At 66.5% G+C, this 56,162-nt stretch carries 52 protein-coding genes (2 of these 52 running past the window's edge); 21 read left to right on the top strand and 31 right to left on the bottom strand.

The window, feature by feature from the left end; all coding sequences use genetic code 11:
* Both ccoS and AC07O3_RS04220 read right to left on the bottom strand, forming a co-directional pair.
* Positions 1–56: the start of a cbb3-type cytochrome oxidase assembly protein CcoS gene (gene ccoS, locus AC07O3_RS04225; protein WP_093058414.1), read on the bottom strand. The gene continues 82 nt to the left of window position 1, outside the view; only the first 56 of its 138 coding nucleotides appear in the window; it begins with the start codon at positions 54–56; the stop codon falls past the left edge of the window.
* Positions 56–2,374, bottom strand: coding sequence for a heavy metal translocating P-type ATPase (locus tag AC07O3_RS04220; RefSeq protein WP_495338649.1), 2,319 nt, complete (start codon positions 2,372–2,374; stop codon positions 56–58). Before AC07O3_RS04220 ends, ccoS begins: the two co-directional genes overlap by 1 nt.
* Positions 2,375–2,479: 105 nt before the next feature.
* Here AC07O3_RS04220 and AC07O3_RS04215 point away from each other — a divergent pair, with 105 nt between their 5' ends.
* Positions 2,480–2,923: a universal stress protein gene (locus AC07O3_RS04215; protein ID WP_093074311.1), complete on the top strand. Its 444-nt coding sequence runs from the start codon at positions 2,480–2,482 to the stop codon at positions 2,921–2,923.
* 36 nt (positions 2,924–2,959) lie between these two features.
* Here the strand turns inward: AC07O3_RS04215 and fusA are convergent, their stop codons facing one another.
* Together fusA and AC07O3_RS04205 are read right to left on the bottom strand one after the other, a co-directional pair.
* Positions 2,960–5,020, bottom strand: a complete 2,061-nt coding sequence (fusA, locus tag AC07O3_RS04210; protein WP_495338648.1) for an elongation factor G — start codon at positions 5,018–5,020, stop codon at positions 2,960–2,962.
* Between the two features lie 137 nt (positions 5,021–5,157).
* Positions 5,158–5,781, bottom strand: coding sequence for a TetR/AcrR family transcriptional regulator (locus AC07O3_RS04205; protein WP_093058410.1), 624 nt, complete (start codon positions 5,779–5,781; stop codon positions 5,158–5,160).
* A 142-nt stretch (positions 5,782–5,923) separates the two neighbouring features.
* Between AC07O3_RS04205 and AC07O3_RS04200 the strand changes: the two genes are divergently transcribed.
* The 4 genes from AC07O3_RS04200 to AC07O3_RS04185 all read left to right on the top strand — a co-directional run bounded on the left by AC07O3_RS04200 (position 5,924) and on the right by AC07O3_RS04185 (position 12,927).
* Positions 5,924–7,135 (top strand): efflux RND transporter periplasmic adaptor subunit, encoded by a 1,212-nt coding sequence (locus AC07O3_RS04200; RefSeq protein ID WP_489012901.1) that lies wholly within the window; start codon positions 5,924–5,926, stop codon positions 7,133–7,135.
* Between the two features lie 15 nt (positions 7,136–7,150).
* Positions 7,151–10,318 (top strand): efflux RND transporter permease subunit, encoded by a 3,168-nt coding sequence (locus AC07O3_RS04195; protein WP_097199273.1) that lies wholly within the window; start codon positions 7,151–7,153, stop codon positions 10,316–10,318.
* A gap of 10 nt (positions 10,319–10,328) precedes the next feature.
* Positions 10,329–11,759 (top strand): AdeC/AdeK/OprM family multidrug efflux complex outer membrane factor, encoded by a 1,431-nt coding sequence (gene adeC, locus AC07O3_RS04190; RefSeq protein ID WP_495338647.1) that lies wholly within the window; start codon positions 10,329–10,331, stop codon positions 11,757–11,759.
* An 88-nt stretch (positions 11,760–11,847) separates the two neighbouring features.
* Positions 11,848–12,927 (top strand): hypothetical protein, encoded by a 1,080-nt coding sequence (locus AC07O3_RS04185; RefSeq protein ID WP_495338646.1) that lies wholly within the window; start codon positions 11,848–11,850, stop codon positions 12,925–12,927.
* Between the two features lie 9 nt (positions 12,928–12,936).
* Here AC07O3_RS04185 and AC07O3_RS04180 read toward each other — a convergent pair whose 3' ends face one another.
* The 10 genes from AC07O3_RS04180 to ssuD form a co-directional block, all read right to left on the bottom strand.
* Positions 12,937–13,698, bottom strand: a complete 762-nt coding sequence (locus AC07O3_RS04180) for an ABC transporter ATP-binding protein (RefSeq protein WP_495338645.1) — start codon at positions 13,696–13,698, stop codon at positions 12,937–12,939.
* Position 13,699: 1 nt separating this feature from the next.
* Positions 13,700–14,959: an SfnB family sulfur acquisition oxidoreductase gene (locus AC07O3_RS04175; RefSeq protein ID WP_440531533.1), complete on the bottom strand. Its 1,260-nt coding sequence runs from the start codon at positions 14,957–14,959 to the stop codon at positions 13,700–13,702.
* A gap of 51 nt (positions 14,960–15,010) precedes the next feature.
* Positions 15,011–16,333, bottom strand: a complete 1,323-nt coding sequence (locus AC07O3_RS04170; protein WP_495338644.1) for an ABC transporter substrate-binding protein — start codon at positions 16,331–16,333, stop codon at positions 15,011–15,013.
* Between the two features lie 51 nt (positions 16,334–16,384).
* Positions 16,385–17,389: a branched-chain amino acid ABC transporter permease gene (locus AC07O3_RS04165; RefSeq protein ID WP_495338643.1), complete on the bottom strand. Its 1,005-nt coding sequence runs from the start codon at positions 17,387–17,389 to the stop codon at positions 16,385–16,387.
* Between the two features lie 3 nt (positions 17,390–17,392).
* On the bottom strand, positions 17,393–18,289 hold the full coding sequence (locus AC07O3_RS04160; RefSeq protein WP_093058403.1) for a branched-chain amino acid ABC transporter permease: 897 nt from the start codon (positions 18,287–18,289) through the stop codon (positions 17,393–17,395).
* Positions 18,289–19,179, bottom strand: a complete 891-nt coding sequence (locus AC07O3_RS04155) for an ABC transporter ATP-binding protein (RefSeq protein ID WP_495338692.1) — start codon at positions 19,177–19,179, stop codon at positions 18,289–18,291. The genes AC07O3_RS04160 and AC07O3_RS04155 overlap by 1 nt, the downstream gene beginning before the upstream one ends.
* 8 nt (positions 19,180–19,187) lie before the next feature.
* Positions 19,188–20,324 (bottom strand): dimethylsulfone monooxygenase SfnG, encoded by a 1,137-nt coding sequence (gene sfnG / locus AC07O3_RS04150; protein ID WP_495338642.1) that lies wholly within the window; start codon positions 20,322–20,324, stop codon positions 19,188–19,190.
* 37 nt (positions 20,325–20,361) lie between these two features.
* Positions 20,362–20,964, bottom strand: a complete 603-nt coding sequence (msuE, locus tag AC07O3_RS04145; RefSeq protein WP_093058401.1) for an FMN reductase — start codon at positions 20,962–20,964, stop codon at positions 20,362–20,364.
* Between the two features lie 341 nt (positions 20,965–21,305).
* On the bottom strand, positions 21,306–22,496 hold the full coding sequence (locus AC07O3_RS04140) for an acyl-CoA dehydrogenase family protein (RefSeq protein ID WP_495338641.1): 1,191 nt from the start codon (positions 22,494–22,496) through the stop codon (positions 21,306–21,308).
* On the bottom strand, positions 22,493–23,677 hold the full coding sequence (gene ssuD, locus AC07O3_RS04135; RefSeq protein WP_426393132.1) for an FMNH2-dependent alkanesulfonate monooxygenase: 1,185 nt from the start codon (positions 23,675–23,677) through the stop codon (positions 22,493–22,495). The genes AC07O3_RS04140 and ssuD overlap by 4 nt, the downstream gene beginning before the upstream one ends.
* A gap of 199 nt (positions 23,678–23,876) precedes the next feature.
* Here ssuD and AC07O3_RS04130 point away from each other — a divergent pair, with 199 nt between their 5' ends.
* Together AC07O3_RS04130 and AC07O3_RS04125 are read left to right on the top strand one after the other, a co-directional pair.
* Complete coding sequence (locus AC07O3_RS04130) at positions 23,877–25,121, top strand: acyl-CoA dehydrogenase family protein (protein WP_373423595.1); 1,245 nt, start codon at positions 23,877–23,879, stop codon at positions 25,119–25,121.
* A complete protein-coding gene (locus AC07O3_RS04125; protein WP_495338640.1) occupies positions 25,118–26,251 on the top strand; it encodes a sigma-54 interaction domain-containing protein in 1,134 nt (377 codons plus the stop codon). The genes AC07O3_RS04130 and AC07O3_RS04125 overlap by 4 nt, the downstream gene beginning before the upstream one ends.
* Here the strand turns inward: AC07O3_RS04125 and AC07O3_RS04120 are convergent.
* From AC07O3_RS04120 to AC07O3_RS04105, 4 genes are all read right to left on the bottom strand, one after another.
* Positions 26,220–26,654 (bottom strand): hypothetical protein, encoded by a 435-nt coding sequence (locus tag AC07O3_RS04120; RefSeq protein ID WP_435461409.1) that lies wholly within the window; start codon positions 26,652–26,654, stop codon positions 26,220–26,222. The genes AC07O3_RS04125 and AC07O3_RS04120 overlap by 32 nt on opposite strands.
* Positions 26,655–26,752: 98 nt before the next feature.
* Complete coding sequence (locus AC07O3_RS04115) at positions 26,753–28,207, bottom strand: N-acyl-D-amino-acid deacylase family protein (RefSeq protein ID WP_495338639.1); 1,455 nt, start codon at positions 28,205–28,207, stop codon at positions 26,753–26,755.
* Between the two features lie 23 nt (positions 28,208–28,230).
* Complete coding sequence (locus AC07O3_RS04110) at positions 28,231–29,346, bottom strand: DSD1 family PLP-dependent enzyme (protein WP_495338638.1); 1,116 nt, start codon at positions 29,344–29,346, stop codon at positions 28,231–28,233.
* A 13-nt stretch (positions 29,347–29,359) separates the two neighbouring features.
* Positions 29,360–30,331 carry a Bug family tripartite tricarboxylate transporter substrate binding protein gene (locus AC07O3_RS04105; protein ID WP_495338637.1) on the bottom strand — a complete coding sequence of 324 codons (972 nt, stop codon included), beginning with the start codon at positions 30,329–30,331 and terminating at the stop codon, positions 29,360–29,362.
* A 163-nt stretch (positions 30,332–30,494) separates the two neighbouring features.
* Between AC07O3_RS04105 and AC07O3_RS04100 the strand changes: the two genes are divergently transcribed.
* The 3 genes from AC07O3_RS04100 to AC07O3_RS04090 all read left to right on the top strand — a co-directional run bounded on the left by AC07O3_RS04100 (position 30,495) and on the right by AC07O3_RS04090 (position 33,859).
* Positions 30,495–31,391: a LysR substrate-binding domain-containing protein gene (locus AC07O3_RS04100; RefSeq protein WP_440531525.1), complete on the top strand. Its 897-nt coding sequence runs from the start codon at positions 30,495–30,497 to the stop codon at positions 31,389–31,391.
* A gap of 81 nt (positions 31,392–31,472) precedes the next feature.
* The gene (locus tag AC07O3_RS04095) at positions 31,473–33,146 is read left to right on the top strand and encodes an AAA family ATPase (protein ID WP_495338636.1); all 1,674 of its coding nucleotides are present in this window, start codon (positions 31,473–31,475) and stop codon (positions 33,144–33,146) included.
* A complete protein-coding gene (locus AC07O3_RS04090) occupies positions 33,143–33,859 on the top strand; it encodes an alpha/beta hydrolase (protein ID WP_495338635.1) in 717 nt (238 codons plus the stop codon). Before AC07O3_RS04095 ends, AC07O3_RS04090 begins: the two co-directional genes overlap by 4 nt.
* A 28-nt stretch (positions 33,860–33,887) precedes the next feature.
* Here AC07O3_RS04090 and AC07O3_RS04085 read toward each other — a convergent pair whose 3' ends face one another.
* A complete protein-coding gene (locus AC07O3_RS04085) occupies positions 33,888–34,289 on the bottom strand; it encodes a hypothetical protein (RefSeq protein ID WP_495338634.1) in 402 nt (133 codons plus the stop codon).
* A 337-nt stretch (positions 34,290–34,626) separates the two neighbouring features.
* Here AC07O3_RS04085 and AC07O3_RS04080 point away from each other — a divergent pair, with 337 nt between their 5' ends.
* The 11 genes from AC07O3_RS04080 to AC07O3_RS04030 all read left to right on the top strand — a co-directional run bounded on the left by AC07O3_RS04080 (position 34,627) and on the right by AC07O3_RS04030 (position 46,634).
* Positions 34,627–35,031 carry a type IV pilin protein gene (locus AC07O3_RS04080; RefSeq protein ID WP_097199288.1) on the top strand — a complete coding sequence of 135 codons (405 nt, stop codon included), beginning with the start codon at positions 34,627–34,629 and terminating at the stop codon, positions 35,029–35,031.
* A complete protein-coding gene (locus tag AC07O3_RS04075; RefSeq protein WP_093173658.1) occupies positions 35,025–35,585 on the top strand; it encodes a type IV pilus modification PilV family protein in 561 nt (186 codons plus the stop codon). The genes AC07O3_RS04080 and AC07O3_RS04075 overlap by 7 nt, the downstream gene beginning before the upstream one ends.
* Positions 35,582–36,709, top strand: a complete 1,128-nt coding sequence (locus AC07O3_RS04070; protein WP_093058387.1) for a PilW family protein — start codon at positions 35,582–35,584, stop codon at positions 36,707–36,709. The genes AC07O3_RS04075 and AC07O3_RS04070 overlap by 4 nt, the downstream gene beginning before the upstream one ends.
* A complete protein-coding gene (locus AC07O3_RS04065; protein ID WP_093058386.1) occupies positions 36,706–37,278 on the top strand; it encodes a hypothetical protein in 573 nt (190 codons plus the stop codon). The genes AC07O3_RS04070 and AC07O3_RS04065 overlap by 4 nt, the downstream gene beginning before the upstream one ends.
* Positions 37,278–40,349 (top strand): pilus assembly protein, encoded by a 3,072-nt coding sequence (locus AC07O3_RS04060; protein WP_495338633.1) that lies wholly within the window; start codon positions 37,278–37,280, stop codon positions 40,347–40,349. Before AC07O3_RS04065 ends, AC07O3_RS04060 begins: the two co-directional genes overlap by 1 nt.
* An 8-nt stretch (positions 40,350–40,357) precedes the next feature.
* Positions 40,358–40,876 carry a GspH/FimT family pseudopilin gene (locus AC07O3_RS04055; RefSeq protein WP_426393120.1) on the top strand — a complete coding sequence of 173 codons (519 nt, stop codon included), beginning with the start codon at positions 40,358–40,360 and terminating at the stop codon, positions 40,874–40,876.
* A 130-nt stretch (positions 40,877–41,006) separates the two neighbouring features.
* On the top strand, positions 41,007–41,840 hold the full coding sequence (locus tag AC07O3_RS04050; RefSeq protein WP_489012881.1) for a DUF6502 family protein: 834 nt from the start codon (positions 41,007–41,009) through the stop codon (positions 41,838–41,840).
* A 5-nt stretch (positions 41,841–41,845) separates the two neighbouring features.
* A complete protein-coding gene (locus AC07O3_RS04045; protein WP_495338632.1) occupies positions 41,846–43,201 on the top strand; it encodes a DUF5666 domain-containing protein in 1,356 nt (451 codons plus the stop codon).
* A 223-nt stretch (positions 43,202–43,424) separates the two neighbouring features.
* Complete coding sequence (locus tag AC07O3_RS04040; RefSeq protein WP_093058382.1) at positions 43,425–43,904, top strand: hypothetical protein; 480 nt, start codon at positions 43,425–43,427, stop codon at positions 43,902–43,904.
* A 332-nt stretch (positions 43,905–44,236) separates the two neighbouring features.
* A complete protein-coding gene (locus AC07O3_RS04035; RefSeq protein ID WP_426393118.1) occupies positions 44,237–45,916 on the top strand; it encodes a sensor histidine kinase in 1,680 nt (559 codons plus the stop codon).
* 28 nt (positions 45,917–45,944) lie between these two features.
* Complete coding sequence (locus AC07O3_RS04030) at positions 45,945–46,634, top strand: response regulator (protein ID WP_093173670.1); 690 nt, start codon at positions 45,945–45,947, stop codon at positions 46,632–46,634.
* A 47-nt stretch (positions 46,635–46,681) separates the two neighbouring features.
* Here the strand turns inward: AC07O3_RS04030 and AC07O3_RS04025 are convergent, their stop codons facing one another.
* The 12 genes from AC07O3_RS04025 to cpaB form a co-directional block, all read right to left on the bottom strand.
* The gene (locus AC07O3_RS04025) at positions 46,682–47,596 is read right to left on the bottom strand and encodes a type II secretion system F family protein (protein ID WP_307614198.1); all 915 of its coding nucleotides are present in this window, start codon (positions 47,594–47,596) and stop codon (positions 46,682–46,684) included.
* Positions 47,597–47,608: 12 nt separating this feature from the next.
* Positions 47,609–48,601, bottom strand: a complete 993-nt coding sequence (locus AC07O3_RS04020; protein WP_307614197.1) for a type II secretion system F family protein — start codon at positions 48,599–48,601, stop codon at positions 47,609–47,611.
* A 9-nt stretch (positions 48,602–48,610) separates the two neighbouring features.
* On the bottom strand, positions 48,611–49,981 hold the full coding sequence (locus AC07O3_RS04015; RefSeq protein ID WP_307614196.1) for a TadA family conjugal transfer-associated ATPase: 1,371 nt from the start codon (positions 49,979–49,981) through the stop codon (positions 48,611–48,613).
* Between the two features lie 39 nt (positions 49,982–50,020).
* Positions 50,021–51,172: a CpaE/TadZ family protein gene (locus AC07O3_RS04010; protein WP_495338631.1), complete on the bottom strand. Its 1,152-nt coding sequence runs from the start codon at positions 51,170–51,172 to the stop codon at positions 50,021–50,023.
* A gap of 16 nt (positions 51,173–51,188) precedes the next feature.
* Complete coding sequence (locus AC07O3_RS04005) at positions 51,189–51,620, bottom strand: TadE/TadG family type IV pilus assembly protein (RefSeq protein WP_307614194.1); 432 nt, start codon at positions 51,618–51,620, stop codon at positions 51,189–51,191.
* Positions 51,617–52,075: a TadE/TadG family type IV pilus assembly protein gene (locus AC07O3_RS04000; RefSeq protein WP_307614193.1), complete on the bottom strand. Its 459-nt coding sequence runs from the start codon at positions 52,073–52,075 to the stop codon at positions 51,617–51,619. Before AC07O3_RS04000 ends, AC07O3_RS04005 begins: the two co-directional genes overlap by 4 nt.
* Positions 52,076–52,080: 5 nt before the next feature.
* The gene (locus tag AC07O3_RS03995; RefSeq protein WP_307614192.1) at positions 52,081–53,343 is read right to left on the bottom strand and encodes a pilus assembly protein TadG-related protein; all 1,263 of its coding nucleotides are present in this window, start codon (positions 53,341–53,343) and stop codon (positions 52,081–52,083) included.
* A gap of 230 nt (positions 53,344–53,573) precedes the next feature.
* Entirely contained in the window at positions 53,574–53,753 is a 180-nt protein-coding gene (locus AC07O3_RS03990) for a Flp family type IVb pilin (RefSeq protein ID WP_307614191.1), read from the bottom strand.
* A gap of 89 nt (positions 53,754–53,842) precedes the next feature.
* Positions 53,843–54,049: a Flp family type IVb pilin gene (locus tag AC07O3_RS03985; protein WP_307614190.1), complete on the bottom strand. Its 207-nt coding sequence runs from the start codon at positions 54,047–54,049 to the stop codon at positions 53,843–53,845.
* A gap of 146 nt (positions 54,050–54,195) precedes the next feature.
* Positions 54,196–54,489, bottom strand: coding sequence for a hypothetical protein (locus AC07O3_RS03980; RefSeq protein ID WP_307614189.1), 294 nt, complete (start codon positions 54,487–54,489; stop codon positions 54,196–54,198).
* A gap of 11 nt (positions 54,490–54,500) precedes the next feature.
* Positions 54,501–55,970, bottom strand: a complete 1,470-nt coding sequence (locus tag AC07O3_RS03975; RefSeq protein WP_495338691.1) for a type II and III secretion system protein family protein — start codon at positions 55,968–55,970, stop codon at positions 54,501–54,503.
* A 91-nt stretch (positions 55,971–56,061) separates the two neighbouring features.
* Positions 56,062–56,162, bottom strand: the final stretch of a protein-coding gene (gene cpaB / locus AC07O3_RS03970) for a Flp pilus assembly protein CpaB (protein ID WP_093058368.1). Its footprint extends 742 nt past the window's final position; 101 of the gene's 843 nt are visible here — the last part of the coding sequence; its start codon lies off the right edge, out of view; it ends in the stop codon at positions 56,062–56,064.

The raw sequence follows: 56,162 nt of genomic DNA, 5'->3' as shown, positions 1-56,162 counted from the left end.
AGGATCGCGAGAACCAGCACCACGGACAGCGGGATGAGCAGGAAGAGGATGTCCATCAGCGGCTTGCCTTGCCGGCGGCCGCGAGCCGTGCCGCATTGAGGACCACCACGAGGGAGCTCGCGGCCATGCCCAGGCCCGCGAGCCACGCCGGCAACCAGCCCGCCACGGCGAGCGGCACGCACAGCGCGTTGTAGCCCGCGGCCCACCAGAGGTTCTGGCGCACCACGTGCAGCGTCTTGCGGGCTTGTGCGATGGCATCTGGAATGGTGGCGAGCCTGTCGCCCAGCACGACGAAATCGGCGTGCGCGCGCGACAGCGGCACGCTGCGGCCGAAGGCGAACGAGGCGTTCGCACGCGCCAGCGAGGGACCGTCGTTCAGGCCGTCGCCCACCATCGCAATCTGCCGTCCCTCGGCCTGCAGCCGCCAGAGCACGTCGAGCTTGTCCTCCGGCGTGCAGCCACCCTGCGCGAAGTCGATGCCGCAGCGCGCGGCGATCTCCTTCGCGGCGCTGTCGCGATCGCCCGAGAGCAGCCGCACCGTCAGGCCCTGCGCGCGCAACGCGGCCACCGCCGCGGCGGCATCGGCGCGAAGCTCTTCGGCCAGCACGAAGCTGGCGACCCACCCCTGCTCGTCGGCCAGGTGGACCTGCGCAGCGTCAACCTCCAGCGCATTCACGCTGCAGAAGGTCGACGAGCCAAGACGCGCACGCTGGCCTGTTCCGGTGCGCGCACGCGTCCGGCGCAGCAGGCCTTCGAGCCCGAGCCCTGCCGCTTCGGTGGCCTGTTCCACGGTCCAGCCCGGTGGCGAGCGGAACTGAGCATTCCACGCATTCACCAGCGCCTGCGCAACAGGATGCAGCGACTGCGCAGCGAGCGCCGCCGCCATTTCAAGTGCGTCGCCGGGCCGCAGGCCCTGCCGGCAATAGATGCGCTCCAGCCGCGGGATGTCGCCCGTCAACGTGCCCGTCTTGTCGAACACGACCGTATCGACCGACGCCAGTGCCTCCAGCGCCTGCAGGTTGGAAGTCAGCACGCCGCCGCGCGCCAGGGCGCCGGCGCTCGCGAGCATGGCAGCTGGTGTCGCGAGCGAGAGCGCACAGGGGCAGGTCACGATGAGCACCGCGACCGCCACCATCAGCGCCTTGCCCGGGTCCGTGTGCCACCAGAACACTGCCGCCATCGCCGCCGATGCGAGCACCGCGACGAGGAAAGGCCGCGCCACCCGGTCCGCGAGCAGCGCCAGGCGCGGCTTGCGCGAGGCGGCGCTTTCCATCAGCCGCACGATCTGGGCGAAGCGCGTGCCCTCGCCCACCGATTCGATCCGCACACTGACCACCGCCGAGAGGTTGTGGCTGCCGGCCAGCACGCGGTCGCCGCGGGGGCGCGGCACGGGGCGGGATTCGCCTGTCAGCAGGGCCTCGTCGGCGCTGGTGTCGCCTTCGATCACCACGCCGTCGGCCGGAAACGCCTCGCCGGGGCGCACGCGCACCACGTCTGCGGCTGCGAGCCTGCGCACGGCCACGCGGGTCCAGCTGCCATCGGGAGCGAGTCGATCGATGCTGTCGGGCAGGCGGTTCATCAGGGCCTCGAGCGAGCCGGCGGTACGGTCTCGCAGGCGTGCCTCGAGCCAGCGGCCGGTCAGCAGGAAGAAGACGAACATCGTCAGCGAGTCGAAGTAGACCTCGTGGCCCAGCGGCCCGCCGGCGTCGAAGGTGGCGGCGCTGCTGACCGCGAAGGTCGCGAGCACGCCGAACGCCACCGGAAGATCCATGCCAATACGGCCCGCGCGCAGGTCGCGCCAGGCGCTGCTGAAGAAGGGACCGCAGGAGAACAACACGACGGGCAGCGTGAGCACCCAGGAGGCCCAGCGCAGCAACTGCGCGGCGTCGTCCGTCATGTCGCCCGGCCTGGCGATGTAAGCCGGGTAGGCATACATCATCACCTGCATCATGCAGAAGCCCGAGACCAGCCAGCGCCACAGCGCCATGCGCAGTTCGCGCGCGCGCCCCGCGCTTGCCAACTGGCTGCCGGCGGGAACCAGCGGGTATCCGGCCGCGGCCGAAGCCTCGAACCAGCGTGAAGGCCGGGTGACCGCGGCCGACCACACAACGCGCGCCCGCCGGCTGGCCCCATTGACCTGTGCCTCGCGCACTCCGGGCACCTTCAGCAGCGCAGCCTCGACGGTGAAAGCGCAAGCGGTGCAGTGCATGCCTTCGACCGCGACCTGCGATGCCCACTGGCCGGTGGCTGCATCGCCCTCCTCCAGCTGGCCGAACGCCGGCCATTCGGCCGGGTCGTCGAGCACCTGCCAGGTGTCGGCGGTGGCCGCAGCGGGCGACGGATGCGTAGAGAACGGGGCGAGCGCAGCTTGCATCGGAGCGAGGCTAAGGGCGGGCCTCGCAGTGCCCTTTGATCTGCATCAACGTCCGAAGCCGTGGCCTGCCTAAGCTCGCGACATACCTTTCCCTGGAGACCTCACATGTTCAAGCGCATCCTCGTCGCCACCGACGGCTCCACACTCTCGAAGAAGGCTGTCGCGAGCGCGATCGCTCTCGCCGCACAGAACGATGCCGACCTGGTGGCGATCAACGTGGTTCCGCGCTACCCCCGAAGCTACTTCGAGGGCTCCATGACCTTTTCGCCAGAGGACATCGGCCGCGTCGAGAAGCAATGGGCCGAGAAGGCACAGGCAATGCTCGACACCGTGAGCGCACGCGCAAAGGAAAGCGGCGTACGTGTCAAGACGGCGACGGCCAACTCGGACCTGGTGGCGGAGTCGATCATCGCCGCGGCGAAAAAGCACAAGAGCGACCTGATCGTGATGGCCTCGCACGGCCGCAAGGGCATCAAGCGGCTGCTGCTTGGCAGCGAGACGCAGCACGTGCTGGCGCATTCGGCGCTGCCTGTGCTGGTGCTTCGGTAGCCGGGCTCATTGCGATATCTCGCAAACACAATTCCCCTAGTCCTCTTCATGCACCCGGTACTGGTCCGTCAGCGTCTGCTGGACGGCCGGCGGCACGGCTTCGTAATGTGACAACGCGATGGTGTAGCGGCCCTGGCCGCTGGTCATTGCATTGAGCCGCGACTGGTAGTTGGCCAGTTCGGCCATGGGCACTTGCCCGCCGACGGCCACAACACCGCCCCCCAGGGCCGACGTTCCGGTGACCAGGCCGCGCCGCGACGACAGGTCGCTCGTGACATCTCCGACGGAATGCTCCGGCACGTCGATCTCGATCTGGACGATCGGCTCGAGCACGACCGGCCGGGCCTCGCGGATGGCGGCCATGAAGGCCTTGCGGCCGGCAGTCGCAAAGGCGATGTCCTTGCTGTCGACGCTGTGGTGCTTGCCATCGTGCACAACAACGCGCACATCGACCACCGGGTAGCCGGCGATCGCGCCGCACACCAGCACCTCGCGCACGCCCTTCTCGACTGCGGGGATGAACTGGCCCGGAATCGCCCCGCCCCTGACCTCGTCGGCGAACTGGAAGCCAGCACCGCGCGCCAGCGGCTCGATGCGCAGGAAGACTTCGCCGAACTGGCCAGCGCCGCCGGTCTGTTTCTTGTGCCGGTGGTGGCCCTCGGCCGGCACGGTCACGCTCTCGCGGTAGGCAATGCGGGGCGGTCGCGTCTGGACCTCGAAGCGATACACCTCGCGCAGGCGTTCGAGCACGATGCGCAGGTGCAGTTCGCCGAGCCCGTAGAGGACCGTCTCGTTGGTCGCGGCCACATGCTCGATGCGCAGGCACGGATCCTCGGCCGTGAGCTTGCCGAGGATCTCCCAGGCGCGCTGCTCGTCGCCATGGCGCTTGGGCTCCACGGCCAGGCCGTACACCGGCACCGGGAACGCCAGAGGCGCGAGATGCACGTGGCTGTCTTCGGCCACATCGTGCAGCACGGCGTCGAAATGGATCTCCTCGACCTTGGCCACCGCCACGATGTCGCCAGGCACCGCGTGCGACACCTCGACATGGTCCTTGCCCTGGAGCATGAACAGGTGCCCCACCTTGAAGGGCTTGCGGCCGTCGCCGATGTAGAGCTGGCTGTCGCGCGTGAGCGTGCCCTGGTGCACACGGAAGATGCCCATCTTGCCGACATAGGGGTCGATCGTGACCTTGAACACGTGCGCCAGCACGTGCAGCGACGGGTCGGGCCTGGCCTCCATGGGCTTGGCCTGCGCGCCCTCGCCGACGATGAAGTCCGGCGGGTTGGCCTCGGTCGGGTCTGGCAGGAGCTTGACGATCACATCCAACAGCTCGGCCACGCCGGCGCCGCTGCGCGACGAGACGAAGCACACCGGGATCAGGTGGCCCTCGCGCAGCGCCTGCTCGAGCGGCGCATGCAGCTCGGCCGGATCCACGTCGCCTTCCTCGAGGTAGCGGTCGACGAAGGCCGCGTCGACCTCGACCACCTGCTCCACCAGCGCGCGGTGCGCCGCTTCGACAGGGCCGAAGTCGGACCGCCCGAAGCGGTTGAAAAAACAGTCCACCACCTGCCTGCCGACCCCGTCGGGCAGGTTCAGCGGCAGGCATTCGCGGCCGAAGGTGGCCTGGATGTCGGCCAGCAGGCCCGCGAGCGAGACGCCCTGCGAGTCGATCTTGGTGACGATGATCATGCGGGCGAGGTGGCGCGAGGCCGCGTACTCCATCATGCGCACCGCCATCGGCTCGATGCCGGTGGCGGCATTGATGACCACTGCCGCCGTTTCGACCGCCTCCAGAGCCGGCAGGCTCTGGCCAAGGAAGTCGGGGCCGCCGGGCGTGTCGATGAAGTGGATGCGCGTGCCGGCGTGCGTGAGGTGCATCACCGATGCATTGAGCGAGTGCTGCATGCGGCGCTCGAGCGGGTCGTGGTCGCTGACGGTGCTGCCGCGTTCGATGCTCCCGCAGGCCCCGATGGCACCCGCCCTGTACAACAAAGCCTCGGCAAGAGAGGTCTTGCCGGCGGCCGCGGCGCCGACGAGCGCCAGCGTTCGCACTGCTTCCACTTCGGCCGCGAGGCCGTTCGATCGGCTTGGCATGGCATGGACTCCTTGGCGTCCGCAAAGCTGGCCCGGCGGCCCGCAAGGGCTCGGGCGGTGCGCAAAGACGCCGGGTCAGCGTACGGGATTGACCGTGCCAACGCAAGCCGGGTGCGCGCGGCGCGCATGTCGCAGGCTCACTTGGCCTTCTTTCCTTCGGGCGCATAGCCTCCGAGAAAGGTCTGCAGAGCGCGTCGTGTCGCTTCCCGCAAATCCTTTCGGGACAACGGTCCATCGATACCGATAAGAGCCGGCATGACGGTCTCCGAATCCAGCAATGCCGTCAGGTGGCGTGCCGCTACCTGCGGATCGGCCTTGCGCAGCCGGCCCTTTTGCATCTGCAGTTCCAGGAACCCCGCCAGCTCGGTCAGCCCCTTCTTGGGCCCACCTTCGTAGAACAACCGCCCGATGTCGCTGCGGCCGGACTCCGCGATCACGGCCCTGCGCGCCTGGATGGCCTCCTGCGAACACACCACTGCCAGGATTTTTTCGCCGAAGCGTTGCAGCACCTGTTCGAGGTCGTCGTCGCTCTCCTGCCCGAGCGCCTCAAAAATTGGCGCGAAATGGACCTTGGCCGTGCCGTGGGTCACGGCAACGAACAACTCCTCCTTGGAGCTGAAGTAGCCATACAGCGTGGCCCTCGAGCCGCCCACGCGCGCAGCGATCTCCACCATGGAGGCCCCTTCGAACCCCAGCTCCCGGAAGACCTCGGCGGCCACCTGAACGATGGCGTCGCGCTTGGCCTCTGTTTTGACTCGCATCTAAATGTCTCCTCATTTCTGGACAACAGTGTCCATTATTAATTGACAGCCCCTGGAAGTCAAAATACATTACTGGACACTACTGTCTGTTTAACAGCAGGCCGACCCCATCACCGATCCGTCGCTCTTCAGGAGATTCGCCATGCGTCCACCTTTCACCTATGGCCTGACCTTCACGGCAGCCCTCGCGTCCACCTTCATGCTTGTCGCCTGCGGCAAGCCACCGGGCGGACCGCCCGCCGCGCAGGGCATGCCCGAGGTGGGGGTAGTGTCTGTGCAGCCGCAGCGCGTGGCCATCACGGCCGAGCTGCCCGGGCGCACGACGCCCTTTCTCATCGCCGACGTACGGCCCCAGGTCGGCGGCATCGTGAAGGCCCGCCAGTTCCGCGAAGGCAGCGACGTGAAGGCCGGCGAAACGCTCTACCAGATCGATCCCGCCACCTACAAGGCGACCTACGACAGCAACGTCGCCGCGCTCGCCAAGGCGCAGGCCAGCCTCACGACCACGCGGCTGAAGGCCGAGCGCTACAAGGAACTGGTCGCCATCAAGGCCGTGAGCCAGCAGGACTATGACGACGCCGCCGCCTCGCTGGGCCAAGGCGAGGCCGACGTCGCCTCGGCGCGGGCCAATGTTGAGACGAGCCGCATCAACCTTGCCTATGCACGCATCGATGCACCGATCTCCGGGCGCATCGGCAAGTCGACGGTCACGCCCGGCGCGCTGGTCACGGCAAGCCAGTCGACCGCGCTGGCCACCATCCAGCAGCTCGATCCGATCTATGTCGACGTGACGCAGTCCAGCGCCGCGATGCTTCAGTTGAAGCAGGCCATGGCCCGCGGCGATCTGCAAAAGAGCGGCGCCAACGCCGCGAAGGTGCGGCTGCTGCTCGAAGACGGGAGCGCCTATCCGCTCGAAGGCAAGCTCGAGTTCTCTGACGTCACCGTAGACCAGAACACCGGCGCCATCACGCTGCGCGCGGTGTTCCCCAACCCCAAGGCGGACCTGCTGCCCGGCATGTACGTGCGCGCCGTGCTGCAGGAAGGCGTGAAGGAACAGGCGCTCATGGTGCCGCAGCAGGCCGTGTCGCGCGACAGCACCGGCAAGCCGACGGCCTACGTGGTGGATGCCCAGCACAAGCTGCAGCGGCGCGTGCTCGAAACGGAACGCGCCATCGGCGACCAATGGCTGGTGCGCAGCGGCCTGCAGGCCGGCGACCAGCTCGTGGTGGACGGCCTGCAGCGCGCGGCGCCGGGCGTCGAGGTGAAGACGGTGCAGTGGAACCCCAAGTCCAAGCCCGGCACTGAAACGACTGCCAAGGCGGCCCTCCCCTCGCCCGGCGCCACGGCGGACTGATCCAGGAAGACCACCATGGCACGCTTCTTCATCGACCGCCCCATCTTCGCGTGGGTCCTCGCCATCATCGTGATGCTGGGCGGCGTCATGTCCATCGCCACCCTGCCGATCGCGCAGTACCCGAGCATCGCGCCGCCCGCCGTCGCAATCACTGCCAACTACCCCGGCGCTTCCGCCAAGACGCTCGAAGACACCGTCACCCAGGTCATCGAGCAGAAGATGAAGGGACTGGACCGGCTGAGCTACATGGCCTCGACCAGCGAGTCGTCGGGCTCGGTCACCATCACGCTCACCTTCGAGAACGGAACCGACCCCGACACCGCTCAGGTGCAGGTGCAGAACAAGCTCTCGCTTGCCACGCCGCTGCTGCCGCAAGAGGTGCAACAGCAGGGTGTCACCGTCACGAAGTCGGCCACCAACTTTCTGAACGTGTTGGCCTTCACCTCCGAAGACGGCAGCATGAACGGGTCGGACCTGTCCGACTACGTCGCGGCCAACGTCCAGGACGCAATCAGCCGCGTCGAGGGCGTGGGCGACACCACGCTCTTCGGCTCGCAGTACGCCATGCGCGTATGGCTCGACCCGAACAAGCTCTCCAGCTTCAGCCTCACGCCGCTGGATGTGAAGAACGCGATCACGGCGCAGAACGCGCAGGTTTCGGCCGGCCAGCTCGGCGGCATGCCTGCGGCAAGCAACCAGCAGCTCAACGCCACCATCACCTCGCAGACGCGCCTGAAGACCGCGCAGGAGTTCGAGGACATCCTGCTGCGCACGCAAACCGACGGCTCGCAGGTCCGCCTGCGCGACGTAGCCCGCATCGAGCTCGGCAGCGAGTCGTACAACACGGTCGGTCGCTACAACGGCAAGCCGGCCGCGGGCCTGGCCATCAAGCTGGCCACCGGCGCCAATGCGCTCGACACGGTCAAGGCCGTCGATGCGCGCGTCGCCGAGCTCGAGAAGTTCTTTCCGCAGGGCATGAAGGTGCAGAAGCCCTACGACACCACGCCCTTCGTGCGGATCTCCATCGAGGAGGTCATCAAGACGCTCGTCGAGGCCGTGGTGCTGGTGTTCCTGGTGATGTATCTCTTCCTGCAGAACTTCCGCGCCACGCTGATCCCGACCATCGCGGTTCCCGTGGTGCTGCTGGGCACCTTCGGCGTGCTCGCGGCCTTCGGCTTCACCATCAACACACTGACGATGTTCGCGATGGTGCTCGCCATCGGGCTGCTGGTGGACGACGCAATCGTGGTCGTCGAGAACGTCGAGCGCGTGATGGCCGATGAAGGCCTCCCGCCCAAGGAGGCCACGCGCAAGTCCATGGGCCAGATCACCGGCGCGCTGGTCGGCGTGGCCCTGGTGCTGGCGGCGGTGTTCGTGCCGATGGCTTTCTTCGGCGGCTCCACGGGCGTGATCTACCGGCAGTTCTCCATCACCATCGTCTCGGCCATGACGCTGTCGGTGCTCGTGGCGCTGGTGCTCACGCCGGCCCTTTGCGCGACGCTGCTCAAGCCGGTCGACAAGGATCATGCAATGGCCACCACCGGCTTCTTCGGCTGGTTCAACCGCAGCTTCGATCGCGGCAACCACCGCTACCAGGGCATCGTGCGGCACATGGTGGGCAAGGGCTGGCGCTACATGGCCCTGTACGCGGTCTTGTTTGCCGTGGTGGTGTTCGGCTTCATGAAGCTGCCCATCGGCTTTCTGCCCGACGAAGACCAGGGCACGATGTTTGCGCTGGTGCAGCTGCCGCCGGGCGCGACGAACACGCGCACGGAAGAAGTCATCCGCCAGGTGGAGCATCACTTCCTGGTCGACCAGAAAGATGCGGTCTCGGGCATCTTCACGGTGGCGGGTTTCAGCTTCGCGGGCAGCGGGCAGAACACGGGCTTTGCCTTCATCAAGCTCAAGCCCTGGAATGAACGCGAGGGCGAAGCACTGAGCGTGACGGGAGTGGCCGCAAAGGCCGGCGCCTTCTTCAACACAATCAGGGACGCAAAGGTGTTCGCCTTCGCACCGCCCGCCGTGGCAGAGCTCGGCAACGCGACCGGCTTCGACCTGATGCTGCAGGACCGCGCCAACCTCGGGCACGAGGCCCTGATGCAGGCGCGCAACCAACTGCTCGGCACGCTGGCCAAGGACAAGCGCCTGGTGGCCGTGCGCCCCAACGGGATGGAAGACACGCCCGAATTCAGGCTCGAGATCGATCCGCACAAGGCACAGGCCCAGGGCCTTTCGATGTCCGACATCAACGACACCTTCTCCACCGCCTGGGGCAGCAGCTACGTCAACGACTTCATCGACAAGGGGCGCGTGAAGAAGGTGATGCTGCAGGCCGATGCACAGTACCGGATGCTGCCGGAGGACATCGACCGCTGGTACGTGCGCAACAGCGCCGGAACGATGGTGCCCTTCACCTCATTCGCCAAGGCGGGCTGGAGTTCCGGCTCGCCCCGCCTGGAGCGCTACAACGGGGTGCCCTCGGTGGAAATCCTGGGCATGGCGATGCCGGGAGCCGCATCGAGCGGCGACGCACTCGCCATCGTCGAGGCCGCAGTCGCCAAACTGCCGCCAGGCATCGGCTACGAATGGACCGGCCTGTCGCGCCAGGAGAAGGCATCGAGCGGCCAGACCGGCCTGCTCTATGGGCTGTCGATCCTGATCGTGTTCCTGTGCCTTGCGGCGCTGTACGAAAGCTGGGCGATTCCGTTCTCGGTGATCCTGGTGGTGCCGCTCGGCGTGCTGGGCGCGCTGATCGGCGCGATCCTGACGTGGAAGATGAACGACGTGTACTTCCAGGTCGGCCTGCTCACGACCATCGGGCTGGCGTCGAAGAACGCCATCCTGATCGTCGAGTTCGCGAAGGACCTGCATGCGCACGGCAAGAGCTTGGTCGAGTCGGCGATGGAGGCTGCTCGCATGCGGCTGCGGCCCATCCTCATGACCTCGCTGGCCTTCGTGCTCGGCGTGTTGCCGATGGTGCTGGGCACCGGTGCGGGGGCCGGCGCGCAGCATGCGCTGGGCACAGCGGTGATCGGCGGCATGCTGTCGGGCACGCTGCTCGCGATCTTCTTCGTGCCTCTTTTCTTCGTGCTGGTGCGCGGCCTCTTCAAGGGACGGTCGCCCTCGCCTGCTTTGCCCGCCTTGCCGGACTCGCATGCACAACCGGCCGCGGCCGCTTCCTGAGGTGTCTGCCATGAAACCATTCCGCCTTGCTCCGCTCGCGCTCGCCGCCCTGATGGCCGGCTGCAGCCTGATTCCCACCTACCAGCAACCCGCGGCGCCAGTGGCCGGCAAGTTCGCCGGCGACACAGGCAACGCCCCGGCCTCCACGCCGGTCGCCGACCTCGGCTGGCGCGATGTCTTCACCGATCCGTCGCTGCAGCGCGTGATCGAGATGAGCCTCGCCAACAACCGCGACCTGCGCGTCGCGGTGCTGAACATCGAGAAGGCCCGCGCCCAGTACCGGGTGCAGGATGCAGCGCTCTTCCCCACCGTCAACGCCAGTGCCGGCGGCAGCGGCAGCCGCACGCCGGCCGACCTGTCGTCGACCGGCGAAGCCCTCACGGCGCGGCAGTACAGCGCTTCGGTCGGGTTCAGCTCCTACGAAATCGACCTGTTCGGCCGCGTGCGAAGCCTGAGCGCACAGGCGCTGGAGCAGTTCTTCTCCACGGCCGAGGCACGCCGCAGCACGCAGATCACGCTGGTGGCCGAGGTGGCGACGAGCTACCTCACGCTCGCGGCCGACCAGGATCAGCTGAAGCTCGCGCGCGACACCCTGCGCAGCCAGAGCGACTCCTACAGCCTCAACCTGCGCAGCTTCGAACTGGGCGCGGCGTCGGCGCTCACGCTGAGCCAGGCGCAGACCAGCGTCGACACCGCGCGCGTCGACGTCGAGCGCTATACCTCGCAGGTAGCGCAAGACCGCAATGCGCTGGTGCTGCTCGTGGGCGCAGACGTGCCGGACGAACTGCTGCCGCAGTCGCTGCCCGATGGCACGGCAGCTGCAGCGAGCCCGCTGGCCACCATTCCGCCCGGGCTGCCCTCGGAGCTGCTGCAACGGCGGCCCGACATCCTGCAGGCCGAGCGCGACCTGAAAGCCGCCAATGCCTACATCGGCGCGGCGCGTGCGGCTTTCTATCCGAGCATCAGCCTCACCGCGTCGGCCGGCACGTCGAGCAGCCAGCTCTCGGGCCTGTTCAAGGGCGGCTCGGGCAGCTGGAGCTTCGCACCGCAGATCTCGCTGCCGATCTTCGACGGTGGCGCCAACCGCGCCAACCTCAAGATAGCGACAGTGAGCCGCGACATCTCGGTGGCGCAGTACGAAAAGGCGATCCAGACGGCGTTCCGCGAGGTTTCGGATGCGCTGGCGCAACGCAACACGCTGGGCCGCCAGCTCGATGCACAACAATCGCTGGTGAACGCGACGGCGGAGAGCTACCGCCTTTCGGACGCGCGATTCCGCCGTGGCGTCGACAGCTATCTGAGCGTGCTCGATTCGCAGCGCTCGCTTTACACGGCGCAGCAGAACCTCATCACCACGCGCCTGTCGCGCCTGACGAACCTCGTGACCTTCTACAAGACGCTGGGCGGTGGATGGACGGAGAACACTGGCACGCCGATCTGAGCGCCGTTGGCAATCAGGCTCCTCGCTAAGATGCGCACGGTAACGCCCGGCATTGCCGCCGCGGCGCAATCGCCACGAGGGAGCACCTTTGACCATCGACCTGCAGACGCTGAAGTGCGGTGAATGCGGCAGCAGCGTGCTTCAACGCGCCGGCCTCAACCAGTACACCTGCGCGCATTGCGGGTCGATGTCGGTCGTCGAGGACGACGTCTCCGACCGGCTGGAGCGGGTGCTCGAGCAGTTCAAGAACGAAGCCGGCCGACGGTTGGCGATCGAGCAGTCGGCACGCAGCAAGAGCATGGCCCGGATGATCGCCCTGGGCGCGGCGGCGGTGGTGGTGCTGGTCACGGGCTTTTTCGGTGTCATGGCCTACGTCATCGACCGCAACCAGCCGGCGGGCGCGTACAGGCCCGGCGGGGCTTCGACAGCGCAGCGCACCATTCCGAGCGAAGGCCTCAAGCTCGAGGCGCGCCAGGTGCTGGTGGGCAACGGCAGCTCGGCCAAACCCCAACTGCTGGTGATTGCGCGCAACGAAACCGGCACGGCCCTCGAGCGGCCGAACGTCAAGGCGATCTTCTTCGACCGCGACAGCCGCATCGGCGAGAACAGCGAATCGGTCCCCATCGGCACGCTGATGCCCGGCGAAATGGTGCCGGTGCTGGTCAAGCTGCCGGGCGACGGAACCCTCACGCGGCAGGAACTGCAGGTGGATGCGCTATCGGCGCCGTACTGGAAGATCGAGGGTCCGCCGCTGCAGTTCACGCGCGTGCGACTGGTGCAGCAGGATGGCGAGACATGGCTGTTCGGCCGCCTCGTCAATGCGCGCAAGGACGAAATGGCACTGGTCGGCATCGAGGTGCTGGTCACGCTGTACGACAGTGCCGGGACAGTCATCGGCTTCGGCCGGGGCTTCTCGCAGGCCAGCGAGATCAGGTCGGGCGAGCGCAGCGCGGCGGAAGTGCGCATCGAGCGCCTTGGTGATCGCAAGGTGCCGGTCGCGGCATGGGACTACCGCATCGACTACAACCTCACGGCGGGGGCGCAGCAGGTGCGCAATCGGGTATTGAGCAGCGGCCGCGTGATCCGCACGAACGGCGCACCGGAGGCCCTTCCTCCATCACTGCGCATGAATAGCGCGGCGCTGCTGGCCGACGTTGCCGAGCGCTAGGTTCGGTCTTCAGGCCACGGCTTCGGCAACGCCTTCGCCGAAATAGAAAGACTGGATGTCGGCACGCTGGCGCAGGGCCTGTGCATCGCCGCCAAGTACCGCGACTCCCGCATCGAGCACCGTTGCGCGGTCGGCGTACTGAAGCGCAACGGTGGAGTTCTGCTCGGCAACGAGGATCGACAGGCCCTGCTCGCGGTTGAGCCGCCGCAGTTGCTCGAAGATGTCGCGCACCACCAGCGGCGCCAGCCCCATCGACGGCTCGTCGAGCACCAGCAGCCGGGGCCGCGACATCAGCGCGCGGCCGATAGCCGTCATCTGCTGTTCGCCGCCGGAACTCAGGCCGGCGAGCGTGCGTCGCCTTTCCTTCAGCTTGGGAAATATCGCGTAGACCCGCGCGAGGTCTTCGGCGACTTCCGAGCGCCGCGCGCCGCGGCCGAGCCCGCCGGTCAGCAGGTTTTCTTCCACTGTCAGCGTGCGAAAGCAGTGGCGGCCCTCCAGCACCTGAACCAGGCCAAGCCTGACGAGATCTGCCGGGCTGGTGCGGCCCGTGTCGTGCCCGTTGAAGACGATGCGCCCGGCCGTCACCTGCCCGCGCTCGGCCGGCAGCAGGTTTGACACCGCCTTGAGCGTGGTCGATTTGCCTGCACCGTTGGCGCCGAGCAGCGCGTGGATTTCGCCGGCGCGCACGTCCAGGCTCACACCGTGCAGCGCGACGATGGAGCGCTGGTACGCGGCCTCGATGGCTTCGATGCGCAACAAGGGGGCCGTCACCTCAGCTCCATGCATGGAATGGCGGCTTCACGCCATTGAGGAAATAGTTGCCCACGATGGCGTACTTCCAGCGCACCGGGTCATGCAGCGTGTGCGTGCGTGCATTGCGCCAATGGCGGTCGAGGTTGTACTGCCCCAGCGTCGATCGCGTGCCCGCCAGTTCGAACAGCTTGTTGGTCGCAAGAATCGCGATCTCGGTAGACAGCACCTTGGCCTCCGCCGTCGCGATCTGCGCCGCAGCCACGCTGTCGGCATCTGGCGCGGCCACCGCGCGGTCGATCGCACGGCCCGCACGCTCCAGCAGGGCCTCGCTCGCATGCAGCCGGATCTGCAGGTCGCCCACCGCCTGGATCGAGTACGGGTCTTCCCATGCATGGTCGCGCTGGCTGTCGATCCACGGGCGCGTCTTGGTGCGGATGAAATCGACCGTCTCCGCGATGGTGCCGCGCGCAATGCCCACGTCGACCGCCGCCTGGATGAGCTGGAAGATGGCGCCGTCGGCCGAGGGCGTGTCGTAGCCCTTGTAGGCCGGGATCAGGTGCGTCTTCGGTACCTTCACGTGGTCGATGACCACCGTGCCGCTGAGCGTGGTGCGCTGGCCGAAGGCCGACCAGTCGTCGATCACCGTGAGGCCCGGCGCATTGCGCTCGGCCACCACGTACCAGGTGTTGCCCTGTTCGTCGTTGGCCACGATGGGCACGTAGTGCGCGAGCAGCGCGCCGGTCGAATAGAACTTCTTGCCGGTCACCACCACGTGGTCGCCCGCATCGGTGAAGCGCGTCTCGAAATCGGCCGCGCGCTTGGAGCCCGATTCCGAGAACGCATTGCCCCAGCGCACGCCGCGCAGGAAGTCGGCGAAGAACAGCTTCTGCTGCGCCGCGTCGGACACCGTGCGCACCGCGGCGACGAAGCCCAGGTGGTTCTGCGTGATCTGCCCGAGCGAGGGATCGGCCGCCGAGATGATCGCGATCACCTCGGCCAGCGTGGCATACGACACCTCTGCACCGCCGAAGGCCTTGGGCACGTTGATGGCCCAGAGGCCGCTTTGCGAGTAGGCGTCGATCTCTTCGACAGGCCAGCGGCGCAGGCGGTCGCGCTCGGAGGCGCCGACGATCAGCTTCGCGGCCAGGGCATGCGCCACGGCGATTGCCTCGGCGTCGTCGCGGATCACATGCGCGGGCGTGTCGGGAAGTGGCAGGCCGGGCACTGCGTCGTTGGCTGCGGGCGGTGCGGATGCGGAAGGTTGGAGAACAGCGGACATCTGATGGCCTTTCGACTTGCGAGTGATTTCGAATGAGGACGTGCGTGGGGTTCAGTCGTCGATGCTCTTGCGCACCTTGACGTTCTTTTCCTTGGCGTAAGCCAGCGAAGACTTCTCGATGATCGGCCGCAGCAGCTTCCAGTCGGGCGCGATCCAGTCGGACACCACGTTCCACTTGCTGCCGTCCCACTGCTGGAAGGCCACGCGGCCATCGCCTTCGTGGTTGTCCCAGGTCACGTTGATCGAATGGAACAGGCCCTTGGCACCGAGCGCCGCGGCGCGTGCCTCGTCGATCTTCAGGTTTTCCAGGCCCCAGCGGACTTCGTCGCCGGTGAGCGTGCGCTTGCCGAACTTCGCCTGCGCGATGCGGATGGCCTCCACGTTCAGGATGCCGTTGAGCACGCCGAGGTTGTGATAGACGCTGCCGATGCGCTTGGGGTCCTGCAGGTTGCCCTTGCCCGCGCCGTAGACGGTCTTGGCGATCTCCTGCAGCACCGGGTACTGCGCGCCCGCGGCCACGGTGGTAATGGCCACGTAGCCCTTGGCCGCATCGCCGGCAGGGATCACGTCTTCCTCGGAGTTGGACCAGACGTTGCCCACGATGTGGTCGACCGGAAAGCCCGTCTTCTGCGCTGTCTTGAGCGCCACCGGGTTCATCACGCCCCAGCCGCGCAGCACCACGTAGTCGGGCTTCACGCGGCGGATGGTGAGCCACTGCGATTGCTGTTCGTTGCCCGGGTGCGGTACCTCGATCTGCTGCAGCGTGAAGCCGTACTTCTTCGCGAGCAGTTCATAGATCGGGATGGTCTCCTTGCCGTAGGGCGAGCCGTGGTACAGCACCACGATCTTCTTGCCCTTGAGCTTGTCGGCGCCTCCCTCCTTGCCCGCGATGTAGTTCACGATGCCGGAGGTTTCGCTGTACGGGTTGAGCAACAGCGGAAAGATGTACTTGAACACGCGGCCGTCGGTGGTGTCGGTGCGGCCGTGGTTGATGGTGAGCAGCGGCACCTTGTCGGCCGTCACGCGGTCGATCAGCGCATAGGCGATGCCGACCGACAGCGGGTTCCAGGTCGCGATGCCGGGGCGCTGCTTGAGGCGCTCGTATACCTCCACGCCGCGCTCCACTTCGTACTGCGTCTCGCCCTCCTCCCAGGTCAGCTTGACGCCGCCCACGCCGCCGTCGCGCGTGTTCACCAGGTTGAGGTAGTCGATGAAGCCGCCGAAGAAGCCCGTGCCGCCAGCCGCATAAGGACCGACGCGATAGCTCTGCAGCGGGAAGAACTGTTCGTTGCCGTCGGCATGTGCGAGCTGCAGGCCGCTCGCGGCCAGGGTAACGGCCACGGCCGCGGTTTTCAGGTGCTTGATGAAGGACATGGTGATGAAGGCATCCTGGGATGCGAAGAAAAAAACCAGAGAAATCTGCACTCAGGCCGGTGAGAGCCGCTTGCGCGCGCGATCCCAGAGGGCGACCAACCCTCGTGGCTCCACGGCAAGAAAGAAGATGATCAGCGCGCCCAGCACGATGCGCTGGCTCATGTCGAGCACGCCCGAATCGAACCAGCCGCCGAAGAAGAAGCTGCCCACGCGCGACAGCAGCAGCGGAAACACCACGATGAGCGCCGCGCCGAAGAAGGCTCCGCGGATCGTCGCGAGCCCGCCGATGATCACGATGAACAGGATCTGGAACGAGCGGTCGAGGTTGAAGCCCGCCGGCTCCACGGTGCGCAGGTACACGAAACCCCACAGCACGCCCGCCACGCCCACGATGAACGACGACACCGCGAACGCCAGCAGCTTGGTGCGCAGCACCGGCACGCCGATGACGCGCGCCGCCAGTTCGTTGTCGCGCACGGCGATGAAGTGGTGGCCCGTCTGCGTGCGCACGAGGCGCCATGCCAGCGGCGTCAACACCGTGACGACGGTCAGCGAGAAGATGTAGCGCCCCACCGGCGTGTCGAACACGATGCCCGCCACTTCGAGCGCTGGCGCGTCGATCACGCCAGAGGCGTTGTCGTTGCTGAACCAGCCGAACTTGGTCAGCGCCCATTGCACGAAGAACTGCGCGGCCAGCGTCGACACCGCAAGGTAGAAGCCGCGCAGCCGCAGGCTCGGCAGCCCGAACACCAGGCCGACGGCCGTGGCGGCAAGGCCAGCGAGGCCGATGCTCACGAGCAGCGGCAGTCCTTCCACGCGCAGGTTGAAGTTGTAGGCCGCGAAGGCGCCGACCGCCATGAAGGCCGCGGTACCCAGCGACAGCTGGCCTGCGTAGCCGGTCAGCAGGTTCAGCCCGACAGCCGCGAGCGACAGCGCAAGGAACGGGATCAGCAGCGCGTCGAACACATAGCCGGATGCGACAAACGGCACGACGCCGAAGGCAATGACCAGCACGGCCAGCGGCCAGGTCAATGGATGCACAGAAACGGTACGCATGGCTCAGGCGCGCTCCACCAGTTTCTGTCCGAACAGCCCGCTTGGCCGGATCAGCAGGAAGGCCAGCGCTGCGACGTAAGCGAACCAGCTCTCGATGCCACCGCCTACGAAAGGCCCGATGTACACCTCGGCCAGCTTCTCCAGCGCGCCGATCACCAGCCCGCCGACGATCGCGCCAGGAATGGAGTCGAACCCACCCAGCACCAGCACAGGAAGTGCCTTCAGCACCACGAGCGAGAGCGAGAACTGCACACCCAGCCGCGCGCCCCACAACAGCCCGGCCACCAGCGCGATGACGCCGGCCGCCGCCCACACCGTGGCCCAGATGCGCGGCAGGCGCAGGCCCACCGCGATGGCCGCATAGGTGTCGTCCGCCACCGCGCGGAACGCCAGGCCCACGCGGGTGTAGCGGAAGAAGGCCGAAAGCGCCGCCACCATCACGCCGGCCGTCGCGGCGGCGAACAGGTCGAAGGTCGAGACCATGATGCCGAAGAACTGCAGCGGCTCGTCTGCGATGCCAAGCTCCAGCGCATGCACCTGCGTGCCCCACACCAGTTGGGCCACGCCCTCGATCACGTACGACAGGCCCAGCGTTGCCATGAACAGCGTGATCGGCGGCTGGTTCACCAGCGGGCGAAGCACGGTGCGCTCGATGGTCAGGCCCAGCAGCACCATGAGGGCGAAGGTCAGCACGAGTGCAAGCGCAAAGGGCACGCCGCGCTCGACCAGGCTCACGAAGGTGAGCGCAGCAAACAGCAGCTGCGCGCCCTGCGCGAAGTTGAGCACGCCTGAAGTCTTGTAGATCAGCACGAAGCCGATGGCCACCAGTGAATACATCACGCCCGAAAGCAGGCCGCCGATGAGCACCTCGGCGAAGAAGCTGAAGTCAGCGCCGTCCATCAGGCCTGCCCCTCTGCGTCGTCATGCGCCACGCCCAGGTAGGCATCGATCACGGCCGGGTCGCTGCGCACCTCGGCCGGCGTGCCGTCCGCGATCTTGCGGCCGTAGTCGAGCACGGCCACGCGGTCCGACAGGCCCAGCACCACGCCGATGTCGTGCTCGATCAGCAGGATGGTGGTGCCGAATTCGTCGCGCGCGGCGCGCACGAAATGCGCCATCTCGCTTTTCTCGGTGACGGTCATGCCGGCCATCGGCTCGTCGAGCAGCAACAGTCGAGGCGATGCGACCAGCGCACGCGCCAGCTCCACGCGCTTCTGCAGGCCATAGGCCAGCGTGCCGGCCAACCGCTCGCTCACGGTGCCCAGCCCGAGAAAGCCGATGATCGCTTCGGCCCGTGCGCGCGCATCCTCGCGCTCACGACGTGCGCGGCCCAGCCCGACCAGTTGTTCGATGAAAGTGGAGCGCGCCACATCGACGCGACCGAGCACGATGTTGTCGCGCACGCTCAGGCCCTTGAACAGCGCGAGATTCTGGAAAGTGCGCGCAACGCCCAGCCGTGCCAGCCGCGCCGTCGGCACATGGCCGAAGCCGCGCCCGCCGATCCACACGCGCCCACGATCGGGCCGGTACAGCCCGCTGATGACGTTGACCAGCGAGCTCTTGCCGGCGCCGTTGGGGCCGATGACGGCGCGGATCTCTCCCTTCGCGATCGACAGGTTCACACCCGACAGCGCGGTGACGCCGCCGAAGGACAGGTCGATGCCCTCCAGCCGCAGCACGGCCGAGGTCGTGGCGTCGTCCCCTGCCGCAGCCGCACGCCCCGCCGGCACGAAGGCCACCGGATCGACGCCCAGCGAGACGGGCCCCGCCTCGAAGAAAAGATCGGGCATCACGATGCTCACGCCACGGCTTCCAGTGCCGCCTTGCTCGGCTTTTCTCCGCGAGCGACCTGCTCCGCTTCGAGCTTGCGCACCAGCGGCAGTACCTTCTGACCGAAGTACTCCACCTCCTCGATGAAGTGCAGGAAGCCCGTCAGAACGAGGTCGACGCCGATGGCCTTGAGCGCCACGATGCGCTCGGCAATCTGTTGCGGCGTGCCGATGAGGTTGGTGCGGAAGCCGTCGTTGTACTGCACGAGGTCTTCGAAGGTCGACTTGGCCCAGTTGCCCTCCCCCTCGGGCGATGCCTTGCCGGCCTGCTTCACCGCATCGCCGAAGGCATGCACCGCCTCGACGTGCGCGTGCTTGATGATGTCGGCCAGCACGGCCTTGGCTTCCTCTTCGGTGTCGCGGGCGATGACGAACGCGTTCACGCCGATGCGTACCGTGTGGCCGTTCTGCGCGGCCTTGGCCTGGATGTCGTCGATCTGCGCCTTCAGGCCCTCGGGCGTGTTGCCGTTGGTGAAGTACCAGTCCGACACGCTGGCCGCGTTGTCGCGCGCTGCACGCGAGCTGCCGCCCTGGAAGATTTCGGGGTGCGGCTTCTGCACCGGCTTCGGGCTCAGCGTGTAGTCGCTGAAGCGGTAGAAGTCGCCCTTGAAGGTGAAGTTGTCCTGCGTCCAGATGCCCTTGAGCGCGCGGATGAATTCGTTGGAGCGGCGATAGCGCTCGTCATGCTCCAGCCACGGCTCGCCAATGGCCTGGAACTCACCCTTGAACCAGCCGCTCACCACGTTGATGGCGATGCGGCCATTGGAGATGTGGTCGATGGTGGCGATCTGCTTGGCCACCACGGCCGGGTTCCACGGCCCTGGCAGGATCGCAGCCAACACCTTGAGCTTGGTGGTCGCATGCAGCAGCGCCTGGCTGAAGGACACCGACTCGTGCTGGTACTCGGCACCGTAGCCAGCGGTGAAGCGAATCTGGCTCAGCGCGTATTCGAAGCCGGCCTTCTCGGCCGCGAGTGCGAGGCGCTGGTTGTATTCGAGGCTCCAGTCGGTGCGCTGCTCGATGGTGCTGACCACGAGGCCGCCGCTGACGTTGGGTACCCAGTAGGCGAACTTGACGGGGGCGGCGGTGGAAGACGGTTGGCTCATGGCAGGTTTCTCTCTGTGAACGGTCGGTGGGAGGGCTTCAGGCGGCCAGCGCAACGGGCGCGGGCTTGCGGATGGCGGGCGTGGCGGACGTGGTGGCCGGCGAGGCATCGCGCAGTTGCGGCACGGCGCGCGCCACGGCCAGCGCGATGCGTTCGCGCAGCGCGGGGTTGGCGATCTCGTAGCCCTCGAAGTCCTTCTCGACCGCGTAGACGCCGATGGGCAGCGTGCGGGCCTGGAAGAAGCTGAAGAGCGGGCGCAACTGGTGGTCGATGACCAGTGCGTGGCGGTCGCTTCCACCGGTGGCCGCGAGCAGCACGGGCTTGTCGGTCAGTGCCTCGTGGTGAACGAAGTCGAACAGGTGCTTGAAGAGGCCGGTGTACGAGCCGCGATAGACCGGGCTCGCCACCAGCAGCAGGTCGGCGGACTCGATGGCGGCAATGCTCTCTTCGACGGCGGCAGGCAACTGGTTGCGGTAGAGCACGCCGGCAAACTGCGGGCCGATCTCGCCGAGCGAGAGCACGTGCGCATCGATGGCGATCTCGTTGCCGAGCGCGGCCAGCAGTTGATCGACCAGCACCAGGGTGCGTGAGGGACGTTGCAGGCTGCCGGAGACGGCAACGACTTTCAGTTTTCGACTCATGTTGATATGACCTCTGTTTGGAAGCTGCGATCGATTCGCGGCGCACTCGATATAAGCGAATGGCGTGCCACTTCCTTTTTCCTTATGAATCAACGAGTTAGGGCGAAATGGCTATCTGCGCTCATGCTGGATCGGCAGCAGGCTGCGGGTAGGTTGCTGATGGGTCAGCAGTTCCGCAGCGATAGTTGTTTGGGGTAGATCGGTATGCGGCCGTCGCATGAACGCCAGGCAGCAATCCGATGAAAAATCTGCTTCCCCTGCAGCAGGGTGATGTGCGCGTTGGAAAGCACAACGGGCCTGCGACGCGAAGCCGCAGGCCCGTTGCAAGGCAATGCCGAAGTTCAGGAATAGAAGCTGGGTTGCGGCACGCGCGCATTGAGCGCCCAGTCGCCGAGTTCGCGCAGCTTGTAGTCGACCGGATCGTGCAGCGTGTGCACGCGCAGGTTGCGCCAGTAGCGGTCCAGGCGCAGCGCGGCAGTGGTGGCGCGCGCGCCCGTCACCTCGAACATGCGGTGCGCCACCTCGAGGCTCGCGCGTGTGCTCGCGACCTTGGCTGCGGCAACAGCAACAGCCACCTGCCCGCGCTCGTGCTCATCGAGCGAAGTGCCACGCAGCCACGCCTGATCGAAGGCCGCGGCCGCATGGTCCAGCAGCATGCGGGCGCCTTGCAGCGCGAGCCAGAAATCGCCGTAGTGCGTGAGCACGTAAGGATCTTCGTTTGCCGCCGAAGCCGTCGAGAACAGCCAGGGCCGGCCTTGCTGCAGCGTGAACGACCTCGCCTCTTCGAGCGCGCCCTCCCCCAGGCCGAGGTAGATGTTCGCGAGGATCAGTTGCGCAAGCAGCGGGCGCAGGCAGGCGAACGGCGTCGAGAGCGGGCCGGGGTCGAGCAGCAGTTCATTCGTCTCGACGCGCACGCCATCGAACACCACGCTGCCGCTGTCGGTCTGGCGCTGGCCCATGTTGTCCCAGTCGCCCTGCACCGCAATGCCGGCGCGCCCCGTGGGCACGACGCCAATCAGCAGGCGATCGTTCGTGTCGAGGGCCGAGGCGAGCAGCATGTCGGAGTCGCTGGCACCGGAGCAGAAGCTCTTGCGGCCCGAGAACACATAGCCCCCGTCGACGGCTTGCGCGCGCGTGGACTTGTCGAGCGGGTTCAACGCATTGCCCCAGAACCAGCGCTGCGCGCGGGTCTGTTCGATCCACGGCTGCCACTGCCCGCGTTGCGCGAAGAGCTGCGTGGTCGCGAGCAGCAGATGATGAAAGGCGAACAGGTGCGCCACCGAGCTGTCGACACGCGCAAAGCCGCGCACCACGTCGAGCGTCTGCTGCCAACTCGCGCCCAGGCCGCCGAGTTCGGTCGGCACGCTGAGCATCAGCAGGCCGCTGCCCCGCAGCAGGTCGCGTTCGGCCTTGGGCGTGCCGCCGCGCTGGTCGCGCTCGACGGCGGTCTGCGCCAATGTCTGCGCGACGCGCTGCGCGGTCGCATGCCACGGCACGACTTCGTCGCCGGCCTCCGCGGAGAAATGCTTCATGCGGCGGCCTTCTCGGGCACGGGCACAGACAGGGGCGCCTGCAGAGCCTGCGAAGGCGGCGGCACGATGTCGTTGGCAATGACCTCACCGAAAGGGCCGGTGATGTTGGCTTGCCCCGCCGGGCGCGCATGGTCGAGCGGCAGCAGCGGAAACAGCAGCTCGGCCACGCGATAGGCCTCCTCAAGATGCGGATAGCCCGAGAAGATGAAAGTCTCCACGCCGAGTGCCGCGTATTCCTTGATGCGCGCCGCCACCTCTTCGGGGCTGCCCACCAGCGCCGTGCCCGCGCCGCCGCGCACCAGGCCCACGCCGGCCCACAGGTTGGGCGACACCTCCAGCCTGTCGCGCCGCCCGCCGTGCAATGCGGCCATGCGCTGCTGGCCTACCGAGTCGAAGCGCGAGAAGGCCTTCTGAGCGGCGGCGATGGTGTCGTCGGTCACATAGGAAATGAGTTCGTCGGCGGCGCGCCAGGCCGCCTCGCTGGTCTCGCGCACGATCACATGCAGCCGGATGCCGAAGCGCAGCGTGCGGCCATGCTCTGCCGCCGCGGCGCGGGCCTTCGCGATCTTGTCGGCCACATCGGCCGGCGGCTCGCCCCAGGTGAGGTACACGTCGACCTGCTCGCCCGCAAGTGCGATTGCTGCGTCCGACGAGCCGCCGAACCACAGGGGCGGATAGGGCTTCTGCACAGGCGGATAGAGCGTCTTGGCGTTCTCCACGCGCAGGTGCTTGCCCGAGAAGTTGACGGTCTCGCCAGCCGCAACGCCGCGCCAGATGCGCAGGAATTCATCGGTGACCTCGTAGCGCTCGGCATGCGTCAGGAAGCTGCCGTCGCCATGTTGTTCATCGGGGTCGCCGCCGGTCACCACGTTGATGAGCAGGCGGCCATCGGAAAAGCGGTCGAGCGTCGCGGCCTGGCGCGCGGAGACCGTCGGCGAAATGATGCCGGGACGGATCGCCACCAGGAACTTGAGCCGCTCGGTCTGTGCCGCGAGCGACGAAGCGACCACCCACGAGTCTTCGCAGGAACGCCCCGTGGGAATCAGCACGCCTTCGTAGCCCAGTTCGTCGGCGGCCTGTGCCACTTGCCGCAGGTATCGATGGCTCACGGTGCGTGCGCCGCGGGAGGTGCCGAGGTAGCGGCTGTCGCCGTGCGTGGGAAGAAACCAGAAAAGTTGCATGAGGCGGTTCAGCAGTTAGCGTGCCAGTCGACCTGCCTGTGGGAACGCGCCGAAACGCGCGATTTGTGCTGCTCCAGCAGCAGCGGAACACCACATCTGCTGCGCGCGGCGCATTGCCCGCCCGCACTGCTGCCATGGAAGCAAAACAAGGATCGATATACGCATCGCATCGTTGGCCGGGCGCTTGCGCGCCGCCAACATGCTGCTGGCGCAGCAACCGTGCTGCCTGCACATACCGAGGCCTTGTGTGAGTTCAGTGAGTTCCGTTCTTTCCATTCCTGCTTCCGAATCCCATCGCGACATCGCCCGCGAGCTGATGCAGCGCTTCGCGGCCACCGCGGTGGAGCGCGACGAGCGCGGTGGCACGCCGAAGGCCGAGCGCGATGCCCTGCGTGAAAGCGGCCTGCTCGCCTTGAGCATCCCGTCCGAATTCGGCGGCGGCGGTGCTGACTGGCGCGAGACGCTCGACGTCGTGCGCCTGCTCGCGCAGGCCGATAGTTCGCTCGCGCATGTGTTCGGCTTTCATCATCTGATGCTCGCCACGGTGCGCCTCTTCGCGCGGCCCGTGCAATGGCAGCCATGGTTCGAGCAGACCGCGCGCCGCCGGTGGTTCTGGGGCAACGCCCTCAACCCGCTGGACGACCGCACGGTGTCCAGCGCGCACGAGGGCTGGCGCGAGTTCACCGGGCAGAAGAGCTTCTGCTCGGGCGCGCTCGATTCCGAAATGCTGATCGCCTCGGCGCGCGAGGAAGGCAGTGGCGCCTTCATCGTCGCGGCGGTACCCACCGGCCGCTCGGGCATCTTCGTCGCGCCCGACTGGAACAACATCGGCCAGCGCCAGACCGACAGCGGCAGCGTGACCTTCGAGAAGGTGCGCGTCGAGCAGCACGAGGTGCTGGCCGATCCGGGCCCGCTCTCGACGCCCTTCGCCTGCCTGCGGCCGCTGGTGTCGCAACTCGTGCTGGCCAACATCTACCTCGGCATTGCGGAGGCGGCCTTCAACGATGCAAGGCATTACACGCTGCACGAGTCGCGCCCGTGGCATACGGCTCATGTGTCGCAGATGCACGAGGACCCCTATGTGCTCGGCCACTACGGCGACTTCTGGGTCGGCCTGGAGAGCGTGCGCGTGCTGGCCGACCGCGCGGCCGACCGGCTCGACGCGGCATGGCGGCTCGGCCCCGCGTTGACCGAGGCCGAGCGCGGCGACGTCGCGGTGGCCGTGGCCACCGCGAAGGTCGCGGCGACAAACACGGGGCTGGACATCTGTACGCGCATGTTCGACGTGGCCGGCGCGCGTGCCACGCATGGCGGCCTGCGCCTTGACCGCCACTGGCGCAACCTGCGCACCCAGACCTTGCATGACCCCGTGGCCTACAAACTGCGCGAGCTCGGCGAATGGGCCCTCAAGCAGCAATACCCCGTACCGACCTTCTACTCATGACCGCCTTCACCCGCCCTCTCGCTGTGCTGCCGCCGGCCGACGCCTCCCCCGCATCGGACGAGGACTGGGATGCCCCCACCCTGCTGACGCTGCCCAACCCGCGCAAGCTCACCACCTCGATCCGCGCCACGGCCCAGGTGTTCCAGGATCCGCGCTCGGCTGCGCTGCTCGAACGTGTGCGCATGGTGGCGCCCAGCGATGCCAACGTGCTCATCATCGGGGAGACCGGCACCGGCAAGGAGCTGATCGCGCGCCACGTACACGACCTGAGCCGCCGCAGCAGCCGGCCTTTCGTGGCTGTGAACTGCGGTGCCTTCTCCGAGAGCCTGGTCGAGAGCGAGCTCTTCGGCCACGAGAAAGGCGCCTTCACCGGCGCGTTCTCGGCCAAGTCGGGCTGGTTCGAGGCGGCCAACGGCGGCACGCTGTTCCTCGACGAGATCGGCGACCTGCCACTGTCGATCCAGGTCAAGCTGCTGCGCGTGCTGCAGGAGCGCGAGGTGGTGCGGCTGGGATCGCGCAAGAGTGTGCCCATCGACGTGCGCGTGGTGGCCGCGACCAATGTGCGGCTGCAGGACGCGGTGGCTGCCGGCAACTTCCGCGAAGACCTGTTCTACCGGCTGCACGTGGTGCACCTTGCGCTGCCGACGCTGCGCGAGCGGCCCGGCGACATTCTTCCGCTGGCGCGGCATTTCATCGAGGAGTACCGCCAGCGGCTGGGCTACGGCGCGGTGCGGCTCGATACGAGCGCCGAACAGAAGCTCTCCGAGCACGCCTGGCCCGGCAACATCCGCGAGCTGGAGAACGTGATTCACCACGCGCTGCTGATCTGCCAGCACGGCGTGCTGGGCGCGGAGCATCTGCATCTGTCCTCGTTGAACATCCAGAGGCGTCCAGCCGAGAGCGAGGTCTCCGCGCACGCCACGCCGCGGCAAGCGCTGGAGACGGTACTGCGCGAGCTGTTCAACGAGCCTCACGAACAGATGTTCGAACTGATCGAGGACACCGTGATGCGCACCGCCTTCGAGTTCTGCCACCGCAATCAAGTGCAGGCGGCCAGGCTGCTTGGGATCAGCCGCAACATCCTGCGCTCCAGGCTCATCAAGAGTCGGGAGATTTCCGCGTTGAAGTAGTCCCCGGACCGGTTCGGTCTTTCGCAGCATTGCGGTCATCGCGTTGCCGTTGTCGATGCTCAGGGCCGTGCATTGAAGGCAGTCGCCAGCGCAGCAGCCTGGAGGTGAAGGACCGTGGAGCCAATGCGACCAGTGCGTCCAGATGGTTCAATGACCCGCCGGGTGGCGGCGCTGCAAGTCGCGCGGCCGAGAGTGCTGCAACGTTGATCTTCGAGGTCAGGCTTTGCGACGGCGAGCGCCCGGTGGCTTCGTTGATCCAGGCGCCCCCTGTCTGTGGGTCGATGTGGTGGCAGATGTATCGGGTCGTGGTCTTGGGCCAGAAGAGGCGCCCGATCGAAACGGTCGCGATCAGGCCCGTGCCGCCGTGCTCAGTCGAAAATTCAACGTTGATCGAGGTTGCCATCGAGCCACCATTCTTTTCTGATGTGTTGGCATCGGATTGTCAGGTGTGCCAGCCCGCTTGCGGAAGAAAGGCTCGGCGCGCGCTGCTCAGCCCGCCGTCTACGGCACTTCGCGCGCCAGCACCCGCCCCGGCCGCGCGCCCGTCGACCCGCCATCGCGCCACACGATCGCACCATTGACGATCACCGCCTCGATGCCATGGGCCGGTGCAATGGGCGCTTCGTACGTGGCGGCTTCGCCCACCGTGTCTGCATCGAACAGGGCCAGGTCGGCAAATGCGCCTTCCTTCAGCACGCCGCGGTCCTTCAGGCCGAAGTTCTTTGCGGTCAGTCCGGTCATCTTGTAGATCGCGGTTTCCAGCGGGAACAGCCCGAGCAGGCGCCCGTAGTGACCCAGCACGCGCGGAAAGCTGCCCCACAGCCGCGGATGCGGCGCGGCATCGTGCGGCAGGCCGTCGGAGCCGATCATGGTCTGGTCGAACTTCAGGATGCGCTGCACGTCGGCCTCGTCCAGCCTGAAGTAGATACCGCCGGCGGGACTGAGGCGCCGGATTGCCTCTTCTTCGGTAACGCCCATTTCCTTTGCGATGACGTCCAGGTCGCGGCCGGCATGTTCGGGCAGCGATTTCGACCAGCTCACGATCACGCGCGAAGAGCTTGCCGCCCGGTCCGCCGACAGGATGGTGGAGCCTGCCGTGTAGGGGTAGCAGTCCAGGCAGATCGGCTGCTTGGCCATGTTCTTTTCGATGAACGACAGCGCCTCTTCCGACCGGCCATGGTTCGCCGGCCCCACCACCTTCATGTGCGAGATCACCACCTGCACCCCGACTTCGCGGCCGACGCGAAAGGTTTCTTCGAGCGAGTCGATCACCTGGTCAGCCTCGTTGCGCATGTGGGTGCAATACACGCCGTTGAATTCCTTCAGCGGACGGCAGGTTTCGATCACCTCCTCGGTGGGCGCTGCAATCGACGGTTCGTAGAACAGGCCGGTGGACACGCCGATGGCGCCGGCCTGCAGCGCCTCCTGCACCAGTTCGCGCATGCGGGCGATCTGTTCCTGCGTCGCCGGCAGTCCGAGGTCGTCCAGCGTCGCAACCCGCAAGGTGGTGTGGCCCACCAGCAAGGCGCAGTTGGTCGCGGCTGGCTTGGAGCGCAGTTCCTCGATGTACGAGGCGAAGGTGGGAAAGGAGAACCAGTCGCCCTGCTCGTCGAGCAAGTTCAGCGGTGGCGTGACCGGTTGCGTGATGCCGCCCGGCATCGGCGCCAGCGAAATGCCGCAGTTGCCCGCGATCACCGTGGTGATGCCCTGGCTGACCTTGGGCGCCATGTCGGGGTTGGACAGCATGAGGCGGTCGTCGTGGGTGTGGGCGTCGATGAAGCCGGGCGCCGCGACGCACCCTGCCCGGTCGATCTCCACCTCGCCGTGCGCTGCGGACAGATCGCCGATGCGTGCGATGCGGTCGCCGCGAATGCCGATGTCGCCCGTGAAGCGAGGCGCGCCGGTGCCGTCGACGATGCTTGCGTTGCGGATCAGAAGGTCGAATTTTTCCTGCATCGATTGCCTTGGATTGAAAGGAGTTAAAGCAGCGCGCCGCGAGCGGCGATCGGCCACAGGGCTTCCACCCGCTCGCCGCGCACGCAGATCAGGTCGTCGTAGAGATTGACGGTCGGGTCGCAATGGCCGGGCACCAGCATCAGCTGGTCACCCAGAGAAAGCGCGGCGGCATCGGGCGTGGCCAGCGCACCGTGCTCGTCGGCGGCTTTCACGTAGCGCAGGTCGGGCCGCTGCCACACGGTGGGCATGCCCGAGTCCACGCTGGAGGCCTTGAGGCCCGCGTCGACGATGGCACGCTCGGGCGTGGCGCGGCTCATGACGGTGGTGCGCACGAACAGGGCATGCTCGAACGCGATGTCGTGCTCGCCACGCTGGTTGTCGCCGTAGTCGCGATCCATGAAGACGTAGGAGCCGGCCTGAATTTCGTTGAAGACGCCGGAGTCGCGCTCGTGCAGGAAGCTGCCGGTGCCCGCCCCCGTTACGCGCTCGACGGCGATGCCGCAGGCCTCGATGGCGGCGCGGGTCATGCGCGCGGCCTCCGCGGCGGCGGCAATGGCCGCGGCGCGATCCTGCGGCGCTCGCAAGTGCTGGGCCGGCCCGTGATAGCAGTGCAGGCCCATGAAGCGCAGCGGTGCACTGGCCGCGATCTGCTGCGCAAGCCGCACCGCCTCTTCGCCGGGGGCAACGCCACATCGGTTGGCCCCGACGTTGACCTCGACATACGCATCCAGCGTCACGTCCTCAGCCTGCGCTACGGCAACCAGCGCCTGCACCTGTTGCGGGTGATCGACCAGCACGCCCATGCGCGCTTGGCGGGCCAGTGCGGCCAGGCGGCGCAGCTTGGTTTCGCCCATCACCTGGTTGGTGACCAGCACGTCGGCGATGCCGGCTTCGACGAACACGGCCGCCTCGCTAACCTTCTGGCAGCAGATGCCGGCCGCGCCCAGGGCGATCTGGCGCAGGGCGATTTCCGGGGTCTTGTGGCACTTGGCATGGGCGCGCAGGCGCACGCCGCTGCCGCGCAGTGCCTCGGCCATGCGCGCGAGGTTGCGCTCGAAGGCATCGAGGTCGAGCACGAGCGCGGGTGTGTCGATGGCGTCGAGGCGATCGCCGGGCCTTGCGGCTTTCCAGGGAATCATGGTGAGTTGGCCTTCAGTCGATCTTCGCGCCCGAGTCCTTGATGATCTTGGCCCACTTGAGCGTTTCGCGGCGCGACAGCTCGAGGAACTGCTCCGACGTGGCGAAATCGGTCTCGGCGCCCAGCAGCCTGAAGCGCTCGCGCAATGCCGGGTTGGCCAGCGCGGTGCGGATCTCGGCATTGAGGCGCGCCACCACGTCCTTGGGCATGCGGGCCGGCCCGATGATGCCGCCCCAGGCTTCCACCTCGAAGCCCGGCACGCCGGCCTCGGCGATGGTGGGAATGTTCGGATAGGTGGGCGAGCGCTGGCGCGACGAGATGCCCAGCGCCCTCACCTTGCCCGCCTGGGCCTGCGGGCCGGACACCGGCGTGTTGACCATCATGAGCTGCACGCCGCCGCCGATCAGGTCGGTGATGGCCGCCGTTGCGGCCTTGTAGGGCACGTGCAGCATGTCGGTGCCGGTCATGGCCTTGAAGAGCTCGACGCCCAGGTGTGCGGTGGTGCCGTTGCCGTCGGACGCGAAGGCCAGCTTGCCGGGGTTCTTCTTCGCGTAGGCAACGAGCTCGGGCACGGTCTTGACCGGCAGGTCGTTGTTGACGATCAGCAGGTTGGACAGGCGCAGCGTGTTGGCGACCAGCGTCAGGTCTTTCTCGACGTCGTACGGCACGTTGGGCAGCAGCGACCGGTTGGTGGCCAGCGAGACGATGTTGCCGTAGGCCAGCGTGTAGCCGTCGGGCGCGGAATGCACCAGGTCCATGGTGCCGATCGTGTAGGAGCCGCCGGGCTTGTTGTCGACCACGATGGGCACGCCCATCTGCTGCGACAACTGAGCGCCCAGCGCGCGCATCAACGCGTCGGGTGCGCCGCCCGGGGCCGAGGGCACGATCAGGCGGATCGGCTTGTCGGGATAGGCCGCGAGGCCCGGCATCGAAACCGCCGACAGCGCGGCGAGGACGAGAGTACACAGCAAGGCACGTAGACGCATGGCAGAGAACTCCGGCAATGAAGGATCGGTGAGCGGATGATCTGCCCGCGAACCGGGTTGGACAAGCCATGTTTCCTGGGTTTAGCATGAGCTTTCCTCATGCACGAGGCCGGTGCGTATAGGCAGCTCCATCGGTTGCATGCACCAGACTTGCTCTTTTCTCATGAACCATCACGTTCGCGCTCCCTCGACGATGTCCCTGATGTGCCTGGAGGCCAGCGCGCGGCTGCGCTCCTTCACTGCTGCCGCGCAGGAGCTTCGCCTCACGCAAGGTGCGGTGAGCCGGCAGGTGCAGACACTGGAAGACCGGCTCGGCGTAAAGCTCTTCACGCGCCGGCGCGAGGCCCTGGCCCTGACGGACGCGGGCCGCTACTACCTGGGCGAAGTCGGGCCGCTGCTGCAGCGGCTGGAGCGCGCCACCGCCAATGTGATGGCGCTCAAGGGCCGCGGTGGTGAGTTGTCGCTGTCGGTTGGCGCCTCGGTCGGCAGCTACTGGCTGATTCCGCGCCTGCCCGGGTTCACGCGCGACCATGGAGAGATCACGCTCAACCTGGGCACGCGCGTGGGGCCGGTGGACTTCAGCGCCACGCCGGTCGATGCGTCGCTGGAGTTCGGCGACGGCCAGCGGCCGGGCCTGCGCAGCGAGTTCGTGCTGCCGCTGGACCTCTCGCCCTACGCGGCGCCGGCCTGGATCGCCGAGCACGGCAAGGCGGTCGATGCGAACACGCCGCGCTCGGCGCTGATCCACCACCAGACCCTGCCCGGCGCGTGGGACGAATGGTTCGCACGCGAAGGCATCGTGGGCGAGGCAGGACGCGAAGGGCCGCGCTACGACATCATGTCGATGGCCCTCAACGCCTCGCTGGCCGGCATGGGCGTGGCGCTGTTGCCGCCCTACATGAGCGACGAGTCGGTGGCGTCGGGGCGCCTGCGGCGGCTGTCGCGCCGCAAATGGCGCTATGCCAAGGGCTACTACCTCGTGTATCCGGAAGAGTCGGCGCAGATGCAGTCGCTGCAGGTCTTCAGGCAATGGCTGCTGGCGCAGGTGAACGACTCCTAGCGTCCTGCCGCCGGTCTTGACCCAGGTCAAGCGCCAGGCCCTACCTCGTGGCTAGCATCGAAGGCGACACGAGGAGACACCGTGGAACTCGAGATACCGGAGATGCTGGCCGCTGCGCTGCAGGGTCAGGTTGGCGCGCAAACGCCGCTTGGCCTTCAACTGGGTGGGCTTGGCGCCGGCAGCGGTGTGCGCGTCGTGTCCAGTTGCCATTTCGACGGCCACTCGCTCAACCTGCTCTTCCAGCTGGGCCTGGCTGCCGGCTCACGCGACCTGGTGTTCCAGTTGCTCGCGCTGGACAACCTCAACGGCGAACCGCCCGCTAAGCCCATCTCCAGCCTGGAGTCGATGGTCCCGGCGTTGACCGAGTGGCTCGCGCGTGACCTGATCGATGGCTGGCTCTACCAGCGCGGCAAGGACGGCGTACTGCTGCCCTGGCTGGTCCATGCAGTGCGCCTTGTGCAACCGGCGGACAACGAGGCTTACGTGCTGGTGGGCCTGCTGGCCAACACGCTGCAGGCCACCGGCCGCGAGCCGCCCTCCGAACCGCGCTTGCGTTTCGCGGGCATGACCTGGGGCCTGAGCTTCTACGCGGAAGACCTGCCCGGCCGCACGCTGGCCGGCCTCTTTGCCGACCACGGCTTCCACAAGGAGTGCGCCGAGTTCAGGCGCGAGTACGACAAGCAGGTGGCGTGCTTCACGAAGCTGCAGCCGCAGTTCGGTGCCCAGTTCACTATCGACGGCAGCGCCTGGACGGCCGGCGAAGGCCCTCGGGCAGGCATGGCGTGCCACCGGCTGCCCGAAGGCGCGTTGGCGCGCTGCGTGAACGACGAGGAACTGCTGCAGCGCCGCTTCGACCTGGCTGCCGATCCGCATTACTGGCGCGAGAGTGGTGTCGACAGCGGCTTCGACCGCATTCCCCAGCATTGCTACTTGCACCTGTTCCACCTCGACTGGCACCGCAACATCTGGGTCCATGCGCAGCACGTGCAGGAATACAAGTACCAGCCCGGCCTGCGCGAGCGGCTGGTGCTGCCGCAGGCGCACCGCGACCTGATCGACATCCTCACGGCCGACCGCTGCTTCCTCGTGGAAGACGTGGTGCCGGGCAAGTCGGGCGGCACCACCATCCTGTGCAAGGGTGCGCCGGGCCTGGGCAAGACCCTTACCGCCGAGGTCTATGCGGAAGTGGTCGGCAAGCCGCTGTACCGCGTGCATTCGGGCCAGCTCGGCGTGACGGCCGACTCGGTGGAGGCCAGCCTGACGAAGATCCTTCAGCGCGCCGCGCGCTGGGACTGCGTGCTGCTGTTGGACGAGGCCGACGTGTACATCCGACGACGCGACAACGACCTGCAGCACAACGCCATCGTGGCGGAGTTCCTGCGCACGCTGGAGTACTTCAGCGGCCTGCTGTTCATGACCACCAACCGGGTCGGCGACATCGACGAGGCAATCCTGTCGCGCTGCATCGCGGTGATCGACTACCAACCGCCGGGCCCCGACGACGCGCGCCGGCTCTGGTCCACGCTGTCGATCCAGCTGGGCGTGGAGCTTCCGGGTGCGGTGATCGACAGGCTGGTGGTCGAATATGCCGGCGCCAGCGGCCGCGACATCAAGGAACTGCTCAAGCTCACCAGCAAGTACTGCCGCCGCAAGGAGCTGCCGCTGTCGGCGCAGTCTTTCGCGCAGTGCGCGGTGTTTCGCGGCATTGCCTGTGCCTCTTCACAGGTGTCGTCGCAGGTGGGAGCGATCGAATGATCGACGCCAGCCTGCTGGGCGGCGCGCTGACCGGCCGCATGAGCTTCCGCCCGGGCGCCGCGCCCGTGGCCGCGCCGCTGCTACCCGGCCGCCACGGCCTCTCGTTCGCCGAAGGGCGCGAAGCGGTGCTGGTGGTGCCCGAGGGGCTGCCCACCAATGCACCGTTGCCGCTGCTGGTGATGTTCCACGGCGCGGGCGGCGAGGCCAACCGGGTGCTGCCGCATCTCGTGTCCCATGCGCGTGCGCGGCGCTTTCTTCTGCTGGCCCCGCAGTCGATGTACCCGACGTGGGACATCGTGGTCGGCGGACATGGCCCCGATCTGGAACGGCTCGATGGCACGTTGTCGACGGTTGCCACGCATTTCCGCATCGACCCCGAGCGCCTGGCGTTCGCCGGTTTTTCCGATGGCGGTAGCTACGCCTTGTCTCTCGGCCTGACCAATGGCGACGTGGCCAGCCACGTGATCGGGCTGTCGGCGGGCTTCATGAACACGTTCACGCAGACGGGGAAGCCGCGCGTGTTCCTGGCGCACGGGCGCTCGGACAGCCAGTTGCCGATCGAGACCAGCGCCCACCCGCATGCGCGACGGCTGCTGGAGAGCGGGCACGACCTGACGCTGCAGCCCTTCGACGGCGATCACGTCATCGTGCCGTGGGTGGTCGCGCGGGCGGTCGAGTTCTTCCTCGGGCCTCAGGCGGCGGCACCAGACTGAATCAGAGATGCGTCAATGCCTGGCGGCTTCAGCAGAACGGATCCAGATCTGTGTCGGCTCCGCAAGACGGGCACGTGACTACCAGATTCCGGCCCGGCCGGACTCGCATCCGCTGCTGGCAGCAGTGGCACCGGATCACGATCTTCTCCATGGGCGCTGAATTTGCGGGCTTCAGCGAGTAGACGGAGTACGTGATCTGGTCGTCCACGATGAACTCATTGCTGGAAAGGAAGCCGGCAATGAACCCGTTCACGGGGAAAAGAACGCTCGAGCCGGGGACTTCCGGCCAGAAGAAGCGAGTCGCGGTTTCCGCGGGCGCACGCACCAGGCGCGCCGCGCCTTTCAGCTGAGTCGGCTCGAATTCCAGATACGCGTCGCATGTCTTCCTGACCGCTCGACAGATTCCGGCCAATGGGTCCGGGATCAGCACGCCTGTTCCGTGCCGTTGAGTGCACAACTTGGTCAAGGTTGCGCCTGGGCCAATGTCCGCTCTGAGGACATGCAGGCCGGCACGCAAGCTTTCGAAATTTCTGGTCGGGTTCGGGTCCATTGCTTCAGTTTGCGCACCTCGCGCGGGAACTGAAAGGGGCATTTGTCCTGTTCTTGGCGGGCCCTCCGGCCTGCTTTGGCCTCGACAAAACACCCCTCGAACCACCTATTGCGACGCGTTGCGTCCATGCCGCGAAAGCTAGAAAAAGGTCCGCGGCCAGTTTCAATGTGATAAATTCACATTTATAACAATGTGAAACACTTCTGACGGATCACGGATGAACGAGCCCTCGCACAAGCGCAAAACCGGTGGCTTCACGCTGATCGAACTGATGATCACGGTGGCCATCGTGGCCATCCTGGCGGCTGTCGCGTTACCCAGCTACCGGCAGTACGTCGTGCGATCCAAGCGGTCGGCGGCGCAGGCGCAGATGATGGACATTGCCAACCGGCAGCAGCAGTTCCTCCTTGCAAACCGCAGCTACGCCGATAAGACCGCGCTGACGGCCAGCGGCTATGCGCTGCCGGCGGAAGTCAACAGCAACTACAGCTACGACATCGTCCTGACGACGACCGGCGTCCCCGGTTACACGCTGACCCTGACCCCGATCGGCGGCCAGACCGGCGACGGCGCGCTCACCCTCAACAGCGACGGCGTGAAGACGCCGGCGGAGAAATGGTGAGAAGCGCAGTGAGAAGTGCCCAGCGCGGCGTCAGCCTGCTGGAAGTGCTCGTCACCCTGGTCGTGGTGGCCTTCGGGCTGTTCGGCCTAGTGGGCCTGCAGGCGCGCTTGCAGGCGTCGGAGATGGAGTCGTACCAGCGGTCGCAGGCGCTGATCATGCTGAACGACATGGCCAGCCGTATCGCGATCAATCGCCGGATGGCCTCGAGCTACGTCACCAGCGCCCCGCTGGGCAGCGGCAACACGTGTCCCACTGCCACCGGCACGCGCCAGCAGGTGGACAGCGCCGAGTGGTGCAACGCGTTGCAGGGCGCCGCAGAAACCTCGGGCAGCAGCAGGCTCGGCACAGTGATCGGCGGGCGCGGCTGCGTGCAGGACATGGGCAACAACGAATACCTCGTCACCATCGCCTGGCAGGGCCTGGTGCCGATCAGCGCTCCCCCCGCCGGCGTGGCCTGCGGCAAGGACCTGTATGACACCGCTGGCACGCGCTGCGTGAGCGACATGTGCCGCCGAGCGGTCACCACGCTCGTGCGCATCGGAGCCCTTTCATGAGCCCGTCGCGCAACCGGCAGCGCGGGCTGACGCTGATCGAGCTGATGGTGGCGGTCACCATCATGCTCATCGTGGTGGCGGCCCTGCTCGCGCTGTTCCTGAACGTGAGCAACACCCAGCGCGAAATGGAACGCGTGAACCGCCAGATCGAAAGTGGGCGCCTCAGTGTCTTCGTGCTGGAGAACGAGCTCACCCACGCCGGGTTCTGGGAAAACTACATGCCCCAGTTCGACGACCTGACGGTCAACGGTGTGCCGGAGCACGTGCCAACCGGCACGCCGCCCGACCCCTGCCTGCCCTACTCCCTGGTCAACTGGACCGACGACTACAAGCGCGAGCTGCTCGACTTGCCGGTGCAGAGCTACGAGACCGTGCCTGCCAGCTGCACCGACCTGCTCAAGAACAAGAAGGCCAACACCGACGTCCTCGTGGTGCGGCACGCCGAGACCTGCCTGCCCGGCGCACCCAACTGCGAGGCGGACATCGCCGGCAACCTGTACTTCCAGTCTTCGTTGTGCGGCACGCAGAAGCCTTCGTCTTTCGACCTGTCCACCGCCGGATTCGGCAACATGCTGAAGAAGGACTGCACGACGCCTTCGCCCAAGCGCAAGCTCGTTGCCGACATCTACTACGTGCGCGACTACGCCGATACCGTGGGTGACGGCGTGCCCACGCTGGCGCGCTCGCGCTTCGACTTCGTGGGCGGCGCCCTGGCGCAGCAGCCCCCGGTACCGCTGATCGAGGGCGTCGAGGGGTTCAGGGTCGAGTTCGGGCTGGACACGATCGGCAAGACCAGCGCCGCCGTGAACTACGCCGCGGCCATCGACTGGGCCGATCCGGCGGTCAGGCTGACTCCCGCCAACCGCGGCGACGGCAGCCCCGACGGCAGCTTCGTGCACTGCAGCGTCGCCGCGCCCTGCACTGCCGACCAGCTGGTGAACGTGGTGGCGGTCAAGCTCCATGTGCTCGCGCGCAGCACCGAGGTTTCGCCGGGCCACACCGACACACGCACCTACAACCTGGGCTCCGCCACCCTGGGCCCGTTCAACGATCACTACAAGCGCCACGCGTTTTCCACCACCGTGCGCCTGACCAACGTGACCGGGCGGAGGGAGACGCCATGACTCATACACCGGCCATGCGCCGCCAGCAGGGTGCTGCGCTGCTCATCGGGATGATCATGCTGCTGCTGATCACCCTCACGGTCACCGCGGCGTTCAATCTCAGCAGCTCCAATCTCAAATCGGTAGGCAACCTGCAGACTCGCAACGAAGCCGTTGCCGCGGCCAACCGCGCCATCGAGGAAGTTGCCAGCAGCCTGCTGGCGCCGGATTCCGACGGCACCCCGTCGCTGACGCCGCCCCAGGCCACCGTGAGCCTGGTCGACATCAACAACGACGGCACCACCGACTACACGGTCGTGGTCGCTGCGCCGGTGTGCGTGCGTGCAACCAAGGCCGTCGACACGGGCGGTGGCACCGTGACCGGACCGAGCGGCATCACCGGCGGGGCCTCCAGCAGCGGCTCGGGGCTGTCCACTCTGCCCGATCAATACAACTCGGTCTGGGACATCAGCACCACCGTGACCGATGCCACCAGCGGCACCACCACCGCCGTGCGCCAGGGGGTGCGAGCGCTGCTCAACAAGGCGCAGTTCGAAGCGCTGTGCAATACGACCGGGCCGACACCATGATGACAAAGAAACTCTTCGCACCACTGTGCGCCGCCGCCCTGCTTGCCTTGCCGTTGAGCCAGGCGCGAGCCGAGGACATCGACCTTTTCGTGGGCTACAACCAGGCCGCCACCCAGGCGCCCAATGTGCTGTTCGTGCTGGACAACACGGCCAACTGGAATCAGCCGTTCACGGCCGAGATCACCGCGCTGGCGAAAGCCTTCGAAAGCCTGCCGTCCAACAAATTCAAGGTCGGCCTGATGATGTTCACCGAGACCGGTGGCGGCAACTCCAACTCCGATGGAGGCTATGTGCGCGCTGCGGTGCGCACGCTGGACGACGGCACCAAGGTCAAGTACGGCGCGCTCATCCGCAGCCTGAACAAGCTCGACGACAAGTCCAATGGCGGCAAGGCCGGCAAGACCATGGCCGAGGTCTACCGCTACCTGGCCAGCGGCGCCCCGATCGCCGGCAACAACAAGCTGAAGGCCGACTACAGCGGCAGCGTCTACGGCACCGCCGCGTCGAAGGCCGTGTACGCGCTGCCGCGCAACGCGCTGAACGCGGTGAACAGCACCACCTACGTGGGCCCCAGCACCGAAAACTGCATTGGCACGTACGTCATCTACATCAGCAACGGCGCCGCGCAGGACAACACCAGCGACAGCAAGACCTCCGCGGACGCCCTGCTCGCCGCAGGCGGCAGCACCACTTCTATCGTGCTGAGCCCCAGCGGCTCGCAGGACAACACAGCCGACGAATGGGCGCGGTTCCTGCAGACCAGCATGGGCGTCAAGGTCTACACGGTCGAGGCTGCCAAAGCCACCGGCGGCCAGGGCCCAGGCTGGAGCGCACTGCTCAAGAGCATGGCCACCCAGAGCAAGGGGGAGTACTACGACATTTCGTCCGATCCCGACCTGGGCGCTTCGCTGGGTGCGGCGCTCGATGACATCTTCAGCAAGATCCAGTCGGTCAACAGCGTGTTTTCTTCGGTGAGCCTGCCGGTGAGCGTGAATACGCAGGGCACCTACCTGAACCAGGTGTTCGTCGGCATGTTCCGCCCCGACCAGGACGCGCTGCCGCGCTGGAACGGCAACCTCAAGCAATACAAGCTGGGCCTGGACAGCAGCAGCCAGCTCGTCCTGCAGGACGCTGCCGGCGCCAACGCGGTGAACAACCAGACCGGCTTCGTTGCGCCCTGCGCGCGCAGCTACTGGACGCCGCTGCCGAGCGACACCGACGCTTACTGGAGCTTCCGCCCCTCCGGCGACTGCCTCGGCAAGGAGGCGGCCGACAGCCCGGACGGCAACGTGGTCGAGAAAGGCGCGCAGGGCTACATGCTGCGCCGCCTCGCGGTGGCCAGCCGCAACATGAAGACCTGTGCACCCGGCGCCTGCTCTGCGCTCACCAGCTTCGCCGACGGCAACGGCAGCATCACGCAGGCGGCTTTGGGTGTGGCGAGCGCCACCGACCGCACCAACCTGATCAACTGGGTCCGCGGCGCCGACAACAAGGGCGACGAGCGCACCGACGCCAGCGGCAACCCCCTTACCTCCACCAGCATGCGCCCCTCGGTGCACGGCGACGTGGTGCACTCGCGCCCCGTGGCCATCAACTACGGCACCGATGCCGTGCCCCAGGTGGTGGTTTTCTACGGCGGCAACGACGGCGTGCTGCGCGCCGTCAACGGCAACCGCAGCACGGCCATCGGTTCGGCTGCGGCAGGCGATGAGCTGTGGTCTTTCGTGCCGCCCGAGTTCTACGGCAGCCTCAAGCGGCTTTACGACAACAGCACGCGCATCAATTTCCCCGGCCTGCTGGTTACCACCGGCAGCATGGCGCCCAAGCCCTACGGCATGGACGGCGCGGTAGCTGCCTACCGGCAGGGCACCACCACCGCCTGGCTGTTCGCGAGCATGCGCCGCGGCGGCCGGTTGATCTACGCCTTCGACGTGTCCGATCCCGCTGCGCCCAGCCTCAAGTGGCGCAAGGGCTGCCCGAACCAGGACAACGACACCGGCTGCGACACCGGCATGGACGGCATCGGCCAGACCTGGTCGGCGCCCAAGGTTGTCAAGTCGACCGGCTATGGCGCCGGCAACAGTCCGATGCTGGTGTTCGGCGGCGGCTACGACAAGTGCGAGGACGTCGACACCAACTCGGCCGCCCAGGCTTGCGGCACGGGCACCAAGGGCAACCGCATCTACGTGCTCGATGCGGCCACCGGCGCGCAGCTCAACAGCTTCGTCACCGACCGCGCCGTGGCGGGCGAAGTCACCATCGTCAGCGACAGCCTCGGCCTGGCGCGGATCGCCTACGCGGCCGACCTGGGCGGCAACGTCTACCGGATCACCATCGGCGACGCGACGCCGGGCAGCTGGAGCATGACGAAGATCGCCTCGCTCGGCTGCGATACGGTGAGCACCTGCACGCCCAACCGCAAGTTCATGTTCGGGCCGGACGTGGTCCTGGACAACGGCGTGTACGTGATCCTGCTGGGCTCCGGCGATCGCGAGAAGCCGTTGCGCTACTACAACTCCGCGCTCGGCGTGGCCAACCGCTTCTACATGCTGGTGGACAAGCCCACCGACACCGCCTGGCTGAGCTCCGAATCGGACCATTGCAACAGCACCCCCGTGCTGTGCCACGCCTCCCTGCAGGCCATCACCACCACGGCGACCCCCACGGCCACCGACCTTGCGAGCAAGAAGGGCTGGTATCTGGCCCTGGCCCCGGGCGAGCAGGTTGTGACCGCTTCGGTGACGGCCTACGGCATCACCACCTTCAACACGCACACGCCTACCAACCCAAGCGTGCAGCAGTCGTGCCGCGCCGACCTGGGCACCGCCAACGTCTACAACGTGTCGTATGCCAACGCTGCGCCCCAGGACAGCAACGGGCGGTTCCAGAACGTGGTGGGCGGCGGCCTGGCACCCTCGCCCGTGGTGGGCCGGGTCCAGCTGGACGACGGCAGCATTCGCGACGTGGTGATCGGCGCCAGGCCCGACTCCTTCCTGAGCCCCAAGGGCGCCACCCCCAAGTCGGCGTTCAAGCAGCCCAAGGGGCGGGTCTACTGGTTCATCCAGAAATAGGCGGGTCCGTGAATCGCAAAAGCAAGAGCACACGAGGCCGTCATGGCGGCTTCACGCTGATCGAGCTCATGGTCACGCTGACGGTGCTGGTGGTGCTGATCACCATTGCCGTGCCCTCGTTCGACGGTGTACGCCTGTCGACACGGCTGAATTCCTACGCCACGGCACTGGTCGCCGGCGGCCAGCTTGCGCGCAGCGAGGCCATCAAGCGCAATGCTCCTGTCACCCTGTGCGTTTCGGCCGACGGCGCCAGTTGCAGCACTTCGGGCCAATGGGAAACCGGCTGGATCGTGGTGAGCGGCACAAAAGTGCTGCTGCAGCAGCCGGCCGCGGCCGGCGGTTACCAGTTGCGCGACACAGGAGGGGCGAGCGCCCTCACCTTCCAGGCCACCGGCGTCGGCGCCAGCCCGGCCAGCATCACGATCTGCCGGGCCTCGCCCAGCGCCGGCCAGACCCGCCTGGTCAACATCAGCGCCACGGGCCGGACCAGCGTCAAGCGTGTGGCCGATGGAACCTGCGCCGGGTAAAGCCGAACCGCAAACAGTGGTCCAAAGCTTTCACATGTGACTATTGCACATGACAATAGCGGGCAATGATCGGCGGCTGCTGCCGCTGATCCTCTTTTGAACCGCACCTTCAGGAATAACGCTCGCCTCCATGGAACATCGGCTGGACTGGGCCCTCGCCGCCTGCGCTCGCATTCTTCGACCGGTGGTAAGGCTCGCCCTCGCGATGGGGGTCAAGCACCCCCACCTCGAGGAATTGCTGCGCGACCTGTTGCTCGAAGAGGCCCAGCGAAGCTGGCGCAACCAGGGCGTGCCCAAGCCCAACCTGAGCCAGTTGTCCATCACGACCGGCCTGAACCGCAAGGCGGTGACCGCCAAGGTCCGCTCCACCGTCGACCCCCTGCCCCACACCGAGCTGTCGGCAGCAGCCAAGACTTTCACGTTGTGGTTGCAGATGCTTACTCAGGATGACACTTTCAGGCGCCTGCCCATCACGGCAGGCAATGCCGCGCCTTCTTTCGAGGCCGTGGCGCGAATGAGCAGCCGCGGCGACGTGCACCATCGCACCATCCTCGACGAGCTGGTGCGCCTGCAAATGGTGACCGAGGACGCAGGAGTGGTCGAACTCACGGCCGACGGCTTCGTGCCGGTGCAGGATCTCCAGTCCATGCTGGCCTTCCTGGGAGACAACGGCCGTGACCACCTGCTGGCTGCCGTCTCCAACACCCTGGGCGAGGAGCCCAGAATGCTCGAGCGGGCGGTGTACGCGCGCGGGCTCACGTTGCAGGAATGCGAGCAGATCCAGCGCCTCGTCCGGGAACGCTGGGCAACCCTGCACCACGAGCTGACGCAGGAAATGACACAGGCAGTCGACCGCGCTCCTGCCGGAGCAAAGGGGCGCATCAGGGTCGGCATCTACACCTATTACGAAGACGAGAGCGCGCCTGTGCCGCCCCGCCCCTCTGAAAGCGAGCCCAAGCCATGAACACGATGAAGACACCCCGCCGGCTCATGCTCGGCCTTTTGTCCGTCGGCCTCATGGCCCTGCTGCTGTCCTGCGGCGGGGGTGGAGGTAGCGGCAGTGGCTCCGTGGGCGGCCTGGGCCTCGGCACGGGTGGCGCCACGCAGACAGGCACCGGAGGGGATACCTCTACAGGAGCGGGGACAGGAACGGGAACAGGTTCCACGGGCACGGGCGGCTCAGGCGGCACGGGCGGCGATACGACCGCCGGCAACAGCAACACCGACGGCTCCGGCGTAGGTTCGGGCGGCACCGGCGTGACCGCCGACGCCGCCGGCATCGGTGCTGCGGACGGCCTGGGCAGCATCATCCTCAACGGGCTGCGCTACGACACCGACAGCGCCACCTTCACCATTGAAGACGCCACCGAGCTGCAGATCGGCATGAGCGCGCGCGTCGCCGGCAAGGTCGACGCCAACTTCACCAGCGGCGTCGCCACCCAGGTCCAATCGGCTGCCGAACTGCGCGGCGCGGCTTCGGGCATCGACACCTCGGCCGGCAGCTTCGTCGTGATGGGCACCGTCGTGAGCATCGACTCGGCCACCGTCTGGGCCGACGCGAACGGACTGGCGGACATCAACCTGAACAGCATCGTGCAGGTGTGGGGCCTGCCAAGCGCACCGGGCGCCCTGCGCGCCACGCGCATCCAGATCGCCCCCACGCTGACCGATCCGCTGGTCACAGGGACCGTGCAGAACCTGGACACCGTGGGCAAGACATTCACGCTCGGCCAGCTGACGATCAACTTCAGCTCGGCTGCCTTCACGGGCATGAACGCATCGTCGCTTGCCAACGGCATCATCGTCCGCGCCCGAAGCACTGTCGCGCCGGTCGCAAGCGTGCTCACGGCCACGACAGTGCAGGGCTGGTATGCCATCCCAGTGAGCGACGGCATCGCTGTGCAGCTGGCGGGCGTCATCACCGACTTCGGCTCGCGCGGCTCGTTCAAGGTGCTGGGCACGCCGGTCGACGCGACCAATGCGCAGATCACGGGCGGCCCTGTGGGATCGCTCGGCAACGGCGTGAAAGTCGAGGTCGACGGCTTCATGTCGGGCGGTGTGCTGGTGGTGAAGAAGCTGCGCATCCGCAACGTTCCGGGCACGGGCGGCCCGGCATCGTTCACGCTGATCGGCGCCATCGGCGCGTACCAGTCGCCTGCCAGTTTCAAGGTCCGCGGTCAGCCCGTGGACGCCAGCGGCAGCGGCGTCATCTTCGAGAACGGCACCGCAGCGAACCTGGGCAACGGCCAGCGGGTGACCGTTGTCGGAGACCGGGTGGTCGACGGCGTGCTGATCGCACAGCGGGTGACATTCACCACGCCTTGAGGCTGCCAGGGGCGCCCGCATTGCCTGGGCGCCCTCTTCTTTCGCAATCCACAGCAGATTTCATCCACGGCCTCATGGTCGTGGAGTGCCTCCTATCGACAAGGCCGGGCGGTTGATGTAAAACAAAATAACTAAAGTGAAAAAATCACATTTAAACCCGAACGACCCTCGGACCTAGTGACGAACCGCTCGATACGCACGGAAGGTCCAGATAGGAGCATGTATGCCGCTTACCCTCCTCCTTCGACTTCTGCACGAGAAGTTTCCGGCGACGCTCACGGCTGACCCGGACATCAGGAACGCATCGGTCCTGCTGGCGACCGGACTCATCGAGGCCGAATTTCATCTCGATCACTTCGGCTATCAACAGTACGAGAGCGCCGTGGTGTTCGCCATCACGGACGCGGGACACGCGGAGATCGCCAGCCTGCAGACCGGCAATGTTGCAACGACTGCCGAGGGCCAGGAATGGCCTGTCATGCCACTCGACTACCTGCGCAAGATCGGCAATTCGATCTTCCCGCTGCGCATCGACGATCCAGCGGAGATCAACTCGGTGGCCGTGTTGAATGCGGCGGGCATGGTGGAAGCCACGCTTCCCCCGACCTGCCGCACCCGGCAGAACCAGCAGAAGTTCAAGCAGGCGGTAGTCCTGCGGGTCACTCCCCTGGGGCGCACGGCCCTGGTTGCACGGCGGATGTGAACCTGGAGGGGCGGCGGCTGGCTCGCCGCAACGCATCGAACGGGTACCTGCAAATAGCGTACTTCTCGCCATCGGGCGGGGCCGTCCCCCTCGACAGGCATTCGAAAAAGCCTGTGATCTGGATGAATGTTTCTTAATGCAACAGACGTCACAAATCAGCCAGGCTCATCGACCCCCAATTGTCTTCGACTACGAAAGTAGTAATGTGAAACCTTCACATACATCGCTTTCAGGTGCGAAGAATGAATTCCAAAATGACACCACCGAGCTTTGCCACCCACTCCGGAATGGCCTGCCTGGCGTGATGCGCCTGGTGCCAAGGATCCTTCGCCATGCTGGCTCGCACCACTGCTGCTCCCGACGTCGACGCAAGCGTCGCCGCGGATGCCCTCATGGTGGCCCGCATGCGGCTGGTGCTCTCGGTCTCCGCGCTGCTGGCTGTCGCGGTCGATGCCGGTGACAACCGGTTGCAGGTTCCCGTCTGGCTGGCCTTTTCCGGATACATCCTGCACAGCCTGCTGGTGTATGCCTGCACGCGAATGGGCCGCCCGTATTTCCAGGGCAAGGCCATCCACTGGTCCGACGTGCTGTGGTTCACGCTCATCATCTTCGTGACCGACGGCGTCCAGAGTCTTTTCTTCCTCTTCTACTTCTTCGCGATCCTCACCTCCTCGTTCCGCTGGGGTTTCGAGGAAGGCGCCCGCGTGACGGTCGCGTCGGTCGCGTCGTTCGCCGCCTGCGGCCTGGCCACCAGCACGGGCGGCGACTCGCCGCAGCTGCTGATGCGGACCACTTTCCTGCTGGCGCTGGGGCACATGATCGTGCATTGGGGCGGCTCGAAGCTGGGCCTGCAGCGGCGCCTCGCGCTCCTGGGCGATGTCTGCCAGCTTTCGAACCCCCGCTTCGGGGCCGGCCGCACCGTCGCCCGCACGATGGAAAAGACACTGGCCTTCTTCAGGGCAAGCCACTGCATCCTCCTGACGCGGGACACATCCACCGGCAACTGGATCCTGCGCACGCTGCGCAAGAACGACGCCTGCGAACACATCAGCGTCGAGACGATCGGCCGCATCGCCGAATCGCCTCTCATGGCGCTGGCGCCGGACCACACCGTGCTCTGCAACCGCCTGCCCTGGCCCATGAACTGGCTGTGCGCGCAAAGCCATGTCTTCGAAGCCGGTGCAAGCGGCTGGCGCATAGAGGACGACGAAGGTGCGCAGCGCTGCGCCGCAGTGATCGCCATGCTGGAGGCCCGTGCTTTCATCAGCGCCCCGCTGCCGATGCGGCTGGGCGAGGGCCGGGTCTTCGTGTCGTCCCGTGACGGACTGTTCAACAAGTCCGACGCGCTGTTCCTGGCGCACCTGATGGAACAGATCTTCCCGGTCATCGAGACCATCGAGGTGCTCGACCGGATGGCCTCCGAAGCCGCGGCTACAGAGCGCCTGAAGTTCGCGCTGGACCTGCACGACACGGCCGTGCAGCCGTACATCGGCCTGCGGATGGGCCTGTGCGCGCTGCGCAAGAAGGCGACCGCCGACAACCCGCTGCGCGAAGACCTCGACAAGCTCGCGAGCGTGGCCGACGGCGTGATCGCCGACCTGCGCCGCTACGCTGGTGCGGTCAAGCACAGCGCGAACAGCCCCTGCGGGCTTGTACTGCCCCATCTGCATCGCCAGGCCGAGCGGATCAAGGGGCTCTACGGCATCGAGATCGCCATCACCGTCGACGGCCAGGTCCAACTGGACGACCGGATGACCGCGGAAGTCCTGCAGCTGGTGGGCGAGGGATTGAACAACATCTGCAAGCACACCCAGGCGCAACACGGCAGCGTCCGCCTCGGCTGCAAGAACGGGCAGTTACAGCTGCGCATCGAGAACGAAGCCTGCGAAGAGAGCTTCACGAAGTTCCTCCCACGCTCCATCACCGAGCGCGCTGCGGCCCTCGGCGGGCGGGCGCAGGTGCGCCAGTGCGCGAGTGGCGGCACTGCGGTGCTGGTGGAAATTCCCATCTAAAAAAGACAAGCCAAGGAAGGAATCAGTCATGCAACCAGTTGCCCATTCCATCGGTGTCCTGCTCGTGGACGACCACCAGACCATGCTGTGGGGCCTGTCAAGGCTGATCGACGGCGAGCAGCCGCGCATGCGGGTCGTCGGCACGGCCAGCTGTTGCGAAGACGCAGTGGCAACCTCGGACGATCTCGCCCCCGACGTCATCGTGCTCGACCTCGACCTCGACGGCCGGTGCGCCATCGACATCCTGCCCAGGCTTTTGTCGAACGAGGTGTCGCGCGTCGTCGTGCTCACCGCAGAGCGTGAGCAGCGCACCCTCGACCTCGCCGTGCTGCACGGCGCGCGCGGCGTGATGCGCAAGGACGCCCCGGCCCAGCAGGTACTCGAGGCCATCGAGCGCGTCTACAAAGGCGAGCTTTGCGTCGATGCGCAAACCATGGGCCGCGTCTTCTCTCAGCTGACTTCGGTGAAGAAGCCCCCGAAGGCCGACCCCGAAGCCACCAGGCTGGCGAGCCTGACGCAGAAAGAACGGGAGATCGTCCGCATCGTCGTGGCCGGCAGCGGCGCCTCGAACAAGGCACTGGCCGAGAAGCTCTTCGTCACCGAGCACACGCTGCGCAACCACCTCACGTCGATCTACCAGAAGCTCGGCGTGACGAACCGCCTCGAGCTGTACATCTACGCGGTGAAGCACCAGCTCGACACGGCGCCGGCGCACTGAAACAGCGCGCCGCACCGGGTTGCCCCAGGGTCCCAGGGGCATCCAATTCAAGACGCCCCGTTGAGCATCGGCATGACCATCCGGATGATGCGAATCACCGCCGGCGTAAGGATCACCATCGAGATACACGGGAAGATGCACAGCACCAGCGGCAGCAGCATCTTCGTCGGCACCTTGGCAGCCTGTTCTTCGGCGCGAACCTGGCGCTTGTGGCGCAGATCGTCGGAGAACACGCGCAGCGATTCGCCGATGCTGGTGCCAAACCGGTCCGACTGGGTCAGCATGGTCGCGAAGGTGCCGATCTCTTCCACGCCCGTGCGCAGCGCCAGGTTGCGCAGCGACTTCTCGCGCGTAGCGCCGGCGCGCATTTCGAGGTTGGTCCAGTGCAGCTCCTGCGCCAGCGCCACGCTCTTGACCTGGATTTCTTCGGTGACCTTGGCCAGGCCGGCGTCAAGCCCCAGCCCTGCTTCGACGCACACGAGCATCAGGTCGGCGGCGTCAGGAAAGTTCTCGAATATCTCGCGGCGGCGCGCGCGAATGAGCACGTACAGAACCATGTTGGGCAGGTAGCAGCCGGCCAGAGCCGCCACCGCGAGGTACAGCATCATCTCCGTGCCGTCCGTCGCCCCCGTCGTCCGCATCCCCAGGAACGCGAGCGCCGCAAAGCCCAGTGGCAACAGCGTCTTCATGCCGAAGTACACGAGGTAAGCATCCGGGTAGCGGATGCCTGCATTCAGGAACCGCACGCGCAGCGGTGACAGGGCCGCGTCGCCGGTGGGCGAGGACAACTGCGCGAAGGGACCGACGATCCTGACGGCGGTCTCGGTCCAGTTCGCCTTGCCGGCCGACGGCGCCACTGCCTGCAGCCGCTGCGCGGTGCGCGTTGGGGACATCCAGACCGCCAGCCCGGCGATCGCCAGCGATACGGCCAGGAAAACGAGGATGGGAAACAGTATGGTCATGGTCCTTCTCCTTCAGACGCGAATCTTCACGAGCTTGCGCAAGAGCACGATCCCCACGAGCATCAGCCCCAGCATGTACTTGATCACCGTCTGCCCGATCGGGTCCGTCCACAGCGGCGCCATGAATTCGGGGTTGAAGATGTTCATCAGCGCCGCCAGGGCGAACGGCATGAGCCCCAGGATCCAGGCCGACAGGCGCCCTTCGGACGACAGTACCCGCACCCGCGCGAGCAGCTTGAGCCGGTCGCGAATGAGCTTGCTCAGGTTGCCCAGCACCTCCGTCAGGTTGCCGCCGGAGTCGCGCTGGATCAGCACCGCCACCACGAAGTAGCGCAGGTCGGTGAGCGGCACGCGCTCGCTGAGGTTGGTCAGGGCCTGCTGCAGCGAGACGCCGAAATTCACCTCGTCGGCAACCATGCGGAACTCGGTGGCGATCGGGTCGGCCATTTCTTCGCCGATCATCTGCACGCCGCTGGCGAACGAGTGCCCCGCGCGCAGGGCGCGCGTCACCAGGTCCAGCGCATCCGGAAGCTGCCTCTCCATGTGGGCCAGCCGGCGGCTGCGCTGGCGCTGCAGGTAGAGCACTGGAAGCATCGCCGCGCAGACCCCGACGGCAAGCGACAGCAGCATCGACTGGTGGCCCACCCACGCCGTCACGAAGAACGCGAACACGCCGAGCGCGCCGCATGCCAGCAGGAAACTGGAAACCGTCCAGTCCAGCCCTGCCTGCAGGATGAAGCGGTCCAGCCGGTGCGCCCGCGGCAGCGTCAGCAGCATGCGCTGCATCCACGGCACTTCGCTGAGCATGCGCTCCTTGACCAGGTGGGCCTGTTGTGTGCGATCGACCGCGGCGGAAAACGCCTGCAGCCGCTTCTCGATCTTGCGCGCCCCGGGCCCCTTGTAGGAGCGCCACAGCAGGTACAGGCCTTCGATCATCAGCAGCACTGTCACGAAAACCAGCACGGTGACGGTGATGAGCGCATTGCCTCCAAGATTGCTGAACATGGCTGTCTCCTATTCGTAGTGCTTGGCCGGATCGAACATGGTGTCGGGCAGGTCCACGCCATAGGCATGCAGCCGCTCCGCGAATTTCGGCCTGACACCGGTCGCGTGGAAATGGCCGCGCACCAGGCCATCGGGCCCCATGCCGGTCTGGTGGAAAGTGAAGATCTCCTGCATGGTGACCACCTCGCCTTCCATGCCGGTGATCTCCTGGATGCTGGTGACCTTGCGCCGCCCGTCGACCAGCCTCAGCACCTGCACGACCACCGTGATGGCCGAAGCGATCTGCTGGCGCACGGTGCGGTGCGGCAGGTTCAGGTTCGCCATGCCGATCATGTTTTCCAGCCGTGCCAACGCATCGCGCGGCGTATTGGCGTGGATGGTGGTGAGCGAGCCTTCGTGGCCTGTGTTCATCGCCTGCAGCATGTCCACCGCCTCGGCGCCGCGCACTTCGCCGATGACGATGCGGTCGGGCCGCATGCGCAGCGCATTGCGCACCAGCGCGCGCTGCGTGATCTCGCCCTTGCCTTCGATGTTCATCGGCCGCGTTTCCATGCGTGCCACGTGCGGCTGCTGCAGCTGGAGTTCAGCGGCGTCCTCGATGGTGATGATGCGTTCGGTCGGCGGAATGAAGCCCGACAAAATGTTCAGCAGCGTGGTCTTGCCAGCGCCCGTGCCGCCGGAGATGAGCATGTTGACCTTCGCCTGGGCCAGCCCCTCGAGCATCTGCGCCATCGGCGGCGTCAGTGTCTTGAGCTCGTTCACGAGGTTCTCCATGCGCAGCGGGATCTTCGCGAAACGGCGGATCGACATCATCGGCCCGTCCAGCGCCACCGGCGCGATGACCGCATTGACGCGCGAGCCGTCGGGCAGCCGCGCATCGACCATGGGGCTGGACTCGTCGATGCGCCGCCCCACCAGCGAGACGATCTTGTCGATGATGCGCAGCAGGTGCTTCTCGTCGGTGAAGCTGACGTTGGTCAGCTCCAGCCGGCCCCGGCGCTCGACGTAGATCTTCTCGTGCGAATTGATCAGGATGTCCGAGACGGATGGGTCCGCCATCAACAGCTCGATCGGCCCGAAGCCGAGCATCTCGTGCTGGATGTCGCGAATCAGCGTGCGCCGCTCGATGTCGTTGAGCGCCTCGGGCTCTTCCTGCAGCAGCCGCGTGACCATGGTCGAGATTTCCTGGCGCAGCACTTCGGGCTTCAGGGTTTCGAGCGCCGCCAGGTCGAAGCGCTCCAGCAGCTTCAGGTGCATGCGCTCCTTCAGCAACTTGTAGGCATCCGACGCAAAGGGCGGTGTGGTCAGGTCGGCTGTGTGCCCTTCGGGCCGTGCAGTGGGATCGGCTTCGATCGCATTGAGCTGTTCTCTGAATGACATGGGAACCTGCCTTGCTGTTGGGGAATGATCCTGTGCTACTTATGCGCGGCGGAAGAGCCGTCCGATGAAGCTGGGCGTCGCCTCCTGCCGCGGACTGAGCGTTTGAGCAATTTCGGCAAGCCGCTTGGCGAGCGCGCTGCCGCGCGACATCTCCGCCAGCGGCACGCCCCGGTTGATGGACGCATCCACGTCCTTGCCACCGTCCGGCACGATCGTGAGCGTCGCGCCGACGAGTGAGCGGCGCATGTCCGACAACCCGATCTCCCCGCCGCCGGCGCTGCGGTTCACGAGTAGCTCGACCTTGCCTGGTGCGTAGCCCAGCGACTTGAACACCTGCATCAGCCGCGTCACGTTGCGGATGTGCGGCAGGCTTGGCTGCAGCACGGGGAAGATGCGGTCCGCGCGGTCCAGCACCTTGATCGAGAGCGTGTCGATGCGCGTGCCGAGGTCGAACAGCACGAAGTCGTACATCGGCAGCGCAACCTGCAGGATCGCGTCGATGTGTTCGGCCTTCACCTCCAGCGCGCGCGAAAGATCGTCGGGTGCAGGCAGGATGCTGAAGCCCGGCGCCACGCGCACCACGCTGGCCGCGAGCAGCGAGGCGTCGAGGCGGCCGATGTCGCGCGCAACGTCCGCCATCGTGGAGGTCGGCCGCATATCGCTGACATACGACAGCGCATCGCCGAACTGCAGGTTCAGGTCGATCAGCAGCACCGAGCGCTCCCGCGAGAGCTGGTGAGCGATGTTGGTCGCGAGAAAGGTCGCTCCGCTGCCGCCCTTGCAGGGCATGAACGCCACGACCTGCCCAGGGCTGCGGGCCTGCGTGCCTGCCATCTTGAGCCCGATGCGCTCGACGGCGGCTTCGAGCGCGACGGTGTCAGAGGGCGACGGCAGCACCTCGCGCACACCCGCACGCATCGCGTGGATCAGGAACTCCGGCGTCTGCATGGCGCACAGCAGCACCACCGCGATTGCCGGGTGCTGCATCGTGAGCTTCTCCACCAGCGCGAGCTCCTGGAGATCGCAGCACATGCCGTCGACCAGCAGGAGCTCCGGAGCCGCCTTCTCGACGACCCACTGCATACGGCTCTTGCCGCCTTCGAAAAGCGACACGTGATGCGAGCGCGCCTCGAGGACCTTGCGCATGTCCTGGAGATGGTTCGGATTGGGAGAAATGATGGCGATCTTCATGGTCGTGTCCGGTGCGTTACGAGGAACAGATGGCCGCGCTGTTCGGGTCCTTGCGCATGACCTCGCGCGGCAGGTAGGTCGAGAACCCAGGCATGGGGATCAGTGGCGCTGTGGCGCCCACGATGGGAGAGATCCACTGGTAGTTCAGGCCGGTGATGCTGACGGTGACGCCCTGGCAGGTCGCCGCCGTGCAGCCCGACGGCTCCCACGCCACCGAGACGGTGTTGATCTGCGGCAGCAGCGCCTTCATGCGGGCGAGCACGAGCGCCTGCTGGGCCGTGTCGTCGCATACCACCGCATACCTGGCCCCTGTGCGCGTGGCCTCCTGGGCCGCGCTCCACGTGAACAGCATGCGCGAGAAGTCGACGATGCCCAGAACGAACATGAGGAAGATGAGCAATCCCAGGGCGAATTCGACGGTCGTCGCGCCGTTGACGTGGTGTCTCATGACGGAGCCCTCATGGTGGCGGTGATGTCACTGAAGACGATGTTGCCGTTCGCGTCGGCGAAGACGACACCCATCACCGAACGGAACATCGAATGGAAGGTGTAGCTGCTGACACGCACCGTGACCGTGGTGATGATCGGGCCCGCACCGGCCGACTGCCAGGTGCAACAACTGCCGGCCGGCACGTTCGAAAGGCTCAGCCCGCGTGCCAGCGGCGTTCCGGTGCCAGCGGTGTTGCCGTACACGATCAGGTTGCGTGCCTCGGCGACGTGCGTGTTGGGCGTCTGCACCGACAGGTAGCGCACCGCGTCGCGGGTCGATTTGACGACGGCGTTGTACTCATACATTGCACGGCCGAACTCGGTGGTGACGAAGGTCAATAGCAGCAGCAGCGGGATGATCAGCGCCAGCTCGACCAGTGCGGTGCCATGCTGAGTGCGATGGGAATTTTTCATGATGCTTACCTCACCAGGACCGGAACCAGTGGGCCTGCCGATCCGCCAGCCAATCCGCCGGTGGTACAGGGGCTGCCCGCGGCGCCCGCATTGCCGCGAAATTCCAGCTGCGTATCGGTCATCGGAATGCTCAGCGGCTGCAGCATCAGCATGCAGGCGTAGTCGATCACGTGGTTGCCGCCGTCAATGACAGGCACCGTGACGAAGCGACGGTCCAGGCCGTACTGCATGTGGCCTCCGGCGACGTTGCCGGGGTTGGCCAACTTCTGGAAACCGTTGAGCGACAGCCCGGTGATCGATTCGCAACTGCCCGAGCCATTCACTTTCGTGCCGGTGTCGGCGCACGACGCGAAGGCGGCCCGCTTGGTCAGGAAATTCTGCACTCCCCCGTTCGGCGGGCCGCTATAGGCATTGAACTGCGCTGGCCAGTTGAGCGAGGTGTAGGCGTAGCCGGTGTAGTCGGGTCGTCCCACGCTCGGATCGCCGCTGTTCTTGTAGATACCGAAGCGCTGGTTCCAGACATCGGCCACCGAGGTCTGCACGCCGGGCGTGCCGAGCGTGTCGCCCACCCTAGTGCCGCAACGGCCGTTGAGCTCGGCTTCGGTTTCCGAGGCGCTGTTGCTGCCGTCGAGATTCGCCCAGCCGATCTGGCCGCCCACGGCCGCGTTCTGCGCCTGGATGAGCTTCACCCATTCGCCGATGGCGAAGCCGTAGTTCGGTGCCGTGCCGCCCGGCTTGGGCTTCATCGCAACCGGAATGGGACACGCGGTCTGTGCACTGGCGCGGGTGGCGACTGCGCTCGCCGCCACGCTGCGGGTCGCCGGATTGCCTGCGGTGTCACCCGAAAAGGCACCCAGGGCCTGCATCAGCCACATCTTGATGTTGGGCTGGCTGTGCGCGCACTGCGCGTAGACGGCCACGGCGGGATCGATCGTGGACGCATAGGCGGCATCGCGGAAGGTGATTTCAGTGGCCACGATCTGGCCCTGCCCGCTCCAGGTGGCCGACTGCATGTTCACCCGGTTCGCATTGCCGGCCGTCTGGCCGGCGCTCTTTGCCCGCGTGATCGCCGAGCCCTGTTTGTCGAGCTCGCGCGCCGCGGCCAGCGCGCAACTGTCCACCGCCGTCTGCAGTTCGGTCTTGACGACAAACAGATGGCCAAAGTCGAGCGCAATGCCCATGAAGCCCAACAGGAACAACAGGAGCAGCGCGGCAGTGACGATCATCGCGCCACGCTGGCGGTGATGACGAGTACAACGAACTTGCATGGTGGGCCTCGTGCGCAGTGAGGGTGATTCGGCACAAAAGGCTCAGGAACAACCCGAACCGTTGAGGCAATTGGTGACGCGGGTGAGTGCGTGCTCGAACACCTGGGCACCGTGCTCGTCCTGCATGAATGACTTGAACATGATGAGAACCTCGCTTCTGTGTTGAGCAGGCCGCCTGAACGGTGGGCTGCGAGCCGTGGACAAGCCAGCCCGCCCCACCCTCGCACTGTTTATGGACAGGACACTCCGGTGAGGCAGTTGCTCACGTGATCGACGAAGGTCCCGAAACTGCCGCCGTTGTCGGTGAGCGCCCTCAGTGCAACGACCAGCGCGATCGAGATGACGGCGATGATCAATGCGTACTCGACGATCTGTGCGCCGCTCTCGTCCTGCAGGAATGACTTGAACATGGTGACTACCTCGCTTCCTTGTTGAAGAGGGTGGCGGAAGCGGACATCGGATCGGGCAACAGCCCTGCCCGCCCCGCCCCTCAATCTGCTTATGGGCAGGACACTCCTGTGAGGCAGTTGCTCACATGAGTGATGAAGGTCGTGAAGCTGGCGCCGGTGGTGAGCGCCCGCAGTGCGACGATCAGCGCGATCGAGATGACGGCGATGATCAGTGCGTACTCGACGATCTGTGCGCCGTCATCGTCGCGGAGGAAGCCGCGGGTGGATTGGCCGATGGCCTGGAGAAAGTTCTTCATGGTTCTTTCCTTTCAAGGTTTGAACAGTTGGAAATCAGGTTTGAAAACAATGGTGTGGTGAGGGAAAAAAGTTCGTTGCAGTTCGTGGCGCTCTCCTTTCCAGGTAAAGACTTCGAGGATCGAATTCGAGAGAAAAACGCAGCCCGTCACTTGCCCGAGCCGCCGCCCTGGCTACCGATGCCGCCGCCGATGTTGATGACGTTGACCGCCGGCGGCGGCGACTTGTAGGACTCGTGGTACTGATTCATCGACTCGCGCGCCGAGCGGCCGTCCATGCCCGCGACCGGGTCACCGTTCTTGCCGGCGTTCGGGTTCAGCGTCATCTTTTTCCTTGCATCGCGCACCGCGTCGCCGAAGCGCGCGTCGTAGTTGGGCGTGACATGCGAGCAGCCGGTGGCAAAAAGGCATGCGAGCGCAATGGCGGTCGATCTGATGAACATGACGGTGCTCCTCACGGGGTTTCGCTGGCCGGGGCGGCCGGTGCCGGGGTGGCGCTTTCAAGGGCGCCGTTGAAATAAACCTCGGCGCGGCTGGGAACGACGTGGTTGTCCGTCGGTACCCGCGGCGACTCGGCCAGCGGACGAACCAGGCGCGGCGTGATGACGAACATCAGCTCGGTCTGTTCGTTCTGGAACTCGGTGCTGCGAAACAGCGCACCCATGACCGGCACTTCGCCCAGGCCCGGATAGCGCTTGATGGTCTCGTTCACATTGCTCTTGATGAGCCCCGCAATGACAAAGCTCTGCCCGTCATTGAGCTGCACGGTGGTGTCGGCGCGCCGCACCGTCAGCGAGGGCAGCACCGCGGTAACGCCTCCGACCGTGGTGAAGGGCGAACCGGTCTGCGTCAGGTCTGACACCTCGGACACCATCTTGAGGTTGATCCGGTCGCCGTTGAGCACCGTGGGGGTGAACTTGACCCCGATGCCGAACTCCTTCTCTTCCAGCGTGATGTTCGTCCCGCTGCCGCCGGCGGAGCTTTGCGCCACCGGAATGAAGATCTTGCCGCCCGAAAGGAAGCTGGCCTGCTGGCCACTGATGGCCATGATGTTGGGCTCCGCAAGAATGCGAACCAGCCCGTCGTCCTTCTGGCCGTCGATGGTCAGCGAGGTGCGGCCGATGCGTAGCGCCTGGACCAGGCCCGCGCCCGTGCTCAGGAAATTCGAGATCAGTGAGTAGTTGTTCAGCCCGCCGTTGCCCGAACGCGCAATCCCGACGCGCGCGCCCAGCCGGTCGAGCAGGGTCTTGCTGACCTCGGCGATCTTCACTTCGAGCATCACCTGCTGCGGTGTCGCGATGCGCAGCAGGTTCACCACCTTCTTGCCGTCCGCGCCGTAGGCCGATGCCAGGCTCATCACGTCGTCGAGCTTGAGCGCGTCGCTGATCTCGCCGGTGAGCACGATGGATTTTTCTGCACTGCGCACACGGATGCGGCGCTCTTCGGGCATCAGCTCCGCCAGCTTGGCCTGCAGCGCCATCGGATCGATGGTGACGATCACGTCCTTGATGTAGCAGGTGCCGTCGGCGCTCTGCAGCACGACGTTCATCGAGCCTGCCTGGCGGCCGCGGAAGAACAGGTCGGTCGGGCTCAGCAACGTCACATCGACATCGGCAACGCCATCGCCGGTGTTCGCATTGGCGGTCATGGCCGGTGCGGGCTGCATGCCTGCCGGCACGGCGGCGGCAGCGGCAGCGGGTGCCCTTGCCGACGGCTGGCCGCTGACCACGATGCGCACCACACGCGCCTTCAGCGGAATGACCACCGACTTGCCCAGCACGGCCTGGGTTGGCTGGTCGTCCGGAATGATGGCGGTGCAGCGTCGGGCGTTGGCGGCGTTGCCCGCCGCCGCCGGAGGCGTTGCAAGTGCTGCGGCGGGCATGGCGGCCGTGGCCGAGGCGGTTGCCGCGACCTCCGCGCCCATGGCGGGAACCGCCACTGTCGCGAGGGTCGCCAGCAGACTGGCGAGTGTTGTTGAGATATGGCGCACTTGGTGTTCCTCCTGATGAACCGGATCAGAAACAGGTCAGCGAGCTGCCCGCGTGCTGGATGACTTCCACGCACTGGGAAGCCGGCTGCGCGGCGGGGCCTGCACGATGAATACGCGGGCGGGCCG

Source organism: Variovorax sp. GW821-FHT09D05 (assembly GCF_059416325.1).
Note: the sequence above shows the minus strand (reverse complement) of the source record. Positions and strands in the feature narration are given on the sequence as shown.

What these genes read in the sequence shown, in the direction of transcription:
- AC07O3_RS04060 (WP_495338633.1), top strand. Translation starts at nt 37,278, where the DNA reads ATGACAAAGAAACTCTTCGCACCACTGTGCGCCGCCGCCCTGCTTGCC.
- AC07O3_RS04200 (WP_489012901.1), top strand. Translation starts at nt 5,924, where the DNA reads ATGCGTCCACCTTTCACCTATGGCCTGACCTTCACGGCAGCCCTCGCG.
- AC07O3_RS04075 (WP_093173658.1), top strand. Translation starts at nt 35,025, where the DNA reads ATGGTGAGAAGCGCAGTGAGAAGTGCCCAGCGCGGCGTCAGCCTGCTG.
- sfnG (WP_495338642.1), bottom strand. Translation starts at nt 20,324, where the DNA reads ATGAGCCAACCGTCTTCCACCGCCGCCCCCGTCAAGTTCGCCTACTGG.
- AC07O3_RS03975 (WP_495338691.1), bottom strand. Translation starts at nt 55,970, where the DNA reads ATGGGCGCGGAGGTCGCGGCAACCGCCTCGGCCACGGCCGCCATGCCC.
- AC07O3_RS04165 (WP_495338643.1), bottom strand. Translation starts at nt 17,389, where the DNA reads ATGCGTACCGTTTCTGTGCATCCATTGACCTGGCCGCTGGCCGTGCTG.
- AC07O3_RS04130 (WP_373423595.1), top strand. Translation starts at nt 23,877, where the DNA reads ATGCTGCTGGCGCAGCAACCGTGCTGCCTGCACATACCGAGGCCTTGT.
- AC07O3_RS04175 (WP_440531533.1), bottom strand. Translation starts at nt 14,959, where the DNA reads ATGTCCGCTGTTCTCCAACCTTCCGCATCCGCACCGCCCGCAGCCAAC.
- AC07O3_RS04065 (WP_093058386.1), top strand. Translation starts at nt 36,706, where the DNA reads ATGACTCATACACCGGCCATGCGCCGCCAGCAGGGTGCTGCGCTGCTC.
- AC07O3_RS04110 (WP_495338638.1), bottom strand. Translation starts at nt 29,346, where the DNA reads ATGATTCCCTGGAAAGCCGCAAGGCCCGGCGATCGCCTCGACGCCATC.
- AC07O3_RS03985 (WP_307614190.1), bottom strand. Translation starts at nt 54,049, where the DNA reads ATGAAGAACTTTCTCCAGGCCATCGGCCAATCCACCCGCGGCTTCCTC.
- AC07O3_RS04015 (WP_307614196.1), bottom strand. Translation starts at nt 49,981, where the DNA reads ATGTCATTCAGAGAACAGCTCAATGCGATCGAAGCCGATCCCACTGCA.
- AC07O3_RS03990 (WP_307614191.1), bottom strand. Translation starts at nt 53,753, where the DNA reads ATGTTCAAGTCATTCCTGCAGGACGAGAGCGGCGCACAGATCGTCGAG.
- AC07O3_RS04220 (WP_495338649.1), bottom strand. Translation starts at nt 2,374, where the DNA reads ATGCAAGCTGCGCTCGCCCCGTTCTCTACGCATCCGTCGCCCGCTGCG.
- adeC (WP_495338647.1), top strand. Translation starts at nt 10,329, where the DNA reads ATGAAACCATTCCGCCTTGCTCCGCTCGCGCTCGCCGCCCTGATGGCC.
- AC07O3_RS04035 (WP_426393118.1), top strand. Translation starts at nt 44,237, where the DNA reads ATGCTGGCTCGCACCACTGCTGCTCCCGACGTCGACGCAAGCGTCGCC.
- AC07O3_RS04000 (WP_307614193.1), bottom strand. Translation starts at nt 52,075, where the DNA reads ATGAAAAATTCCCATCGCACTCAGCATGGCACCGCACTGGTCGAGCTG.
- AC07O3_RS04105 (WP_495338637.1), bottom strand. Translation starts at nt 30,331, where the DNA reads ATGCGTCTACGTGCCTTGCTGTGTACTCTCGTCCTCGCCGCGCTGTCG.
- AC07O3_RS04215 (WP_093074311.1), top strand. Translation starts at nt 2,480, where the DNA reads ATGTTCAAGCGCATCCTCGTCGCCACCGACGGCTCCACACTCTCGAAG.
- AC07O3_RS04160 (WP_093058403.1), bottom strand. Translation starts at nt 18,289, where the DNA reads ATGGACGGCGCTGACTTCAGCTTCTTCGCCGAGGTGCTCATCGGCGGC.
- AC07O3_RS04120 (WP_435461409.1), bottom strand. Translation starts at nt 26,654, where the DNA reads ATGGCAACCTCGATCAACGTTGAATTTTCGACTGAGCACGGCGGCACG.
- AC07O3_RS04205 (WP_093058410.1), bottom strand. Translation starts at nt 5,781, where the DNA reads ATGCGAGTCAAAACAGAGGCCAAGCGCGACGCCATCGTTCAGGTGGCC.
- AC07O3_RS04155 (WP_495338692.1), bottom strand. Translation starts at nt 19,179, where the DNA reads ATGCCCGATCTTTTCTTCGAGGCGGGGCCCGTCTCGCTGGGCGTCGAT.
- AC07O3_RS04005 (WP_307614194.1), bottom strand. Translation starts at nt 51,620, where the DNA reads ATGAGACACCACGTCAACGGCGCGACGACCGTCGAATTCGCCCTGGGA.
- AC07O3_RS04140 (WP_495338641.1), bottom strand. Translation starts at nt 22,496, where the DNA reads ATGAAGCATTTCTCCGCGGAGGCCGGCGACGAAGTCGTGCCGTGGCAT.
- AC07O3_RS04090 (WP_495338635.1), top strand. Translation starts at nt 33,143, where the DNA reads ATGATCGACGCCAGCCTGCTGGGCGGCGCGCTGACCGGCCGCATGAGC.
- msuE (WP_093058401.1), bottom strand. Translation starts at nt 20,964, where the DNA reads ATGAGTCGAAAACTGAAAGTCGTTGCCGTCTCCGGCAGCCTGCAACGT.
- AC07O3_RS04020 (WP_307614197.1), bottom strand. Translation starts at nt 48,601, where the DNA reads ATGTTCAGCAATCTTGGAGGCAATGCGCTCATCACCGTCACCGTGCTG.
- ssuD (WP_426393132.1), bottom strand. Translation starts at nt 23,677, where the DNA reads ATGCAACTTTTCTGGTTTCTTCCCACGCACGGCGACAGCCGCTACCTC.
- AC07O3_RS04025 (WP_307614198.1), bottom strand. Translation starts at nt 47,596, where the DNA reads ATGACCATACTGTTTCCCATCCTCGTTTTCCTGGCCGTATCGCTGGCG.
- AC07O3_RS04170 (WP_495338644.1), bottom strand. Translation starts at nt 16,333, where the DNA reads ATGTCCTTCATCAAGCACCTGAAAACCGCGGCCGTGGCCGTTACCCTG.
- AC07O3_RS04040 (WP_093058382.1), top strand. Translation starts at nt 43,425, where the DNA reads ATGCCGCTTACCCTCCTCCTTCGACTTCTGCACGAGAAGTTTCCGGCG.
- AC07O3_RS04050 (WP_489012881.1), top strand. Translation starts at nt 41,007, where the DNA reads ATGGAACATCGGCTGGACTGGGCCCTCGCCGCCTGCGCTCGCATTCTT.
- fusA (WP_495338648.1), bottom strand. Translation starts at nt 5,020, where the DNA reads ATGCCAAGCCGATCGAACGGCCTCGCGGCCGAAGTGGAAGCAGTGCGA.
- AC07O3_RS04010 (WP_495338631.1), bottom strand. Translation starts at nt 51,172, where the DNA reads ATGAAGATCGCCATCATTTCTCCCAATCCGAACCATCTCCAGGACATG.
- AC07O3_RS04115 (WP_495338639.1), bottom strand. Translation starts at nt 28,207, where the DNA reads ATGCAGGAAAAATTCGACCTTCTGATCCGCAACGCAAGCATCGTCGAC.
- AC07O3_RS04195 (WP_097199273.1), top strand. Translation starts at nt 7,151, where the DNA reads ATGGCACGCTTCTTCATCGACCGCCCCATCTTCGCGTGGGTCCTCGCC.
- AC07O3_RS04100 (WP_440531525.1), top strand. Translation starts at nt 30,495, where the DNA reads ATGAACCATCACGTTCGCGCTCCCTCGACGATGTCCCTGATGTGCCTG.
- AC07O3_RS04030 (WP_093173670.1), top strand. Translation starts at nt 45,945, where the DNA reads ATGCAACCAGTTGCCCATTCCATCGGTGTCCTGCTCGTGGACGACCAC.
- AC07O3_RS04045 (WP_495338632.1), top strand. Translation starts at nt 41,846, where the DNA reads ATGAAGACACCCCGCCGGCTCATGCTCGGCCTTTTGTCCGTCGGCCTC.
- AC07O3_RS04080 (WP_097199288.1), top strand. Translation starts at nt 34,627, where the DNA reads ATGAACGAGCCCTCGCACAAGCGCAAAACCGGTGGCTTCACGCTGATC.
- AC07O3_RS03980 (WP_307614189.1), bottom strand. Translation starts at nt 54,489, where the DNA reads ATGTTCATCAGATCGACCGCCATTGCGCTCGCATGCCTTTTTGCCACC.
- AC07O3_RS04070 (WP_093058387.1), top strand. Translation starts at nt 35,582, where the DNA reads ATGAGCCCGTCGCGCAACCGGCAGCGCGGGCTGACGCTGATCGAGCTG.
- AC07O3_RS04125 (WP_495338640.1), top strand. Translation starts at nt 25,118, where the DNA reads ATGACCGCCTTCACCCGCCCTCTCGCTGTGCTGCCGCCGGCCGACGCC.
- AC07O3_RS03995 (WP_307614192.1), bottom strand. Translation starts at nt 53,343, where the DNA reads ATGCAAGTTCGTTGTACTCGTCATCACCGCCAGCGTGGCGCGATGATC.